The organism is Nostoc sp., from assembly GCF_036917135.1.
Classification (GTDB): domain Bacteria; phylum Cyanobacteriota; class Cyanobacteriia; order Cyanobacteriales; family Nostocaceae; genus Nostoc.
In genome coordinates this window covers 57,672-115,342 of sequence record NZ_JBALEA010000037.1, presented here as the reverse complement: position 1 = coordinate 115,342, position 57,671 = coordinate 57,672, and the positions used below count along the sequence as shown (strand labels likewise).

Annotated in this window: 50 protein-coding genes (2 of these 50 cut by a window edge); 33 read left to right on the top strand and 17 right to left on the bottom strand. The window is 41.9% G+C overall.

Annotated elements, in window-relative coordinates; genetic code table 11:
- On the bottom strand, positions 1–624 hold the 5' portion of the coding sequence (locus V7K50_RS11260) for a plasmid replication protein, CyRepA1 family (RefSeq protein WP_334959989.1). Its footprint begins 2,529 nt before the window's first position; the window shows 624 of its 3,153 coding nt (coding positions 1–624); its start codon is at positions 622–624; the stop codon falls past the left edge of the window.
- A gap of 401 nt (positions 625–1,025) precedes the next feature.
- On the opposite strand from V7K50_RS11260, the gene V7K50_RS11255 reads away from it, so the two are divergent.
- Positions 1,026–1,322, top strand: coding sequence for a DUF2281 domain-containing protein (locus V7K50_RS11255; protein ID WP_334959987.1), 297 nt, complete (start codon positions 1,026–1,028; stop codon positions 1,320–1,322).
- Entirely contained in the window at positions 1,319–1,693 is a 375-nt protein-coding gene (locus tag V7K50_RS11250; protein ID WP_334959985.1) for a type II toxin-antitoxin system PemK/MazF family toxin, read from the top strand. Before V7K50_RS11255 ends, V7K50_RS11250 begins: the two co-directional genes overlap by 4 nt.
- Before the next feature lie 143 nt (positions 1,694–1,836).
- Here the strand turns inward: V7K50_RS11250 and V7K50_RS11245 are convergent, their stop codons facing one another.
- The gene (locus tag V7K50_RS11245; protein ID WP_334959983.1) at positions 1,837–2,679 is read right to left on the bottom strand and encodes a DUF3825 domain-containing protein; all 843 of its coding nucleotides are present in this window, start codon (positions 2,677–2,679) and stop codon (positions 1,837–1,839) included.
- Between the two features lie 458 nt (positions 2,680–3,137).
- Between V7K50_RS11245 and V7K50_RS11240 the strand changes: the two genes are divergently transcribed.
- Both V7K50_RS11240 and V7K50_RS11235 read left to right on the top strand, forming a co-directional pair.
- Positions 3,138–3,395 carry a hypothetical protein gene (locus tag V7K50_RS11240; protein ID WP_334959981.1) on the top strand — a complete coding sequence of 86 codons (258 nt, stop codon included), beginning with the start codon at positions 3,138–3,140 and terminating at the stop codon, positions 3,393–3,395.
- Complete coding sequence (locus V7K50_RS11235) at positions 3,385–3,810, top strand: type II toxin-antitoxin system VapC family toxin (protein ID WP_334959979.1); 426 nt, start codon at positions 3,385–3,387, stop codon at positions 3,808–3,810. The genes V7K50_RS11240 and V7K50_RS11235 overlap by 11 nt, the downstream gene beginning before the upstream one ends.
- Before the next feature lie 62 nt (positions 3,811–3,872).
- Here V7K50_RS11235 and bchB read toward each other — a convergent pair whose 3' ends face one another.
- On the bottom strand, positions 3,873–5,399 hold the full coding sequence (bchB, locus tag V7K50_RS11230) for a ferredoxin:protochlorophyllide reductase (ATP-dependent) subunit B (protein ID WP_334959977.1): 1,527 nt from the start codon (positions 5,397–5,399) through the stop codon (positions 3,873–3,875).
- A gap of 536 nt (positions 5,400–5,935) precedes the next feature.
- On the opposite strand from bchB, the gene V7K50_RS11225 reads away from it, so the two are divergent.
- Entirely contained in the window at positions 5,936–6,625 is a 690-nt protein-coding gene (locus tag V7K50_RS11225; RefSeq protein WP_334959975.1) for a Uma2 family endonuclease, read from the top strand.
- 195 nt (positions 6,626–6,820) lie between these two features.
- Here the strand turns inward: V7K50_RS11225 and V7K50_RS30685 are convergent, their stop codons facing one another.
- The 3 genes from V7K50_RS30685 to V7K50_RS11215 all read right to left on the bottom strand — a co-directional run bounded on the left by V7K50_RS30685 (position 6,821) and on the right by V7K50_RS11215 (position 8,147).
- Positions 6,821–7,492 (bottom strand): DUF6745 domain-containing protein, encoded by a 672-nt coding sequence (locus V7K50_RS30685; protein WP_442944581.1) that lies wholly within the window; start codon positions 7,490–7,492, stop codon positions 6,821–6,823.
- A gap of 132 nt (positions 7,493–7,624) precedes the next feature.
- Entirely contained in the window at positions 7,625–7,867 is a 243-nt protein-coding gene (locus tag V7K50_RS30680; RefSeq protein WP_442944580.1) for a hypothetical protein, read from the bottom strand.
- Positions 7,854–8,147, bottom strand: coding sequence for a hypothetical protein (locus V7K50_RS11215; protein WP_334959973.1), 294 nt, complete (start codon positions 8,145–8,147; stop codon positions 7,854–7,856). The genes V7K50_RS30680 and V7K50_RS11215 overlap by 14 nt, the downstream gene beginning before the upstream one ends.
- Before the next feature lie 430 nt (positions 8,148–8,577).
- On the opposite strand from V7K50_RS11215, the gene topA reads away from it, so the two are divergent.
- The 7 genes from topA (at position 8,578) to V7K50_RS11180 (ending at position 16,891) form a co-directional block, all read left to right on the top strand.
- Positions 8,578–11,229, top strand: a complete 2,652-nt coding sequence (topA, locus tag V7K50_RS11210) for a type I DNA topoisomerase (protein ID WP_334959971.1) — start codon at positions 8,578–8,580, stop codon at positions 11,227–11,229.
- A gap of 393 nt (positions 11,230–11,622) precedes the next feature.
- Entirely contained in the window at positions 11,623–11,763 is a 141-nt protein-coding gene (locus V7K50_RS11205; RefSeq protein ID WP_251956181.1) for a hypothetical protein, read from the top strand.
- A 22-nt stretch (positions 11,764–11,785) separates the two neighbouring features.
- Entirely contained in the window at positions 11,786–12,235 is a 450-nt protein-coding gene (gene aroQ, locus V7K50_RS11200; protein WP_334960008.1) for a type II 3-dehydroquinate dehydratase, read from the top strand.
- Positions 12,236–12,347: 112 nt separating this feature from the next.
- Positions 12,348–13,292, top strand: a complete 945-nt coding sequence (locus V7K50_RS11195; protein ID WP_334959966.1) for an ADP-ribosylglycohydrolase family protein — start codon at positions 12,348–12,350, stop codon at positions 13,290–13,292.
- A 138-nt stretch (positions 13,293–13,430) separates the two neighbouring features.
- Positions 13,431–16,145, top strand: coding sequence for an HD family phosphohydrolase (locus tag V7K50_RS11190; protein ID WP_334960006.1), 2,715 nt, complete (start codon positions 13,431–13,433; stop codon positions 16,143–16,145).
- 98 nt (positions 16,146–16,243) lie between these two features.
- Entirely contained in the window at positions 16,244–16,666 is a 423-nt protein-coding gene (locus V7K50_RS11185; protein WP_334959964.1) for a putative toxin-antitoxin system toxin component, PIN family, read from the top strand.
- Positions 16,667–16,672: 6 nt separating this feature from the next.
- Entirely contained in the window at positions 16,673–16,891 is a 219-nt protein-coding gene (locus V7K50_RS11180) for a toxin-antitoxin system HicB family antitoxin (RefSeq protein ID WP_334959962.1), read from the top strand.
- A 177-nt stretch (positions 16,892–17,068) separates the two neighbouring features.
- On the opposite strand, the gene V7K50_RS11175 is transcribed toward V7K50_RS11180, so the two are convergent.
- On the bottom strand, positions 17,069–17,263 hold the full coding sequence (locus V7K50_RS11175) for a hypothetical protein (protein WP_334959960.1): 195 nt from the start codon (positions 17,261–17,263) through the stop codon (positions 17,069–17,071).
- 125 nt (positions 17,264–17,388) lie between these two features.
- On the opposite strand from V7K50_RS11175, the gene V7K50_RS11170 reads away from it, so the two are divergent.
- Positions 17,389–17,802: a hypothetical protein gene (locus V7K50_RS11170; RefSeq protein ID WP_334959958.1), complete on the top strand. Its 414-nt coding sequence runs from the start codon at positions 17,389–17,391 to the stop codon at positions 17,800–17,802.
- Between the two features lie 132 nt (positions 17,803–17,934).
- Complete coding sequence (locus tag V7K50_RS11165; RefSeq protein ID WP_334959956.1) at positions 17,935–18,654, top strand: hypothetical protein; 720 nt, start codon at positions 17,935–17,937, stop codon at positions 18,652–18,654.
- Positions 18,655–18,681: 27 nt separating this feature from the next.
- On the opposite strand, the gene V7K50_RS11160 is transcribed toward V7K50_RS11165, so the two are convergent.
- The 3 genes from V7K50_RS11160 to V7K50_RS11150 form a co-directional block, all read right to left on the bottom strand.
- Entirely contained in the window at positions 18,682–19,917 is a 1,236-nt protein-coding gene (locus tag V7K50_RS11160; protein WP_334959954.1) for a DUF445 domain-containing protein, read from the bottom strand.
- Between the two features lie 149 nt (positions 19,918–20,066).
- Positions 20,067–20,792 carry a bifunctional demethylmenaquinone methyltransferase/2-methoxy-6-polyprenyl-1,4-benzoquinol methylase UbiE gene (gene ubiE / locus V7K50_RS11155; RefSeq protein ID WP_334959952.1) on the bottom strand — a complete coding sequence of 242 codons (726 nt, stop codon included), beginning with the start codon at positions 20,790–20,792 and terminating at the stop codon, positions 20,067–20,069.
- A gap of 31 nt (positions 20,793–20,823) precedes the next feature.
- Positions 20,824–21,762, bottom strand: coding sequence for a response regulator (locus tag V7K50_RS11150; RefSeq protein WP_334959950.1), 939 nt, complete (start codon positions 21,760–21,762; stop codon positions 20,824–20,826).
- A 57-nt stretch (positions 21,763–21,819) separates the two neighbouring features.
- On the opposite strand from V7K50_RS11150, the gene V7K50_RS11145 reads away from it, so the two are divergent.
- The 6 genes from V7K50_RS11145 (at position 21,820) to V7K50_RS11120 (ending at position 29,833) form a co-directional block, all read left to right on the top strand.
- Positions 21,820–21,978: a hypothetical protein gene (locus V7K50_RS11145; protein WP_334959948.1), complete on the top strand. Its 159-nt coding sequence runs from the start codon at positions 21,820–21,822 to the stop codon at positions 21,976–21,978.
- 318 nt (positions 21,979–22,296) lie between these two features.
- Positions 22,297–23,385: a RuBisCO accumulation factor 1 gene (locus tag V7K50_RS11140; RefSeq protein ID WP_334959946.1), complete on the top strand. Its 1,089-nt coding sequence runs from the start codon at positions 22,297–22,299 to the stop codon at positions 23,383–23,385.
- Between the two features lie 750 nt (positions 23,386–24,135).
- Positions 24,136–24,909: an aquaporin Z gene (aqpZ, locus tag V7K50_RS11135; RefSeq protein ID WP_334959944.1), complete on the top strand. Its 774-nt coding sequence runs from the start codon at positions 24,136–24,138 to the stop codon at positions 24,907–24,909.
- Positions 24,910–25,213: 304 nt separating this feature from the next.
- A complete protein-coding gene (locus tag V7K50_RS11130; protein ID WP_334959942.1) occupies positions 25,214–26,341 on the top strand; it encodes a succinylglutamate desuccinylase/aspartoacylase family protein in 1,128 nt (375 codons plus the stop codon).
- 87 nt (positions 26,342–26,428) lie between these two features.
- Positions 26,429–28,843 (top strand): ATP-dependent helicase, encoded by a 2,415-nt coding sequence (locus V7K50_RS11125; protein ID WP_334959940.1) that lies wholly within the window; start codon positions 26,429–26,431, stop codon positions 28,841–28,843.
- Positions 28,844–29,089: 246 nt separating this feature from the next.
- A complete protein-coding gene (locus V7K50_RS11120) occupies positions 29,090–29,833 on the top strand; it encodes a class I SAM-dependent methyltransferase (protein WP_334959938.1) in 744 nt (247 codons plus the stop codon).
- A 68-nt stretch (positions 29,834–29,901) separates the two neighbouring features.
- Here V7K50_RS11120 and V7K50_RS11115 read toward each other — a convergent pair whose 3' ends face one another.
- Positions 29,902–30,441, bottom strand: a complete 540-nt coding sequence (locus V7K50_RS11115; protein ID WP_334959936.1) for a GrpB family protein — start codon at positions 30,439–30,441, stop codon at positions 29,902–29,904.
- 115 nt (positions 30,442–30,556) lie between these two features.
- Between V7K50_RS11115 and rpmI the strand changes: the two genes are divergently transcribed.
- The 5 genes from rpmI (at position 30,557) to V7K50_RS11090 (ending at position 33,837) form a co-directional block, all read left to right on the top strand.
- Entirely contained in the window at positions 30,557–30,754 is a 198-nt protein-coding gene (gene rpmI, locus V7K50_RS11110; RefSeq protein ID WP_334959934.1) for a 50S ribosomal protein L35, read from the top strand.
- A 19-nt stretch (positions 30,755–30,773) separates the two neighbouring features.
- Entirely contained in the window at positions 30,774–31,130 is a 357-nt protein-coding gene (rplT, locus tag V7K50_RS11105) for a 50S ribosomal protein L20 (protein ID WP_334959932.1), read from the top strand.
- A 12-nt stretch (positions 31,131–31,142) separates the two neighbouring features.
- Positions 31,143–31,958, top strand: a complete 816-nt coding sequence (locus tag V7K50_RS11100; protein WP_334959930.1) for a transporter substrate-binding domain-containing protein — start codon at positions 31,143–31,145, stop codon at positions 31,956–31,958.
- Positions 31,959–32,100: 142 nt separating this feature from the next.
- The gene (locus V7K50_RS11095) at positions 32,101–32,625 is read left to right on the top strand and encodes a tetratricopeptide repeat protein (RefSeq protein ID WP_334959929.1); all 525 of its coding nucleotides are present in this window, start codon (positions 32,101–32,103) and stop codon (positions 32,623–32,625) included.
- Positions 32,626–32,949: 324 nt separating this feature from the next.
- Positions 32,950–33,837 (top strand): alpha/beta fold hydrolase, encoded by an 888-nt coding sequence (locus V7K50_RS11090; RefSeq protein ID WP_334959927.1) that lies wholly within the window; start codon positions 32,950–32,952, stop codon positions 33,835–33,837.
- Positions 33,838–34,220: 383 nt separating this feature from the next.
- Here the strand turns inward: V7K50_RS11090 and V7K50_RS11085 are convergent, their stop codons facing one another.
- Positions 34,221–36,986, bottom strand: coding sequence for a zinc-dependent metalloprotease (locus V7K50_RS11085; protein ID WP_334959925.1), 2,766 nt, complete (start codon positions 36,984–36,986; stop codon positions 34,221–34,223).
- Between the two features lie 819 nt (positions 36,987–37,805).
- On the opposite strand from V7K50_RS11085, the gene V7K50_RS11080 reads away from it, so the two are divergent.
- Positions 37,806–38,201, top strand: coding sequence for a hypothetical protein (locus tag V7K50_RS11080; RefSeq protein ID WP_334959923.1), 396 nt, complete (start codon positions 37,806–37,808; stop codon positions 38,199–38,201).
- Between the two features lie 834 nt (positions 38,202–39,035).
- Positions 39,036–40,472, top strand: a complete 1,437-nt coding sequence (locus tag V7K50_RS11075; RefSeq protein WP_334959921.1) for an AAA-like domain-containing protein — start codon at positions 39,036–39,038, stop codon at positions 40,470–40,472.
- A gap of 102 nt (positions 40,473–40,574) precedes the next feature.
- On the opposite strand, the gene V7K50_RS11070 is transcribed toward V7K50_RS11075, so the two are convergent.
- The gene (locus V7K50_RS11070) at positions 40,575–40,964 is read right to left on the bottom strand and encodes a hypothetical protein (protein ID WP_334959919.1); all 390 of its coding nucleotides are present in this window, start codon (positions 40,962–40,964) and stop codon (positions 40,575–40,577) included.
- A 622-nt stretch (positions 40,965–41,586) separates the two neighbouring features.
- Between V7K50_RS11070 and V7K50_RS11065 the strand changes: the two genes are divergently transcribed.
- Positions 41,587–44,613, top strand: a complete 3,027-nt coding sequence (locus V7K50_RS11065) for an SMC family ATPase (protein WP_334959917.1) — start codon at positions 41,587–41,589, stop codon at positions 44,611–44,613.
- 50 nt (positions 44,614–44,663) lie between these two features.
- Here V7K50_RS11065 and V7K50_RS11060 read toward each other — a convergent pair whose 3' ends face one another.
- Positions 44,664–46,109 carry a peptidoglycan-binding protein gene (locus V7K50_RS11060; RefSeq protein ID WP_334959915.1) on the bottom strand — a complete coding sequence of 482 codons (1,446 nt, stop codon included), beginning with the start codon at positions 46,107–46,109 and terminating at the stop codon, positions 44,664–44,666.
- 250 nt (positions 46,110–46,359) lie between these two features.
- On the opposite strand from V7K50_RS11060, the gene V7K50_RS11055 reads away from it, so the two are divergent.
- The 5 genes from V7K50_RS11055 to V7K50_RS11035 all read left to right on the top strand — a co-directional run bounded on the left by V7K50_RS11055 (position 46,360) and on the right by V7K50_RS11035 (position 54,382).
- A complete protein-coding gene (locus V7K50_RS11055; RefSeq protein WP_334959913.1) occupies positions 46,360–48,114 on the top strand; it encodes an MHYT domain-containing protein in 1,755 nt (584 codons plus the stop codon).
- A 637-nt stretch (positions 48,115–48,751) separates the two neighbouring features.
- Positions 48,752–50,977 carry a molybdopterin oxidoreductase family protein gene (locus V7K50_RS11050; protein WP_334959911.1) on the top strand — a complete coding sequence of 742 codons (2,226 nt, stop codon included), beginning with the start codon at positions 48,752–48,754 and terminating at the stop codon, positions 50,975–50,977.
- A 294-nt stretch (positions 50,978–51,271) separates the two neighbouring features.
- Positions 51,272–51,730, top strand: a complete 459-nt coding sequence (locus V7K50_RS11045) for a phosphate-starvation-inducible PsiE family protein (protein WP_334959909.1) — start codon at positions 51,272–51,274, stop codon at positions 51,728–51,730.
- A 178-nt stretch (positions 51,731–51,908) separates the two neighbouring features.
- Positions 51,909–52,361 carry a nitrate reductase associated protein gene (locus V7K50_RS11040; RefSeq protein WP_334959907.1) on the top strand — a complete coding sequence of 151 codons (453 nt, stop codon included), beginning with the start codon at positions 51,909–51,911 and terminating at the stop codon, positions 52,359–52,361.
- A 638-nt stretch (positions 52,362–52,999) separates the two neighbouring features.
- Entirely contained in the window at positions 53,000–54,382 is a 1,383-nt protein-coding gene (locus tag V7K50_RS11035; RefSeq protein WP_334959905.1) for a PrsW family glutamic-type intramembrane protease, read from the top strand.
- Between the two features lie 154 nt (positions 54,383–54,536).
- Here V7K50_RS11035 and V7K50_RS11030 read toward each other — a convergent pair whose 3' ends face one another.
- The 3 genes from V7K50_RS11030 to V7K50_RS11020 form a co-directional block, all read right to left on the bottom strand.
- Positions 54,537–55,184, bottom strand: coding sequence for a hypothetical protein (locus tag V7K50_RS11030; RefSeq protein WP_334959903.1), 648 nt, complete (start codon positions 55,182–55,184; stop codon positions 54,537–54,539).
- 149 nt (positions 55,185–55,333) lie between these two features.
- Positions 55,334–56,911 (bottom strand): CHAT domain-containing protein, encoded by a 1,578-nt coding sequence (locus V7K50_RS11025; RefSeq protein WP_334959902.1) that lies wholly within the window; start codon positions 56,909–56,911, stop codon positions 55,334–55,336.
- A gap of 146 nt (positions 56,912–57,057) precedes the next feature.
- Positions 57,058–57,671 carry the final stretch of a protein phosphatase 2C domain-containing protein gene (locus V7K50_RS11020; protein ID WP_334959900.1) on the bottom strand. It continues 1,672 nt past the right edge of the window, so only the last 614 of its 2,286 coding nucleotides appear in the window; its start codon lies off the right edge, out of view; the stop codon is at positions 57,058–57,060.

Genomic DNA, 57,671 nt, shown 5'->3' with positions numbered 1-57,671 from the left:
AATTAGCTGACGACGAGTAACTTTGCCAAATTCATCTTTAACAACCCGATAACCACTGGTAATTCCGGGAATGGCAATAGCTACATATCCTTGCGTTAACAATGTGGCTGCTTTCTTTACACCCTCGCAGATGATGAGGGGAATATTTTGTTGCATCACCCATTGCCAAAAGCCTCTAGCTTCCCCATCGGGAGTAATGGTGATATTATCAGGTATGACCAGATTGTAACGCCCAGCGACTTGCTGCCACACTTGCAACGTTACGCGCAAACAAAATACCCGCGTTGGTGTGCTGGGGGGATGCTCGTATTTGATAGACTTGCCATTGTGATTCTGTCGGGGTTGGTTTGGCTTAAAGCATCCCCATTCCATCATTTGCCAATTATTCAAAGGGTCTAGTCCCGAACACCACCAACCACCTTCAGTGACATGAGCATAACGCTGCAACCATCCAGCTTTCACCATTCCGGTATTGGTGCGGGGGAGTAGCTCAGAAATCAATAGGTACTCATAAGCGGTTACGCCTTGGAGTGACTTAAAATTGAGTTGCACTAAGTGTAAGTCTATACCACTACTCTTGACTAATTCTTCAAGGTGTTGGGGGTGTAAATAGTGCAGATGCATAGGGAAAAGCCCGAATGGAAAGTCAATGAGATTAAAACACTAACACGCATCTGCTTTTTCTCTATACGGAATATTGCGAGGCTTTGATGATGTATTTTTTACCTCGTAATCGGAGACACATCGGTTAAGACTCTAGTGGGTTATTCTGCCTATTAAATCCTCGAAGTAATAATTTTGTATTGTGATATTTGTTCGATTTTAATTTTTGTTTATCAGTAAATTTCTGCGTGAAGGAATGCGATCGCTAGAGAGGTTGCCGCAGCGATCGCTATAGGGTAACATTTTACAAGACAAGCTTTGTCAGGATTCATAGATGCACAGTAGGTTGTCGTCAGATATTACTTTTGGGATAAAAGCCTATTATTCTGGCTAGAAGCAATGAGTTACACTATTAAGCAAAGATGGTGTCTGTAAACATGGATTCTCTCAAAGAAAAGATTTTGGAGAAACTAGAACGCCTTCCAGAAAATGCACAGCAGGAAGTTCTAGATTTCTTACAGTTTCTAGAGTGGCGAAAAGAGAATCGTCAGGAATCTCAGTTATCTGTAGTCAGTGAAGAATCTGATGCAGGATGGCTAGAGACTGACTTATCGAATTTGGGTAGCTATGAACCTTATGATTGGCAACCCGGTGAACTAGATAAGGGTTTGCCTGTTAAGTATGTTCCTGGAATGGGAGTAGTCATTGTTGAGGAATGACTACTCGTTCTTTACAGTTTGGGGATGTTGTAACAGCACGTTTTCCTCAACAAAACCCTCAAGGTCGTGAGCAAGAAGGTTATAGACCTGCAATTGTTGTAGGGTTCCCAAACCGCTTGGGGATACCTCGCTTTTCGTTAATAGTTGTAATTCCCATGACTACTGATAGAGGGCAAATGTGGGCAATCGCTTCACCAGATTTATATCCACATTTTGCAGCAGGAGTTGCTGGATTAAGTTCGCCATCTATTGCTTTATTAGATCAGGTTAGGGTTTTAGATGTTAACCGTATTGTTGATTATCGGGGAAGTTTGACACCTGAGGAATATGAGCCTATTTCAATTGGACTTCAGCGTATGATTAGTCCTTAATCTTAGAACAAGGCAATTACTTCCTTATACTTTATTCAACAAAAGTAAACATAAAATAATTACAATTGAAAAATAAAGTTTTGTAATCTCTTACTTTATACTTTTTTCGTACAATTCTAATCAGATAAGCAAGAAAAGTAGATTTATGGATTCAACCAATCTCTGTCAGGACGTGTAATTAATCTTGCATCTATGTAGGCCATATCCATTGTTAATACAGTTCGAGCAAGATACATCCCTCTGCTTTTATCCTTATCAACAACCAATGCTAAATCAGCTTGAATATCGCTAGTTAAGTGCAGAGGAAGTAGTAGTTGTATTCTATTTTCATACCAATGGGGTATCGCAAGTTTATAGTTTCTTGCTACCTTATCTCTTAGGGATTCAACTGCTCCTTTAATAGATGTTAGTGCTAGTCTTGGGTTGTCTTGAATTTGAATTGGAAGCCGATCTGAATTTTCTTTTATTATATGCTCATAATTTACATCTAGTTCTAAGTTCGTATCAAAAACTAAAGCACTAGGATCTGTTATATAACTATTAATCTTAGGCCGATTTGGAAAAGATTCTAATTTAAATGAATAAGACTCTGCAAAAGTATAGAAAGTCCAAGGGGATTGTTTTTTGTCTTCACACTGTTTGTTGGCAAAAAATGTTGCGAAAATTTCTTTTTCTTCTGCGGTTAAGAGTCCCGTATTAAAACAAGCTTTATCTTCATCTTCAGAATAAGCTATCAAACCAAGCTCCTGAACTCTAAGAAATGTATAGTTGAGGTAACTTGTAAGTATAGGAAATCGTTGGTTGCTATATTTTTGCTCCTTAAACTCAGAACGTTCAAATCCCCATTGTTCAGGTTTTGCTAAACGAGCTAGTTCTTCAAAAGGCTTTTCCCATGTTTCTACGGGAGGGTATCGGAAAAAGGCAAAAGCCGTTTTTGGGTTTTGGCCTTTATATCGAGTAAATAATGATTCAAACTTTATCGGCATACTGTTATCATAAATTAGTATTTTTGTTGTAAGCAATATCTGGCTTAATACGTAACCGAAAATATACGTATTTGTTTATGATAATAATATTTATTAAATTATTTATTATTAACAAAAAAGACACTTCTTATAAGTGTCCTTTCTTTTTGGTGATAGATAACCATAAATCTATGCTCCGACAGCTTCCTTTGCAGCCTACAAAACTTCAGCGTTGATTTCTTTGAAACCGCGATCGCAATTAAATTTATGAGTGCTGCACTAGATTTATATTTTAACTGAAATTATTACTGAATAGCACGTAAAAGTTATAATTCGCATTTTACAAATAGTTGCGGTTGTTTCCAAGCTCAACAAAGACTTTCTTGTATTTGCTATTTGGGCATATAATGAGATTATAAACATCTTAGTTAAATACTCACTTATAATATTGTTTTTATCATTCGTAATTGGTGATTAAAATGGCTAAAACATTAACCATACAGTTGTCAGATGACTTAGAAAGTAAATTAACTGCTCAGGCGCAAAAGCTGAATCTATCTTTAGAAGATTTAATTCTGCAATCGTTATCTCAATCAGCTAAACAGGAAAATATCTCCGAATTCGATCCAATTTTACCTTTAATAGGTACATTGAAATTTGATAATTCTGATGTAGGAGAAAACCACGATCAATATCTCCAGCAAACTTTGCAGCAGGAGTTAAAAATTGACGAATAAAGTTTTTATAGATACATCCGGGTGGGCTAATTTATTTATTGCAACTGAGTCCTACCATGAACAAGCAAAGCAGTGGTTTCAACATAAAGGTCAGCAAAATCAAGCAATGGTAACAACTAATTATGTTGTTATTGAACTGGTGGCTTTGCTGAATAGCCCTTTACGCGTACCTCGTCCGCAGTTATTTAAATACGTAGAAGCTGTTAGAACTGCTCCTTATATCAACTTGATTTATATTGAACCAACAATAGATTCAGCAGCTTGGGAGTTACTTAAAACTAGAGAAGATAAAGCTTGGTCTTTGGTGGATAGCACTTCTTTTATAGTCATGCAACAGCTTGGCATTAAAGAGGCATTAACTAGAGACCACCACTTTGAACAAGCTGGCTTTATTCGTCTGCTGAAGTCAGAATAAGTAATAATAAAAGGCATTCATTAAGATATGCCCTTTATTATTAAGAATCGCTAACCGCTAACTTACGCTCCAACAGCTTCCTTGGCGGCGTATAATACCTCAGCGTTGATTTCCTTGAAACCGCGATCGCGGGCAAATTTCTCAGTATTACGCTTCACTTTACCACGCACAAATCCCGGAATCTTATTCAATTCTGCTTGACCATCTTTTGTCCAATTCAAATCAGAATCCGCAGAAATTCCTCTAGTAATAACTTCTTTGGTATCATGACCACCGAAGATTTCTAATAGGTGATCTTCCATTCCCAAAGTGAAGGAATTGTAGATCAAATCTGTAATCTGATTCGTGCCTTCGTAACCCATAAATGGTTTGTAACCAATGGGGAAGTTTTGGACGTGGATTGGTGCTGCAATTACGCCGCAGGGAATATCCAAGCGCTTACCAACGTGGCGTTCCATTTGGGTGCCGAAAATGGCAGAGGGTTCGACACGAGCGATCGCATCCCCAATTGCACCATGATCTTCAGAAATTAGCACTTCATCGCAATACTCGCTCACCTGTTCGCGGAACCAATCTGCATCATATTTACAGTAGGTTCCAGCCCAAACAACGTGAATCCCCATTTCTCGCACCAGAATCTTGGTAATGGCGGCGGCGTGGGTATTGTCACCAAAGACTACAGCTTTCTTGCCAGTCAAGTTTTGACAGTCAATAGAACGGGAGAACCAAGCAGCCTGAGAGACATGGAGAGTTTGCTCATTGATGAAGTTTTCGTAGTCAACTTCTGCACCTTGAGCGTTAATTACCTGCTGAATCTTGCGAATACAACGGGCAGTTTCCACCACACCCATTGGCGTAATGTCTATATAAGGTGTGCCAAATTGTTCTTGCAGGTAAAGGGCTGTAGTCAAACCGAGTTCACGGTAAGGCACCAGGTTAAACCAGGCTTGGGACATCTTTTTCAAGTCGTTCACCGAAGCACCTTCGGGAATTAAGGTATTTACCTCAATTCCCAAGTCAGCCATCAGCCGTTTGAGTTCGGTGCAGTCGTGATTGTTGTGGAAACCGAGGGTGGTAGTACCGATAATGTTAACCGAGGGCTTTGCTGTTTTGCCCTGTGCCAATTCGCCCCGCTTCCGGGCTTTTTCAATGTAGTATTGGACAATTTGATCCAAAGTGCGATCGGCAGCTTGCAGTTCGTTGTAGCGGTAGTGGTTTACATCCGCCAGCATGACATCACCTTTTGCTTCCAACTGCGCCCGTTCGACAAAGTTGTGCAAATCCTCTTGCAAAATGCTGGAGGTGCAGGTGGGAGTTAACACAATCAAATCTGGGTGTTCCTCAGCATCCTTGCGGATGATGTTATCTACCACCTTCTCTTGGGAGCCGCGTGCCAAAACGTTGCGATCGACGACACTGGTTGTCACCGGAGTAAAATCCCTCTCCCGCGATAGCATGGAGCGCATGACATTAAAGTAGTCATCGCCAATGGGGGCGTGCATAATCGCATGAACATTTTTAAAAGAGCTAGCGATTCGCAGAGTGCCGATGTGGGCTGGGCCAGCATACATCCAGTAAGCCAATTTCATGTTTGTGTCTCCCTTTTTAACTCAAATAACTAAGTAACTGGGCGTAAAAAATATAAGATAGAGCTTACCACCAACCCCTTCGGTGTGTAGTTTACCACCGTAGGCATCGCCCAGGGTGCCCTTAGCAGGGAAGGGGAGAGGTTTGGAGAGAGGTATTATCTTTAATTCAGCCCATCTACTTATAAGTGCTTGCTTATTAAATCGTTTCTGATTTTCTCAAACCTACTGGCTGAAAAAAAATAAGGTTTGTTGCGGGTTTTATGGGAGGCGATATGGCTGAAACCTATTTACTGCTTCGGATGCAGCTATCTATTTAAACAATATTGCTGGTGATTTTGTAAAAAAATCTTAATGTTTCGGTAAATTAGACCTAACCCCCAGCCCCTTCCCTGCGAGCGTTGGGGAGTAAGATTCAAAGCCTCTCTCATTTTAGGAGAGAGGTTTTGAGTGAGGTCAGAAGTCCCTCATTCCCTAGTCGGTTGCGTTTTTACCTAATTCGCTAGGATATACACAAGCTCATTTTCAGTACAACAATTATGGTGAAAACACCGTCCCAGCCTTTGACAATTCCTCCTTTGGAAAATGGCGACAAACTCACCCGCTACGAATTTGAGCCTCGCTATAGTGCCACCCCTAACCTGAAAAAAGCTGAATTAATCGAAGGGATTGCCTATATTATGCCAGCTGCTGGGCGTTTCCGAAGTCACGGTCAACCGCATGGTTGGATTATTGGTTGGTTAGGTACTTACGAAGCTGCGACTTCTGGTGTAGCGTTGGGAGTTGAACCTACCGTCCGCTTAGACTTAGATAACGAACCTCAACCCGATGTTGTTCTGCTGATTGAACCGGAAGCAGGAGGCCAAACGCGACTGAGTGAAGATGATTATATTGAAGGTGCGCCAGAGTTAGTTGTGGAAATTGCTGCTAGTAGTGCGGCTATCGATCTTCATGGCAAAAAACAAGCTTATCGTCGTAACGGTGTCAAAGAATATATAGTTTGGCAAGTTTTAGACCAAAAATTGACTTGGTTTTCTCTAGAACAGGGTGAATATCTGGAATTAGTACCTGACAATGAAGGCGTTTTGCGAAGTCGGGTATTTCCAGGGTTGTGGTTAGCAGTGACGGAGTTATTAGCAGGTAATATGCAGGGTGTCTTGAAGGTTTTACAAGCAGGTTTTCAGTCTGCTGAACATGGGGATTTTATCAAAAAATTAGGTAGTGATTAACCCGTTATAAATAGGGAAAGTCTCTTAGAGGTTGTTTGAAAAGTAATTGGCCGTATCTTCGCACTTATTGATCCCCCCTAACCCCCCTTAAAAAAGGGGGAAGCGGATCAAAGTCCCCCTTTTTAAGGGGGATTTAGGGGGATCTAAAAAAAATTGATACATCACTAAGAACTTTTGAAACATCCTCTTAAGCAATTATGTTTGCACAGCAAATTCTTCTGGATCTACACCCCAATTTACCCAGCGAATTGCTTCACGCGCTGAGTTCATATTAAATGTAACTCGCAAGGTGTGAATAAAGCTTGTGCTAGGGCAAGTCATTTTTAATAAATAAATTGCTTCTTCATCAACATCAGCATCAATTTTTAATAACGTGTATTCTTGCCAAGTATCTAATTCAATAGCTTGTAATTCTTGGCAAATTCTGGCGTAACCAATACCTTGAATTAACACTCGGCTTAGTTCGGCATTATGCTCTGATAAAAGCCATTGAGATTGCCATTGCTGCGGGTGGATTTTACCGTATTTTTCAGGTAAGGTTACATCGTGGTAGGAGTAAAGGCTATATCCATCAGTAAATTCAATGGCGGGTTCACCTTCAGCGTGGAGGCGGTTTTGATTGTCAAAGCGCAGGTGAAGGGGGCGATCGCATACTATACAAAATTTTTCAAATGGAGAAATCCAACCACAAAACCTTGATAGAGATTGTAAGGTTTTCCATCTTATTTTGTTGTGAGAACAATTTAATACAGATATATAAAAATCTAACCAACAACAACGACTAGCCAAATATTGTGATTTCAGCCAAAGACGATCTAAATTAATTTTAGGTTGAATTTTGAATTTTAATTTTTTTTTCAAATACATATTCAGATATAATAAAATCTAGCCTAAAAATAGTTAATTGCCTAATAAACTGCGTATCTAGTTGATATAATGTTTTTGAACTTTTATTAACTAAATCTGTAGAAATATAGTTAATAAAATTGTCATTTAAATTTATGTTTTTTTATCTAATTTATTATTTCGCTTTTTAAGAAAAATTTTCAAACCTGCATAAGGACTGTCACAAAAAATAATTTCCGGCTGTTGTTTACCGATCGCTGTATATACAGCTTTAACGACTTCCTCTGCCTTTTCTTTATCAATCCGCTCAGTTGAAAGCGCGATCGCTCTCCACTTCTCCCGATAAACTGGAATCAAAGCCTCTTGCTCAGGCGTTAACTTTTCAATCAGCGACATAACGCCAACCTTCAGGCTCGTATTCCCTCTGAATTTTCACCATCCAGTCACCTTGGGGAATAGAAATAGCTTTATGCTCCTCATGGGCAAGCAATGCCGACTCTGAAAACACACGCAAATAGAGTGTGCTATCTTTCTCGGATAATTCTGCGTTTCCCTCAGTAATCCGATGCTTATGCCCTGTAACTTCGCCTTCTGCCAAAGTTAAGTGAGGTATTTTTTGTCCTTCAATTTGCTGCACAGGTAGTAAGATTACATCACCCTGACGAATTGGTTGCATAATTTTGCTTTCCTGACATGGGTACAAACCCCAGTTCGCTTTTGCTCTTAAGTTTGGTTTAATTTTGGCACAAGCTCTTAAGAATTGGGTATTGGTCAATTAATATAGTTCTTCTTCCCTTCCTTCCCCTACTTTCTCATCCCCAATTCCCCATTCCCAATTCCCCAATTGGGATATTTTTAAAACTGTAGTCGCCAATTATGCGTTAGATAAGTTAAAGATTAAAATAGCTGGAAATTCACACCCAGCGTACCCTCATTTATCCTCTGGGATAGACTGGGCACTAAGTTCAGCGAATTCTCTCCCAAACAGGCAGTTTATGTGAGGATTAAATCACCGCCCTAAGCGTGACCTTTGATCTTGACAATTTGCAAAAATTACCTCAACTTGACTGTTTAGCTTAGTAGCTATTCTTTTTTTTGGAATTTCCATGTCAACACTCGTCATCGTCGAATCTCCAACCAAAGCTCGTACCATTCGCAACTACCTGCCAGCAGGCTATCGGGTGGAGGCGTCTATGGGTCATGTGCGTGACTTACCCCAGTCAGCTAGTGAAATTCCTGCTGCCGTCAAGGGGGAAACGTGGGCGCAGCTAGGGGTAAATGTGGACGCCGACTTTGAACCGGTTTATGTTGTCCCGAAAGACAAAAAGAAAATTGTCACCCAGCTGAAAGAAGCCCTCAAGGATGTAGATGAACTGATTCTGGCAACGGACGAAGATCGGGAAGGTGAAAGCATTAGTTGGCATTTATACCAACTGCTGAAGCCAAAAGTTCCCACTAAGCGGATGGTGTTTCACGAAATAACCCAAGAGGCGATTAAAAAAGCTCTGAAAAACTGCCGCAATATCGATGAGCAGTTGGTTCGCGCTCAAGAAACCCGGCGGATTTTAGATCGACTCGTAGGCTATACCCTGTCTCCCCTGTTATGGAAAAAAATCGCCTGGGGATTATCTGCTGGGCGAGTGCAATCTGTAGCTGTGAGGCTTTTAGTCACTAGGGAACGCCAACGCCGCGCTTTCCATGAGGGTACGTACTGGGATTTGAAAGCTAGTTTGTCAAAGGAAAAAACCCCCTTTGGCGCCCAGTTGGTAACGTTGGGAGGAACTAAAATTGCTAATGGTAGCGATTTTGACGCAGCGACCGGAGAAATTACCGCAGGTCGCAATGTCTTGTTGCTCAATGAAGACCAAGCGGTAGCGCTCAAGGAACGCCTAACTGGTAAAACCTGGAATGTTAACGACATCGATGAACGCCCAGTGACGCGCAAACCGTCGCCACCGTTCACCACCTCGACGTTGCAACAAGAATCTAACCGGAAACTGCGCCTTTCAGCCCGTGACACCATGCGGGTTGCCCAGAATTTGTACGAGCAAGGGTATATTACCTATATGCGGACAGATTCGGTGCATTTGTCAGATCAAGCGATCGCAGCTGCTCGCAGTTCTGTAGAAAAACTTTACGGTCAACAATACCTCAGTCCCCAACCCCGGCAATACACCACCAAATCCAAAGGCGCACAAGAGGCACACGAAGCAATTCGTCCAGCAGGTAGTACCTTCCGCACGCCCCAAGAAACTGCTTTGGGCGGTCGAGAACTTGCTATCTACGATTTGATTTGGAAGCGGACTGTCGCCTGTCAAATGGCTGATTCTCGGCAAACTCAAATTACCGTGCAATTGCAAGTTGAGGATGCGGGATTTCGTTCTTCTGGCAAACGCATTGAATTTCCGGGATACTTACGTGCCTACGTCGAAGGCTCAGACGACCCAGAAGCAGCACTGGAAGATCAGGAAGTAATTTTGCCGAATCTGAAAGTAGGAGATCATCCGAATTGTACAGAACTCGAAGCAGTTGGGCACGAAACCCAACCCCCAGCTAGATACACCGAAGCGACTTTGGTGAAAACCTTAGAAAGCGAAGGTATCGGTCGTCCTAGTACCTACGCCAGCATCATTGGCACCATCATCGACAAGGGTTATGCCCATTTGGTGGCCAACGCTCTCATTCCCACCTTCACCGCTTTCGCTGTCACAGACTTGCTGGAAAAACATTTTCCAGACATCGTTGATCCCAGTTTTACCTCAAAGATGGAGCAAACCCTCGATGACATTGCCACAGGTGAAGCGAAATGGCTACCCTACTTGCAGAAATTCTATCTAGGAGAAAAAGGGCTAGAAACCCTAGTTAGAGAACGTGAAAGTCAAATTGATGCCACCAAAGCTAGGACTGTAGAACTAGAAAATCTAGATGCCAAAGTCCGCATTGGTAAATATGGCCCTTACATAGAAGTCGAAAATGGTGACGGAGTAATCACCGCCTCAATTCCCAAAGACCTGACACCAGCTGACCTCGACCCCAAACAGGTAGAAGTATTGCTGCGGCAAAAAATCACTGGACCTGACCAGGTAGGCCGCCATCCCGAAACTGGCGAACCGATTTATGTGAAAATTGGTGCTTACGGGCCTTATGTCCAATTGGGCGATAAGACCGACGAAAACCCCAAACCAAAACAAGCCTCCCTACTCAAAGGTGTCACCCCAGAAACCGTTACCCTGGAAATGGCTGTTGGTTTGTTGGCACTACCCCGACTATTGGGAGTTCATCCAGTCACTGGCAGCAAAATCCAAGCAAGTTTGGGACGCTTTGGCCCTTATGTGGTTCATGACCAGGGTAAGGAGGGGAAAGACTACCGCTCTCTGAAAGCGGCTGATAATGTATTGACAATTAGCCTAGAGCGTGCATTAGAATTATTAGCCGAACCAAAAAAGGGACGTAATTCTACTAACAGCAAGTCCAAGGCAGCCTTACGCGAATTGGGTACTCATCCAGAGGACGGGGAAACAATTAATATCTACGATGGACCTTATGGCCCTTACATCAAGTATGGCAAAACTAATGTGAGTATCCCAGAAGGTGAATCGGTAGAAAATATCACCCTGAGTGCGGCGCTGAACTTGTTGGCAGCTAAGGCATCCACCGGGAAATCGACTCGCAAAACGAGTAAATCAACGAGTTCTAAATCTAAGTCAAGTGCTAAGTCCTCAACAACCACTACGAAAAAAAAGCCCACAGAAGGCTAGTTGCAAGTTAGCTAATTTTGGATTGTTAGATTGACGCTAGCGTAGCGTTAGCGAGAAAGGAGGGTCTTTTAGATTTATTTTGCCTAAAAGGGGCGGGGGATGAACCCCAAAATTCTTTTAATCTAAAATCTAAAATTCGTAGTCAAGAGTCTGAAGTCCGTTCCTTAACTCTTGACCCTTGATACCCATCCTTGATAGGATACAGTTCGGTAGGTTGCAAGTGTGATAATCTAAAAGGTAAGGGAGAACACAACGCCAAATTTGAGAACTGGCTTATGTCCCAAATAGGGGATTGTGTTTAGACCCGGTTGGAATCCAGAGGTACGAAAATATGCCATTTTCTGCGTACCTGCGAATCAAAAATTGAGGTAGTATCTCAGGAGCGGTCTGTTCATGGACTATATAGAAAAGGTGCTGGAAAAGCTGAAGGAATTAGCTCGTAGGCTAATTGACAGCCTGTTAGGGCCAGAGGCTGAACCGGAACCGGAACTGATTCCGATTCCTGTGAACGATCGCTCACGGCGTCGCCACTAACTCGAAAGTGCTGAACTCAACTTTGCAACCCTTAAGCATTCTGGCACTGCATGGGCCAAACCTCAATTTGCTAGGACAGCGAGAACCAGGAATTTATGGCTCGCTGACACTAGCTGAAATTAACCACCTCTTAGAAGAAGAAGGATTAAAGTTACAGGCGAAAGTTTTTCCTTTGCAGTCAAATCATGAAGGAACTTTGGTAGATACTATTCATGGTGCATTAGGACAATATCAAGGAATTTTAATTAATGCAGGGGCGTACACCCATACAAGTGTGGCATTGCGGGATGCGATCGCTGCTGTTAACTTACCCACAGTAGAAGTGCATCTGAGTAATATTTACCGTCGGGAAGATTTTCGCCATCACTCATACATCGCCCCAGTCGCCATTGGGCAAATAAGTGGTTTTGGCGTTGAAAGTTACTTGTTGGGCTTACAAGCTTTGGTAAATCATTTGAGAGTTAGAAGTTAGGAAACGCGATTAATCGCGTCAGTTAGGAGTTAGAAATTAGTCGTTGGTAGTAAAGTTAGGAATTAGCAATCTTTCATTAACTCCTCACTCCTAACTCCTAACTAGATAATTTATGCGTTACTCTCCTATAAGTCGGTTTAAAGGTACTTTACTCGGAGCATTTCTGGGGGAAAGTTTAGCTTCTAGTGGTGAAATACAGTTTCAGAGTCACCTAAATTTTGGCAAAATGGCGGTTCTGGGTATCCAGAGTTTAATTGTGTCGGGTAGATTAGATTTAGATGATTGGATAGAGCGTCAGCAACAAGAATCTCTTCATTTAGCAGCAACTGATGACATCTCGATAAAAATAATTATTTCTACACTACCAGTAGCACTCTTTTTTCACGAAAATCCGATTAAGCTGCGACAAAACTTGCTGCGTGTGCTAAAAATCTGGGAAGATGACCCAGTAGTAAGGGATGGAACACTAGCAGTGGGATATGCGATCGCTCTTGCTTTAACTGAAAAACTCGACCCCCTAACCCTTATCCCGCAAACAATTTCTTTTCTCGGAGAAACACCGACATCAATACCAAAAAATTTATTAAGAGTCCACAATTTATTAGAGCAAGGAGCTGGATTGTCAAGGGCACAAGCTGAGTTTGCTAGAGAAGAAAAACTCAGTAACACTATTGCTATGGCATTTTACTGCTTTTTGAGTACTTTAGAAGACTTTCGCCTTACAGTTTTGCGGGCTACTCACAATGATAATTCTCAAGTGCAAGATGCTACCCCTCTAAGCTCACAGGCGACAGGTGTAATTACTGGTGCTTTATCAGGAGCGTATAACGGTACTGGTGGGATTCCCGTAAATTGGCAAGTCTTGCTCTTGCAAAGGAATTCTCCAGCATGGGGATTAACTAGTTTTTCCCAAATGTTAGAATTGACCGATGCATTTGTGGCGGTGTGGTCAGGAATGTATGATCTTACCTTAAATTCAAGGGAGTTAACAGAAGAAGGATATGAAGTTGCTCCGCTTTCAGTTTACGCAGCTCCTCGCGTTATTCGGTCGCGCTAACAATATTCGTAATGGGCTACGCCCCGCTACGCTAACGTAATTAGCGCCCGTCACCGTAGTTGCAGTAGCCGCAGATCAAATTTCCCTGATGATTATATTGTTTTGAGGTATCAAAGTCGGCAATTGCAGGCAGAGATAATAAAAATGCAGCAATTTTTGCAGTTATTGAACCAGCAATTGACTCACTGGCGGCGACAGTCCAAAGCACTGCGGCGTAAGGGAAAGTTAATTAGAAGTCCCAAAGGTAAAAGCCATAGAAGGAAACTTCTAAGGACTATGCTCAAAAATATATTCCTATTTTTATCAAAAACCAATGAGAAAAGCGTCAGTGTCGCCCACCGTAAACATCGCCGAAAACAAGAAAGAGCGCTAAGGTCAAAGATAAAATCGGTCAAAACTAATAGTAGTATTTATGCAGTCGGTTTAGATTGGGCATATAAACAGCGTTACTCGGTAATTTTGGCGATCGCTGTACTGTCTCTTACAGGTGTTATTGGGCATAAATTATATAATCAGACGCAACTCCAAGTAGGAAATACCGCGCCGCAGACAATTACAGCACCTTACACAGCTAGCATCGAAGATCAGAAAAAAACAGAAGCCGAGCGCAAAGCCGTCAGTAATAGCTCCTTACAGGTGTTGATGATTGATGCGCGAATGAACGAACAAATCAAGGAAAATTTACAACAACTTCTGGATGATCGCAACGAAATTCGCACCGTTGCTGGGGCTTTTCCTTTTTTTGATCCTGTAGTTTTATCCATCTCTACCCAGCGTTACCTCCGCTCTTGTCCTGATTCGGAATGGCAGGCCGTGCTATTGGCTGTAAAAAATAGTAAAAATCAGCAGAATAGACAAACTCCCCCCTCATCCCGTTCATCATCCATAGCTGCACCCAATCAGGAACCTCAACCGCGCACCCCACCAACGCCACAGAAGACAAAGCCTGTTGATTTTTCTCAAAACACTGATTTTACTCAAGCCGTAGCAGAACTAGAATCTTACCGCCTCACAACTTCTGAGAAAAACTTATCCTTACTGATTGCCCAAATTTCCCAAACACGCCAAAAATACACCCAAGCCACTGCCAAACTCTTAAAGTTAGAGACTGTTAGCCCAGAAGCAGTATATGAAGAATCATTACTTTTAGATTTGTTAGATGTGGAGTGGGAAAAAACACAAAGGGGAATCCATCAGAGTACAGAGCGGATTCTTACCCAGGGCATCCCACAGGGACTACCAAAAAATATCTTACATGATGCGGTGAGTTTACAATTGCAGACCTTTGTACCAGAAGATGCTGAAACTTTGGCAAAGAACCTGTTGTTAGCTGTACTTAAGCCCAATCTAGAAAAAGATGAAGAACAAACGAGACAAAACGCTCAAAAGGCTGCTGCTGGGGTGCCACCCGTGATGGTGAAGGTACGGTATGGTAAGGTGATTGTCAAAAAAGGAGCGCAGATTACTGCATGGAATTTTGAGGTACTGAAGCATTATCACCTAATTCATCGGGAGGTGAAATGGCAGGAGTTGGTGAAGTTAGGAGGCGTTATTGCGATCGCTATTGGCATTTTTGTCTGGGTAGAACGCCATATCGATTATGAATTGCGACAACGCGATCGCTTATTAGTATTGCTGCTGACTCTGAGTGTGCCAGGAGCGATCGCGATTGGATTGCCTTATACCACCTGGAGCGCCCTTGGTTTATTGTTGGGAAGCTTCTACGGCCACATTTTGGGGTTGACAGTTGTCGGGCTGCTGTTGCCGATATTAGCTATTAGCTTGGATATCAGCAAGGCTGCGCTTTTAGCTGGTGTCGGGGGAGGAATATTAGGGAGTTACATCGCGCAACGATTGCGATCGCGTGAGGAATTAGCATTATTAGGTGTGGCGATCGCTTTAACTCAGGGCAGCATTTATCTGGTTGTTAAAATCTTAATTGGCCAAGCATTTGGTTCAACCTGGTATATCGTCCTCCGAGAAGCCGGATTATTTGCTTTATCCGGCTTAGGCTGGAGTGTTGTCGCTTTAGGGTTGAGTCCTTATTTAGAAAAAGTTTTTGATTTAGTTACCCCAATCCGCCTAGCAGAGTTGGCGAACCCTAACCGCCCTTTGTTAAAACGACTCGCTACTGAAACTCCCGGAACTTTTCAACATACGTTGCTTGTGGCTACTCTTGCCGAAGCTGCTGCTAAAGAATTAGGATGCAATGTTGAACTAGTAAGGGCTGGAACATTATATCATGATATTGGCAAAATGCACGACCCCCTGAGCTTTATTGAAAATCAAATGGGGGGGGGCAATAAACACGATACTGAGATTAAAGACCCTTGGAAGAGTGCAGAGATTATTAAAAAGCACGTAACTGAAGGGGTGGTGATGGCGCGTAAACATCTTTTACCGACGGCGATTCAAGCTTTTATTCCAGAGCATCAGGGAACGATGCTGATTGCTTATTTCCATCACCAAGCCCAGCAAATGGCTCAGTCAGATCCCAGTTTAACGGTAGACGATGCAGATTTTCGCTACGATGGCCCAATTCCCCAATCACGGGAAACCGGAATTGTCATGTTAGCAGATTCTTGTGAAGCAGCGCTGCGATCGCTTGAAGCATCGGCTAAACCTTTGGGAGGGAAGCGATCGCTCAAAGATGTCTCCACCGAACAAGCTTTAGCAATGCTGAATAATATCCTGCGTGCCAAATGGCAAGACAATCAACTCGTTGATTCAGGATTAACACGAGAAGAAATGTCAAAAATTGCCCAGATATTTGTGGATGTTTGGCAGCAATTTCATCACAAACGCATTGCTTATCCGAAGTTGAAGGCTAGTAATGCTGTGCGTAATTTGTAATGCGATGTCTAAGACGGGCTACGCATATCTGTTGATAATCTTGTGAAGAGTTTTTTTGACTGGGGCACTAGTGATAGCATATATGCTACCATGTTTACATGGCGATTAAAATTGTAGTTGATACCAGCGTTTTTATTAGTGCACTTATTAGCTCTAAGGGTTCCAGTAGAGAACTCATTCGACGCTGCTTGAAAGGCGAATATCAGCCTTTGATGGGAAACGCTTTATTTACTGAGTATGAGTCAGTTATTGGGCGAGAAGAAATTATCGCCAAATGCCCTTTAACGAGTGCAGAAATTTCTGCTTTACTCGCATCATTTATGAGCGTGAGTCAATGGATTTATATTTACTACTTATGGCGACCTAATTTAAAAGATGAAGCTGACAACCACTTAATTGAGCTAGCGGTTGCTGGTAATGCTCAAATTATTGCCACTCACAATATTAAAGATTTCCAAAATTCTGAATTGTTATTTCCTAACTTATCAATCTTAAAACCCGAAGAAATTATTAGGAGTTAAACAAAAATGGCGACTTTAACTATTCGTTTACCAGACGAAAAACACAACAGATTAAAACAACTTGCTCAAGCCAAAGGCATAAGTGTAAATAAGCTGATTGAAGAACTTTCCACCATAGCTCTAGCAGAATTTGATGCCAGTACAAGATTTAAAGCAATGGCCGCAACTGGGAATCCAGAAGAAGGTTTAAGGATATTGGCTAAACTTGATGCTTTGACTGAATAGAAATAAGGCAGAATTACTATCCTTTAAATTAAAAAACTGGGATAAGCACTGTGCATCTCTCTCAAATTCTTACTGCTACGTCACTTGCTCACCTGAATTTTGAACCGTGATCATAGCAAAAACAAAACCGCCCTCAGCCTCTGGGCGGTTTTACTTTTAACTACTGTTGAATACTTACTAACCGAAGATTTTTTTCAATCCATAAGCGGCTAGTCCTACAACTGCACCTGCGGCTATAACAGGAGCAGCACCAATAGCTACGGCTGTACCACCTACGGCTAAACCCATGCCCCCTACTGTCGCTGCAATACCCGCGCCTGCTGCTGCATAACCTGCGGCTTCTGCTGGATTCTTGTCATTATTGTTACTCATTATTAATACCCTTGTGTTAACGTATTAATCTTATCTAGTACTAGGTTTGATATTCAACAGTATTCTTCTTGTACTTTTCGTGAATTCTATGTGAACTACGAGAAGACGTACCGACTATCTGGTCAGTGGGCAACTTAGTTGAACTCAATGCCCTTTTATTAAGTCAAGCTTCATCAATACGCAGTACATTTCGGGGGCGATCGCCCTTTGTACCATTCAGTCGAGACGCCTCAGACTTTGCAGCAGAAGTGGAACTACGCTTGCAGAATAATGTCGCAGCTGCCACAGCAATTCTAGCTGGTCTAGTATTAGAGAAAGGGTTAATTCAAAGAGTATTACGGAGAGACAATATGCGCGAATCTGTAATTTATCAAGAGATTGAGGCTGAAGCTAAAGCCGAAGGTAAAGCCGAAGGCATTCGTCTTGTGGCTGTGAATCTAATCAAAAGCCAAATGCTGTTGGCGGAAGTAGTAAGAGTCACTGGATTATCATTGGAGGAGGTAGAGTTTTTACAAAAAGAGATAGAAGGCGAGTTATAGAGGATTTAAAACTGTCAAATCTACCAGCATTCAGAAGCGATCGCCTTGGCACACTAGGCGATCGCTTTTTTAGGATTTATACTGGACTGGCACTACAAAAAGTACACCTAACTAGATTTTTTATAGATATATATGGTAACAATACCAATTGGTACAAAAACTTTTGGAGGAATCAAAACAATTGAATCAACTCCACTTATCACTCAGTTTTTTATGATAGGTTATGTACCCATTATCCCAATTAAAAGTTTTTATTTATTGCATGAATATGAAGTTGAAAGAGGATTATTAAGCCATAAGCAAGAAATGCGTATAATTAATTTAAAAAATATATCATTTATATCTGTAGGTTTTGCGTATCTCAGAGCTTTTTTCATAATTTCAGCGTTTTTTTCTATAGCCTATTTATTGACTGGTCAAGGAAGCAGTCAAAATATATTAATCCCTATTGCACTTTTTATTCTTAGCGTTACCATAATATTTTTTTCTTATAAATTAGGTCAACAAATATCAATTACAGAAAAAACTATCAGAAAAGCAGCTTGCTCTTCTATTGGTCTAGCTATTGATCCAGCAATTATAGAGGAAGAAATTGCTCGTAATATTTCTCACCTGCTAGATTTAGAATTAAAAAGAAATGGATGTAATGATTGGAAGCTTCTTTTAGAAGAGATAGCACAGAATACATCTTTTTTTAAAATTAGAAAAAATGAGAAATACTCGATTAATATAAAAAATCTCCTACTAGTTAAAATTCGTGCCGCTATTGGCTGCAAAGAAATAAAGCTAAGTAAAGCCCTAGATTTAATTCAAGAGCTTTTAGTCGAAGATATAAGCAATCAAGAAAAGTGACCAAAAATTCATTAATAACTAACTATACTACTGTTGAAACAACACGAAAAACATTGTCTGTAATAACCCGATAACAAAACCCAAAACACCACCTAAATTCACAATCGCTTGCAATTCATTTTTGACGATTCCCTCAATTGCAGCTTCTAAATCAGCCGGTGAAGTTGATTTTACACGGTCAACTATCACTTCATCTATCGACAAAATCGGAATTGCCTGCGCCACAATTGCTTCTAAATCTTTTTCTAAATACTTATCTAAAATTAGAGCCAACTCTTGACTCATGACTTCTAAAGAAGTACTTACAACAGGTGAACTACTAAGACGATTTAGCAGCACTACAGCAATATTTTCCCAGTCAACAGAGTCAGTTAATCCTTGTAAAAAATCGCTACCACTGTTTTGCAGGTAATGGCGGACACTTTCGCGGGTAGTCTTTCGTAGCTGGCGCACCGTACCCATTGGCAAGTTTTGTAATGATAAATTTTGCAGTAATTTGCGAATGCGATCGCGTAATTGCAAATCTTGGGTCAATTCCTGCAAGCGAGTATTGGTAGCCTCCTTTTCATCCAAGCAAAAAGTTCGTAGCCGCGTGAGAGTATTACGTAAGCCAAACAAATTTGCTACTACCCAATAAGTCCCACTGCTTTTTTCGCGGAAGCCTTCATCGATAATTTGAATGGTGCGATCGGTCAAAAAATCAACTATCGCTTGGCGCAGCAGATCCGGTGGTAAAACTACTTGCAATAACCAATCAGCAAGCCGCGTGGCTTGTTCTTCACTAAGTTGAAATTCCAGCAATATCTGGTCAAAAATTTGATTGATCTGCGCTTCCAAAAAATCTTCACGCCGCGCTAAAACTTTGAGTAACCTTGGTAAGGATTCCCCTAGTAAATCCCGCAAAATCCCCGCTACGATTTTGGCACTTTTCTGGTTTTGATCTGTTTTTATTTGTTCAATGGCCAGCCGCAACAACCAGAGAATTGCTGCTTGCACGCGTTCTGTTTGCAACAAACGCCGCGCCAAATTTTGCAATTCTTGTGGTGTCAACAGTGACCCCATGATTGTATTGGAAATGTTCTTAGCCAGACGTTCCTGATTGCGGGGAATCAAGCCAGGGGTGAAGGGTACTTTTCGTCCAGCAATATAAATTGCTCGGTAAGGACGGAACAACATTTTGATAGCTATATCATTTGTGAAATAGCCAATAATTCCACCCAGTACCGGGGGAGACACATAAAGCCAAAGATGAGACCAGTCCACAGGGAAGAATTAAAAAAGTTAGGAGTTGAGAGTGAGGAGTTAGGAGTTGAGAGTGAGGAGTTAGGAGTTGAGAGTGAGGAGTTAATGATGATAAATTTTAAATGAGAATTTATCACTACTCATTATTCATAACTTCTAACTTCTAACTTCTAACTCCTAACTCCTAACTTACTCACCACTAGCACTCCCATCATACCGTTTGCAATGGGGTAGTGTGTGGCAACAGCAAAACCAACTTGATGAGCTAACTCTATTTGCTCTTTGCCGATGGGAAAGCGGTCTAAGCTGGGGCTGATGTAAGCATATTCTTCTTTTAAACCTAAATAGTTGGCAACTGGGACTACAAAACTGTCCAGATACAATTGCTGAAAGGCACGTAGCTGAGGATTGCTCGGTCGATGAAAGTCTAAAATTGCGGCTTTAGCTCCCGGCTTCAAAACACGGTACAACTCTTGGAGACTGCGGGGAATATCTTTAACATTTCTCAAACCATAGCCCATTGTTGCGGCATCAAATTGGTTGTCGTCAAAGGGTAAATTTAGCACATCAGCTTCTACCCAGGCGATGCCTAGGTTGGGCAAAGCCAACGCAGGTTGTGGATACTGCAAACGTGAGCGTTCTTTAGCCTTTTCTAGCAGGTTTGGGGAAAAATCCACCCCATACACCTTGCCTGTTGCTCCCACGCGCCGTGCCAAACGTAAGGCTAAATCACCACTACCGCAACACAAATCTAGTGCAGTATCGCCCGATTTAGCTGCACTCCATTTTACTGCCATTTCCTTCCAGATTCGATGCTGTCCCAGACTCAACCAGTCGTTCAACTGGTCATAAACTGGAGCAATACGGTTAAAAATGGACTGAATTTCGTTAGTCATTGGGTATTGGGCATTGGTTTTTGACTAATGACTAATGACAACTGGTAAGAGCGATCGCCACTAGTTGTGCTGATAAATTAATTAGTGTTAATTCATCTTCTCGCAAAGTGCAGGGTTGTTTCCACTGTAGGGACAATACGCCCAAAAGTTTATTGCGGTAGCTAACTGGAATCACTAAATGTGCTTGCACACCCGTATTTTGGTAGTGAATAGCATCAACTAATTTAGTGTCTTTAAGTACATTTAAGGACACTTGGATTTTCCCGGTGGCGATCGCTTCCCTTGTAAGTGGGTCTTGAGATAACCAATTTTCTATTGTACCTGTATCACTGTAAGTTCCTTGAGTCGCAATCAGAGTATTTCCATCTGTAAGTTGTAGAATACAGCCTTCTGCCCCAAAAGTCTCACTCACAGCCCTAGCAATTGGAGCCAGAGTTTCCTCTAAGCTGGAAGCGGCTTGAGTTACTTGTACCAAAACACTCAGCAGCGCCATTTGAGCATGAGCGCGACGTAATTCTTCTGTACGTTGCTTGAGCAAGTCGTAGGTTTCTGCTGCTCTCTGTACTACCGCCTTCAGTTCTCCTGGGTCCCAAGGTTTGGTGATATATTTGTAGACTTGCCCCGCATTAATTGCTTCTACCAAGTCTTCAATATCAGTAAATCCGGTGAGAATTATTCTGACCGTATCGGGAAACTGAGGTACAGTCTTGCTGAGAAACTCAGTTCCTTTCATTTCTGGCATCCGTTGATCGGAGATAATTACGGCTACCTCACCTTCTGCTGCCAAAACTTGTAGGGCGTTCACCCCACTATCAGCTTTCAGAACATTAAAGTCGCGTCGAAATGTGCGATAAAGTAGATCGAGATTGTCTGGCTCATCGTCAACTACCAAGATTTTCAGCTTTTTTGGTCGTTCGAGAGTCATCACTTGATATTGGACTTTATCAGCTTCGAGACTGGGATTATCCATAAGATATTTCCTTTATTTAAATATTCATTATCTTGTTATATTCCATACCAAGCTTAGTTGAGAATAGCGGAAATTTATCAAGAGTTTTTACGGACTTATGTTGAATATTTAAACATGATCATTGTGAGTGCTACAGAGAAAATTTGCCTACTGCGATCGCCAGCTACCTTGTCTGGCTGTGAATTAGATCGGGTTGAATTAGGGACTAGGGACTAGGGACACTTCGACAAGCTCAGTGCATCGCTGGTGACTAGGGATTCGGGAGACTTGGGCAAAGCTACTTAACCACTGGGTAAGAAATTCCTTGATTATTTTGGTTGGTGTCTAAATCCCGATCTAAATCTTCCCAATCCCCATTACCCCTTATCCCCAGAGGGGACCCCACCTTCCCCAGTCCCCAGCGATGCACTGAGCTTGTCGAAGTGTCCCCAATCCCTATATTCAAAGCAGTAGGTGTGGGTAGTTCATAGATTAGAATAAGACTTGCTCATCAGGTTTTCACTAACCTTTCAAGTTGAAGCTTGCACTCCGATTATGACTGATCTACCACCCAACGCTCAGAATCCCGAAGACAATGCTACTAACGATGTAGCACAAGAGTTACTGCGAAGACTGAGGCAAAAACAAGGCAACTGGGTGGAATGGGGAACAGCGATCGCCTCGTTGCTAAAAGCCGGTTACAATCCCCAAGACATTTTTGAGGCGACTGGATTTGAGCCAATTCAACAAAATCAGGTGGTTGTTGGTTCTCAAGTTTACAATTCTTTGGAAAAGTCTGGAGTATCAGAAGCAACGCGATCGCACTACACCACACGCGGCAGTGATGTTTTATACGAACTGCGTTTGCTCACCCAAGAAGAACGCGCCGCCGCCGCCGAGCTGATCTTCGTTCACAACGTTGATGCTGATGAGGCGCGGGAAGTAGCAAAAGCAATTAAAGAGTTCTCCTATTACCGGAATTTGCCAGAAGGGTTTTCTGCCCATCCTGGGGATGCTGTTGCTCACCAAGTTTGGAAACTCGCACGCCAAAATACAGATTTACAACAGCGATCGCGCCTAATTGCTAAAGGTTTGCGTTTTGCTCACACGCCAGCAGCCAGGAAACAAATCGAACAGCTACTAACTGATTTTACTACCGTTCCTCAGCGTCCAGCGCCAATTTTACCTTTTTACCGCCTGGAATTTGAAGAACAATTACCTCGAATCTTACCCGTAGTTGGTGAGTTGCCATTATCACGGCAAGACTTGCAAGCTGTGCCGATATTGACAGAAATTGAACCATTTCGGATGGTTAAGTTTTCTGGAGAGCAAGCTTGGATACCTTTACCAGGCTGGCAAGTGCTGTTGGCGGCAGAAGATCCTGTGGTAATTTTAGCGAATAGCGATCGTTTTCCCATCCAAACCCAAAGCCAAATAGGACCAGTTGTAGTAGTAATAGATCGTGCCCAACGACAATGGGATGCCTCTAGCTACTTTGTCGTTGAAAATGGTGGTGAATTAGATTTTCAATGGTTTGAAACTGAGCCAGAAATTCCTCTACTAGGAGAAATTATCATTATTGTTCGTCCTAAGAAAATTCTGGATGAAGAATTAACTAAGGATTCTTGGCAGATTGACGAATAAATTCAATTTTAGACAGAACTAACTCCGTGATCCTGTGGGGGCAGATTATTGCTAATTGGTATCAACTTCAGCCAAAACCCTTTTGAAATCTCGTTTTTAGCCTCTGGCTGGAAATGCTTGTCATTGCGGCTCTGCCGCTAATTAAACATCTCCGAAAAAGAGACGTAGCAGTGCTACGTCTCTACAAGGGTTCTGGGTAACGCATATTTAATTTCTGGAGATGTCTAATTCTGGAGTCGGAGCCTCCAATTAGGCATTCACGAGATCATCTCTAAAAGCTTCTTCTAAAATGGCTTTCACGTTAAGTTGACACCAATGAGCATTACTTTGCGCCTACAGGAGCGTTTATTTCCTATCAAACGATTAATTAAGAAAAGCCTCAAAGAACTTATTTTTCTTAATGCAGATAACGATTAATTTTTACAGTACATAAGTTATAGAATTATTACAAAATGCAAATAAATTTTCAAACTATTTTTAAGAGAACGCACTAAATCAAGAATCTCAATCTCAAAAGATGTGTCATGAAAGCAAAAATATTAAGAAAATAAGCATTTTATTTGTAATTTTCGTTTTTCTGGTATTTTCATAATTAATTACCACAGTTATTAAGGAAAAAACAAAGTCTTATTTTTTAGATTTAATTTCATAACGAAACAAACGCAATAGATTTCCTGTTGACAGGGTTGATTAAAGCATTGTGCAACATACATATCACTTGTTTATAGCCGAAGAAGGAGTTTTCCCAAAATGTCTCTCATCAAACGTTGTTTAGCCGAATTTATCGGCACATTCTGGCTTGTTTTAGGCGGCTGTGGTAGTGCTGTTCTGGCTGCCGCCTACACCGCAGATGCTGCAAAAATCAGTGAGAATACTTCTTTTCCATTGGGTATTGGATTAGTAGGTGTATCTTTGGCATTCGGGCTTACTGTCCTCACAGGGGCTTATGCTCTTGGTCATATTTCCGGTGGTCATTTCAATCCAGCTGTTTCCTTTGGACTGTGGGCAGGTAAGCGCTTTCCGGCATCTGACTTACTACCTTATATCGCCTCTCAAGTAATCGGTGCAATTGTTGGTGCGGGCATTATCTACCTGATTGCTAGCGGCAAAACTGGATTTGCCCTGACTGGCTCCAACCCATTGGCCACTAACGGTTACGGGAATCACTCTCCAGGCGGTTACACCCTGTTTTCTTGCCTCATTAGTGAAGTTGTAATGACTTTCATGTTTCTGCTGATTATTCTGGGTGTAACTGATAGCCGTGCTCCTAAAGGATTTGCACCACTGGCAATTGGTTTTGGACTCACCTTGATTCACCTGATTAGCATTCCTGTAACCAATACTTCGGTTAATCCTGCTCGTAGTACTGGAGTTGCTATATTTGCAGGTGCAGAACTCTTTTCGCAAGTCTGGCTGTTCTGGATAGCTCCGATCTTGGGGGCTATTTTAGCTGGATGGTTGTACGTAGCCGTGTTTAGTGAATCAACTGTAGGTGAACGAGAAAACGTCAAAGAGCTAGTCTAAAAGTCATTTTCAACGGTACATTTCCCTCAGTATTTCTAGTTTTTATCGCACGCAGTTCATCAAAAGCTGACTTTTCACGCTATCTGGAAAACCTCGCTTCTATGTCTCTCTCCTTTTAGGAGAGAGACTTTGAATTTTCGCCCAACGCTAGTAGGGAAGAGGGTTATGGGGTTAGGTTTTTCGTAGCTTTTCCAGATAACGTGAAAAGTCAGCATCAAAAGGGGCAATAGTTGGATTTGCCTTGTGCCTTTTAATTAGGTATAGATCAAGCGATAATTTACTCAAATCATCACTGAGTTGTTTCATGCTGCCAGTTATTGAAAAAATTGTATTACGTCAAATGGCTTCGGGCGATCGCCTTTTTCTCCAAGTTTACAAGTTCGTCGGCGCTCAACCTGGTAAAAAAGTTTACATTCAATCTAATCTTCACGGTGCAGAAATTGCTGGTAATGCCGTTATTCACCAGCTAATTGAGTTTTTATTGACAATAAATGATACAAACTTAACTGGAGAAATTTGGTTAGTTCCCGTTTGTAATCCAATGGGGACTAATGAACGCGCGCAACATTTTTCTCCTGGGCGTTACTGCGTTTACGAAGCTAAAGACTGGAATCGCATATTTTGGGACTACGAGAAAGAAGCTGATGATTTAGTAGCTTTTACTAAATCTCAACTTCATATCGATCTAGAGGTCGTTCGACAAAATTATCTAACTAGAATTAAGCAACAATTCGCAAAAATTTTAGAAGAAATTAATTCTCCTGGTTCTGTTCCCTACACTCAGCTTTTTAGCTATAAACTACAAAATCTCAGTTTAGATGCAGACTACTTAATTGATTTACATAGTTCTACCAATGACGCTTTAGACTACCTTTATTACTTCCGAAATCGAGAAGATAGTGCCAAACATTTCCTGCTTGATTTCGGAATTTTACTTGATAAATATGATGGTGATGCTTTTGATGAAGCTTTGATCAAACCTTGGTTAGCATTGGAAGCTTGTTTTAAAAACTTTGGTAGAGAAATCAAGTTTGATGTGGAAGCTTGGACACTAGAATTGGGAACAGGAATGCAAATGAACTCTGATTCAGTTGCTAAAGGTGTGCGGGGTGTGAAAAATTATTTAGCGCGAAAAGGTGTATTGCAAATTCCTAATTCATGGAATGATCCAAAAAACCATGAGATGACTTTTGCATCCAGCAGCAACCGGAAAAAATATTATGCGATCGCAGGTGGTATGATTCAATCTAGAATTGAATTAGGTAGTAGAATTAAAGCTGGAGAAAAGCTGTATCAAATTCTCAGTTTTAATAAAGAAGGGAAGTTACCTACTGTAATTGATGTTTGCGCTCAACAAGATGGATTAGTTTATGATGTCGCAACTAATCAAGCTGTGAATGAAGGGGAATTTGTATTAGGGGTTATTAGTTAGTAAGCGGAGATATATAGCGGTTCTCAATTGGATGAAATACTATCCAGTTTTGGAATTAAATCTAAAATCTAAAATCTAAAATTTGATATGTCCGATTCTAAATTTACTGCTCCTGTGGCTCAAGAGTTACTCCACTCAGAATTGTCTGAGCGATCGCTAGTTCCTTCTTTACAGGAGAAGATTCTCGCAATCCGCAACAGTCTACGCCCTGGACAACAGCAAATGGCTGATTGGCAATCTGGACCTTTGGCTATTTCTGCCGTTCCTGGCGCAGGCAAATCTACGGGGATGGCGGCGGCGGCGGCGATCGCCATCGCCCGTCAATATGAGCGTTCATCCTCCCGCCGTCACTTGGTAGTCGTTACTTTTACTCGCTCTGCTGCTGCCAATATTAAAGCGAAGATTCGCAAAGATTTAAAAAAATTATCTTTACCTCAGACGGGCTTTTTTGTCTATACCTTACATGGTTTAGCGTTGAACATTGCCAACCGACATTCTAATTTGTCAGGTTTGCAGTTAGAAAATGTCACATTAATTACACCAACCCAAAGTCACCGTTTTATCCGAACTGCTGTAGAACAATGGATTGTAAATCATCCAGATATATATTTACGGTTATTAGAAGGTCATCAATTTGACGGAGAAGAGACAGAGCGGTTGCGTCGTCAATCAGTGCTGCGAACAGAAGTATTGCCGGAATTAGCGAATACGGTAATTCATGAAGCAAAAAGTTCTGGGATATCGCCACAATTGTTGCGGGAGTGGAGTAAACAAACCACAGACGAATATGCAATTTTGAGCGTAGCGGCGGGATTGTATGAGCAATATCAAAACTTAATGCGATCGCGTGACTTCATTGACTACGACGATATGATTTTAGCCGCACTGCGCGTTTTAGAAAATGACAGCGCCCGTCGCATTGAGCAAAATCAAGTATTCGCCGTCTTTGAAGATGAAGCCCAAGATTCTAGCCCCTTACAGACGCAGTTGTTAGAAATTTTGGCAAGTGATGGGGGAGATAATTCTTCACTCCTAACTCCTAACTCCTCACTCCTCACTCCCCACTCCTCACTGAACTTGGTACGAGTTGGCGACCCCAACCAGGCGATTAACTCTACTTTCACCCCAGCCGATCCGATTTATTTTCGGCAATTTTGCGAAGAGTGCGATCGCATCAAACGATTGGCAACGATGGATCAAGCTGGACGCAGTACTAGAATTATCATTGAAGCCGCTAACTTTGCCCTGAAATGGATTAATAATCAGTGGTTAGCAGTAACGAATAACAAACAACAAACTCCTGACAACCGACAAGTACCATTTCGCTTGCAGACAATTCGCCCTGTGGAAGCTGGTGATCCTCAACCTAATGCCAACCCCACACCAGTCGGACGCGGATTAGAACTTTATACACCGCGTGATATTCATCACACCGTTGAATTGCTATCTCAAAGGGTGATTGAGTTATTTGGCGAAGACCCAACACAAAATAGTGCAGCAATTTTAGTCAGAGAAAATCGCCAAGGAAGATGGTTAGCAGAGGCTCTAGCATCTGTATGCAAAGAGCATGAAATTATACTTTACGATGTGGGAGAACGCGATCGCCGTTCCCATGTTCCCCAAGAGATTTTAGCATTATTGCAATTTTGCGATCGCCCCCACTCCCCCGATTATCTCAAAGCTGCCCTAGAAGCATTAGTACAGCGCCAATTAATTCCTACCCAAGACCTCAACGCCCTTGCTAGTCTTCCAGAAGAGTTTTTGTATCCTAGTCCCCTAGCAGCAACCCAGTCGGAAACAGTACAAAAGGCGGCGCGATTGTGTCGCAGCTTACTTCGCGCTCGGTTGGAATTGCCCCTGTACCAGTTAATTTCCTTTCTCGCCTTGACCTTAAATTACGACCAGGCAGAATTAGCAACTGCTGACAAACTCGCAGAACGGGTTAATCAGCAGATAGCTGGCAATAGTTCAATGGGGGGAATGCTGTCAGCTTTAAGTGAAATCGTCAGTTCTGAACGCTTTGAACCAGTGGAAACCGAAGATTCGGAAGAACGTTACACCCGTCGCGGTCAACTGACGATTATCACCATGCATAAAGCTAAAGGGCTGGATTGGGACTATGTATTTCTTCCCTTTCTCCACGAAAACTTAATTCCTGGTAGATTTTGGGTTCCTCCCCAAAGCCAATTTTTAGGCGACTTTACCTTATCAGAAGTAGCCCGCGCCCAAATTCGCGCCACACTCCACGAAGAATCTGTCATACCGGATGTTAGTCAGGCATGGGAGGTGGCAAAGAATCTGAAAACATCTGAAGAGTATCGTTTACTTTATGTTGCCATGACACGAGCAAAGCTGCTGTTGTGGATGTCTGCGGCACAGAAAGCCCCCTTTACTTGGAGTAAACCGGATAATTTACAAGAACAAGCGCCTTGTCCGGTGTTTCCAGCATTAAAACGCCAGTTTCCTGAATGTGTGGTGAATTTAGCGATGATAGCCAAATAAATATTCTACATTTTTCCCACAAGGTATTTTTAACAAAATTAATATAGGACTCATATTTGATTTCTGAACAATATTTCAGATAAAATCGGCTTTTCAGCCACAGGATGTTTTCAAAAATCAAATCAAATATTAGTCCTAATATATAGAAGGTTTAATTTTTATGTATTATTTCAAACATTAAAATTAAGTCTAATTTTTGGTATACTATTTAGTTGAAATAACTTTGGAAGTAGAAGAGAGAAATTCATGTCTAATACTTACAATCCAAGGCAATATTGGGAGCAGCGACTAAATAGTAATTTTACACTTAAAGGTGTAGGTCATATAGGATTTAGTGAGTCTTATAACAATTGGCTTTACCGCAGAAAAGAACTGTGTATAGAGTCTTGTCTGAGTGGAACGAGTTTACAAGGAAAGAATGTACTTGATATCGGCTGCGGTACAGGCTTTTTCGTTAATTGGTATATCGGAAAAGGAGCAAATATCACTGGAATCGACATTACTGATGTAAGCATTGAAAAACTCAAGCAAAAGTATGAAGGCGAATTCTATACACAAGACATAACTGATTCAAATTTTAGTCTTTTCAATAAGAAGTTTGACATAGTAAATATCTGGGATGTAATTTACCATATTGTTGATCCTAACCTTTTTAACCAGGCACTGGACAACATTGCAAGAAGTATAAAAGATGGTGGTTTGCTGCTTTTGACAGATTGGTTTGGTGCTTCTTCTGATAAGCGCATAGGAAACCATGTTCAAGCCAGATGTCTTGATACTTACAATCAGATTCTTCCAAATAAAGGATTTGAACTAATAGAAATTTATCCTTTGTATTACCACCTGAATAATGTTCATGTGAGAATATTGGATAATTATCTTGGGAAGCTATACTTTGAACTTGATAACCGCAATCAAAAAATTCCTAAGAATAATTTATCGTTAGGCTTGTGGCGTTATAATCAAAAGAACGTTCAGTCTTCTCAATAGTTAGGAGTTATGAATAGTGATAAATCTTCAATAACAAATTATCAATATTCATCATCATAACTTTGTAATCAATGAGTTTGATTTTTCCCCATTTCCTCACAACGTGCTTTTGCCATCACAGCACGGATATAGTCATTTTTCCCATTAGTATAAGCCTCGCGATCGCTCCGAAAACTTGCCGCCAAATCGCGTTTTAGAACTTCGTAACGTTTCGCTTCTTCAGGATGCTTTCTCAGATAGTCACAAAATAGCTTGCGTTCCCAAAATTCGCTGTCAATCTCGACTATGTGAACATGATGAGTACGTTGCTTTCCGTATGGTGGCATTCCTTTCACAAAAAACATCCGTCCAGGACGCCGGTCTTGACGCCAATAAACGTATCCCAAAGATTCTAAAGTTGGAATAGCAGATTTTGCATTTACTAAGGAACGGATTCCCACCATCATGTCAATAACTGGTTTGGCTGCCATTCCTGGTACTGCGGTACTACCAATATGTTCAATTTCCACAACTAAGTCATTGCCTAGTGCCTGCCAAATCCGCTCGGCTTCTTCTGTAAACAAAATCTGCCAACGTGGGTCATATTCGACTATATTGACCTCATCCATAGGTGAAATTAATTTGCTCTATAGCGATCGCAGTTGCTTAAATCCTTTATTTAATTGCAGTTATAGCAATTTTTATAGTATATAATAATGGATCGTGTCGAATCAAAGCTAGACCATGCCTAAACTAAAGACTCGTAAAGCAGCAGCGAAGCGATTCCGTGCCACCGGCACCGGCAAAATCGTCCGTCGGAAAGCTTTCAAAAGCCACCTTTTAGAACATAAAAGTTCCAACAAAAAGCGTGGTATGCGCCAGAGTACGCTTGTACATGAACGCGATGAACTCAACGTGCGCTTGATGCTCCCATATTTGTAAGTATTTCAGGAAATAAATTATGACTCGGGTAAAACGCGGTAATGTAGCTCGGAAGCGCCGCAATAAAATTCTCAAACTAGCTAAAGGTTTTCGCGGTTCCCATTCAACTCTGTTTAGAACTGCCAACCAACAAGTGATGAAGGCGCTACGGAGTGCCTACCGCGATCGCAAAAAGAAAAAGCGCGATTTCCGTCGCCTCTGGATCACCCGCATCAACGCTGCTTCTAGGCAACACGGCTTGAGCTACAGCCAGTTGATCGGTAACTTGAAAAAAGCTGATATCCTGCTCAATCGCAAGATGTTGGCACAATTGGCAGTCCTCGATCCAGCCAGCTTCGGCAAAGTTGCGGAATTGGCAATTCAAGCTAAAGGATAAAGGTGGTAAGGGATGTATAACAGATGTAACAGATGGCAAGTAATTACTCGGTTACATCTGGTATTATCCGCCACTATTTTTTGGATTTTTTGCTTTTCCATCGTGGGGACGGGATTAACTGCATCTGCTGCCGAAATGTCAGAAATTCAGCAGCGAGGCTATCTAAATGTTGCCGTTAAAGATAACTTGCGTCCCTTGGGATTTAGAGATGATAACGGTAATTTGCAAGGCTTAGAAATTGACTTAGCAAAGCATTTGGCAGCTGATTTAGTTGGTAAAGCCGATAGTGTGAAATTTAAACCTGTAGCGAATCGCGATCGCTTATCTGTAGTCTTAGACAAGAAAGTTGATTTTGCGATCGCTAGAGTCACAGCAACCGAATCACGCAGCCGCATAGTTAGTTTCAGTGTTCCCTACTATTTGGATGGCACTGTATTAGTTACAAAAGATACCTCTGTCCAAAAGTTGAGTGATTTGGCAAAACAAAAAATTGCTGTACTCAACAACTCCAGTACTATCGCTAAAGTGCGGTACTATCTGCCAAATGCCGAGTTAGTAGGAGTGAATTCTTATGAAGAAGCGCGACAGAAAATAGAAAGTAATGCCGCCGTAGTTTTTGCCGCAGATGCTAGCGTTTTGAGCGGTTGGGTGCAACAATATCCTCAATATCGGCTACTGCCAACCAAGCTATCAACTGAACCCTTGTCTATAGTAATGCCCAAAGGATTGCAATACGATAAGTTAAGACGAAATGTGAATCAAGCGATCGCTCGTTACTTAGAAAACGGTTGGCTCCAGCAACGCTCTCAATATTGGGGTTTACCGTAAGTTAGTTAGGAGTTAGGAGTTAGGAGTTAGGAGTTAGGAGTTTGGAGTAAAGAATTGTCTCCCTCATCTCCCTCATCTCCCTCATCCCCAATAGGCTGATAATAGATACAGAAGCAACTTTATAATATTTGTATTTGCAGCAATGGATAACAATCTAGCCGTAGTTTATCTCTCAATTTTGGTGGTTATACTCACAATTGCAGCCGTGAGTGTGTTTCGCCAGATTTTCAAAACTCGCAAGGTTGAAGGCTCTTTTGCCAGGTTGCGAAAGAAGTTAGAGAAAGAAAAGGGTACGACTCAAGAATATTATGAGTTAGGCAGTATTTATTCCGAAAAAAAAATGTATTCCCAAGCGATCGCGCTATTTCAAAAAGCTCTCAAAGTTTCTGAAGAAGAGGGAGAAGAAGATATCGCCCCCATTTACAACGGGCTGGGCTATATTTATTTTACCCAAGAGCAATATGACTTAGCAATTCGTCAGTACAAAGAAGCTCTCAAATCTAAACCAGACTACGTTACAGGATTGAATAATCTCGCTCACGCCTACGAGAAGAAAAAATTAACTACTCAGGCGTTACAAACCTACGAAGAAGCACTCAAATTAGCTCCAAATAACTCTATTGCTAAACGTCGTGCTGAATCTTTACGTCGTTTGGTTTCTGCATAATTGCTAAGGGATCATAGCCCTCTCGAAGAGCCGGGAGGGGATTGGGGGTGAGGTTCTCATACCTCACTCAACCGAGAACCGCTATAGTATAGCAACGGACAAGGAGGTTAGGACATTAACTGATGAGAAAACCTATATATAAAAAGACTTTCAACCCAGTCCCTAGTCCCCAGCGATGCACTGAGCTTGTCGTTGGCGCAGCCTCTCGTAGAGAAGTGTCCCTAGTCCCATGCTATAAATAAAAAGTTTAATTACTCCCAGATTTATCTGTAAGCTTTACTTTTATACTTCGTAATTTTATTTTCAAGTAAACTTGTTAATTTTATGCTTAAGTTTCAACCTCCTGGCTTTGGACATAAAATCATCCATACATCCTTGGGGGCAATGGTTTACTATACCCAAACGAATGCACCTTGGGCAATTGCTGATAGTGAAGATTTACCTCCACTACTGTTTCTACATAACTTTGGTGGTGGAGCGTCTGCTTATGAATGGTCTAAAGTTTACCCAGCTTTTGCCTCTAATTACCAAATTTTAGCCCCCGATCTCATCGGTTGGGGAGAATCGGCTCATCCAGTGCGGGATTATCAAATTAGGGATTATCTCAGCACGATCGCAGAGTTTATCATCCAAACTTGTCGTCAGCCGGTGACGGTGGTAGCCTCGTCTCTCACAGCCGCTTTTGCTATCCGCCTAGCTATTGTTCAACCCAATTTATTCAAAGCATTGTTTTTGGTTTCTCCCTCTGGATTTGATGATTTCGGACAGGGTGCTGGACGCAGACTTCCGCTTTCGGTAATCAATGCGCCTCTGTTGGACAATTTTATTTATATCCTTGGTGCTGAAAATGAAATTGCAGTCCGAAATTTTTTACAAAGTTTTCTATTTGCTAAGTCACAAAGACTATCCCAAGAGACGGTGGAGGCTTATTTAACTTCTGCACAACAACCTAATGCCAAGTTTGCCGCCTTAGCATTTTTACGGGGCGATCTTTACTTTGATCTGAGTTTATATATTCAACAACTGACAATTCCCACGGTGATATTTTGGGGAGAAAAGGCACAATTTACCAAAATTAAATTAGGACAACGCTTGGCAAATTTAAATCCTAGGGTAATTCGAGATTTTTATGCGATCGCAGATGCCGGAATATTAGCTCATTTGGAAGTACCAGAGGTTGTTATTGGTCTATTGCAACGGTATCTTGGGTGAGTGGGGAGTGGGGAGATGAGGGAGAATAATTATAGCGCCTCTGAGTTGAGTCAAATACAGACCTAACCCCCAGCCCCTTCCCTTGTAGGGAAGGGGGGTAAGATTCAAAGCCTCTCTCCTTTTAGGAGAGAGGAATGGAAGTGAGGTCAGAGTCTATTGCATATAAACGAGAAGCGCTATAAGCGCTATAATCCCCAATACTTCGGCTTACCTCGGCTTCGCCCTTCGGCTACGCTCAGGACAGGCTCGGCACAAGTCGCGGTAGTTGAGCGTAGTCGAAACTCAGTACAAGTCCCCAATCCCCAATACTTCGGCTTACCTCGGCACAAGTCGCGGTAGTTGAGCGTAGTCGAAACTCAGTACAAGTCCCCAATCCCCAATGCCTATCTAGAAAGTAACTGTGCATTTAATGCTTTAGTAATGCGATCGCCAGAAGCTTCTAAGTGGGCTAATGTGTAAATATCAAGGCTTTGACTAACTTGTTTGAGTCTGACATCAATGGCTTTTTGCAGTTGGCGCAATTCATACCAAGCCAATGTCCGCCCATCTTCAGGTGTATTAGTACTACCCAACATCATCTGTAGTAAAATGCTCAGATGTTCCCGTTGCAATGAACGGCGGATGCTAGAAATTGGCTTTGGTTCTTCTAGGGCGAAAACTTCTGTCCAGATGCCTGTTTGCAGGGTGTCTAACAGTTCTGGAATGGAAAGTGCTTGCCCAGGCAGAGTTTTTAATTCTATATCTTGTAAACGATTCAGGCGATCGCTGTCTAATAGCGATCGCAATATCGCACTTTGGAAACTCAAAATGCGATCGTGAATTGGATAATCAAGGCGGTTGTTCGGTGCAGAACTACCCCAGTGTTCCCAGCGCGATGGTGCTAGTTGATTGAGCAATTCTGGCGAAAAACTGAAAGCATCCTCAGCAAATACATATTCTTGTAACTTCGTCAATGCCTGACGTTGTTTTAAAAGTGAAACTGGTACAAATGCCCAAGCAGCATCATCACTAGCATGGAGGCGTTGAAAAGATTGTCCACCAATGTACTTAGAAAGCAAGCTGGCATTCCGAAAATAATATTTAAGTACTCCATTGAATCTCAGGCGCAGGTTACTATAGCTTTCCCCTTTCGATAGATAACCCTTATCAAGGCGTTGCCACATAAAACGGGCATTATCCATTTGCCACTGCGAATAAACTAACACATCACTACTCATATCCCAGACATTTGCCAAAGGATTCATATCCCAGATATCTTCATCAGTTGCATAAGATAATTCTGGTTGAGGCGACGCTAGTGCAATCTGCTCCAAAAAACTTTTTTCTGATTCTGGAATAATCGCCTCAAATGCTTTTGATGGGTTTCTTTTATAACCATACTCAATTGCCCATTCGTCATAAGGCCCAACAACTCCTGGGAAATAGTCACCTTGCTGTACGCCCTGTGGTGCTATATTCACAGGTAGATAGTCCATCACCGAACCCACTAAACCTTTAGTGTGAGTTATTTCAGTATTATTTAATTCTTCAGGCGCTAACATAGTGCTGCCATGAAAGTTGTGGCGTAAACCGAGAGTGTGCCCGACTTCGTGAGCGATGATAGAACGCAAATATTGATGCACATATTCCTTTATCGTTTCACTACTGGGTGCAGTGTCTGGCAAAATTGACAACGCCAGCGCCCCCATAGCTGCTTGATCTGAGGACTCCATACTATAGCAGAACTCAGAAGAAGATAGAAGATAATTATTAGTATTTGCCTTCTGATTCCTAGCTCCTAGCTCCTGGCTTCCCCAAAGAACTTGACATGGGTTTTTGCCAACTTGGGAAGAGTGCCCATCGAAAGATGAATTTGCTTCCATCAGTGCATGATATTCTTGCTGAACTAAACGCACCATCTTGCCATCCACGATGATATCTGCATCCACTATTTCCCCCGTGAATGGGTTAACGCGCATCGGCCCTCTGGCAAAACCTGCATCTAAAGAATTGAACCAGCGAATAGTGTTGTAATGTACATCTGCTGGTTGCCAATCAGCATCATCTGGCATTTGTTGCACTTCAATGGCATTTTGAAATCCGGCTTTTTCAAATGCTTTGTTCCACATCAAAACGCCTTCACGAATTGCATCGCGGTACTCTAGTGGCACAGCATTTTCAATCCAATACACAATTGGCTTTTTGGGTGGAGATAAGGGGGCGTTAGGATCGGATGGTTCTAGATGCCAGCGATTGATATAACGTACAAATGATTCGTGAGGATTATTGTTAGAGAAATCTTGGAAAGCCGTAATAAAATATCCCACTCTATCATCGGCAAGTCTGGGAATATAACCATTGGTTTCTCTCAACTGAGAAAAACTGTAGTGTACCTTCAGAGTGAGTGCCCTGCTATCGGGTACGGTGACTAAATTCGATCCTTCTAGTGATGAAAAACCGTAAATCGAATCAATTTCTACGTTTTCTGGGAAGCTGTTAACATCACCAAAATATGACTTGCGTCCATCTAAGCGGTAATCAGCCTGTAAAGAGTACTTCAATAGGGAAGTTAATCCGGGAAAATCCTGCATTAGCAGTTCATCCAGGTTGATTAGAATATTTTGATTTGTTGGATTAATAGTGACTATATCGAGTGAATAAAGAACTGAGTCGCTAAATGAACGAGCAAGCGATCGCTGTTCTGCTCTACTGTCTGTACGGAATTTAACATTACGCACAACAAAATGCAATCTATTATTTACTCGTCGGAAGTAGAAGAGAAAATTAGAAAGAGGTAATCCACTATAAATCCCACTTTCTCCAACTCCCGATTCCAATGTGACTATCGCTAGGTAGTCTTTATTTAGTTGCTCTGGTTTAATTTCTAAGTAAATTTTGCCCGAATCATCACTGCAATAAATTGTGAAGAGTCCTTCTAGTTTATCAATCCGATTAACAGTCCCATTAAATCGGCAAAAATCCTCCTTTCTAATCTCAGTCAGATTATTCTCAACACTTGCCGAGTTTTTCACTGCTGGGAGTGCATTTAATTGCTGCACATCAATATTTGAACTATTTGAAAGTTGGTTTGCTCCTGCATAATCAGTTGGTAAGAACAAGCTACACAATAATAGTATACAAATTGCTAATTTCCTTATCCAGTATTTCATCCTTGGGCTTTCCACCTGAAGCAGTTCTCGTGTTACTGAAAAATATCGAGTAGTTTTTCGTCTGTATCCCTGCAAATATCTAGAGATTAGGATACAAATCCACTCAGTCAGATAAACAATGCCTCTAATACAGCAGAGCAGAAATCCAGCTACCATCTTAATTAACTAGACGAGTTGCTCAACCAACTTGTTAAAGGTAGGCAAACTTCCGCCGCACCGTACTAGCCTAAAAGTCGTATGGCTATTTGATTGTTATTAGTAACTCTTTAGAAATTATCCATTAGGCATTTATGTCTTAAGATAGATAATTTTTAAAACTAAAGATATATGTTTTTTACTTCTACCTGTATTAAAAACCAAATGTAGCATTAAAAATGTATTTAGTGTTACATTTGAGAGCCGAAGAAATCTTAAGCATGATTTATAAAAAACTCCACCCACAAGGGGATGGAGTTTCCCGCCGTTTTCTATAAACAAAGAGTGAGACTTCTAAGAAAACTGTTCTTTAGCAGCTATAGCGGTTAGCGGGTGTATGAACTACATACAGCATATTTCAACTTCTCTTCTTAGGCTACGCCAACATGAGGTACTGACTTACCCCACCCGCGCGATCGCGCACTTTCCTCGAACTCACGGGGAGGGTTGGGGATAGGTCTACCTGATATAGTTGCAAAATGCTGTATCAAAATCTCACTTCGATAAAGCTATGCATAGTCTCATCTAATTATTTTTCATAACTGAGATATGCCTTTTGTTAGAAGGATAATTAAATTTTTATAGTTAATCTTTATTTGTACTCCAATAAACAAGTTAATTGGCATGACAAATTTGATTTCTAGAATGATTAGTCACATCAGTTCCCTACTTAAAGGACTTCAGGTAAAAAGTTTTTTGACTGTTGTCCTAGTTGGTTTTCTAATGCTGGCGACGAATGTTGGTTATGGAGACAATGACAAAGCCTTAGGTGAAAGAGTTCGTGAACAGGTACAGCAAAATGATTCTCAAAGACCGAAGACAATAGGTGAGTGGAATAAAGAAGCTCGGGAAACGGAAGGTTCTCCTGGCGAACGACTTCAAAAGATTGGTGAAGAGTCAGCAGAAGCCTTTAAACAATTTGGATCTGGGTACGTAGAGGGTGCCCAGAAAACTGCTAGTGATGTAGGGGACAGTGCAGCGCAGACAGGCAAAGATATCTCTAACAAAGTTCGGCGCTAAATGTGTTGTTACGCTCTGCTATCTGCGAGTACTAATAACTTTTCGTCGATAGCCGGTAAATGATATAGCGTTTCTCTGTCGAATTGAGGTACAGCAACCCCACCCCCTTGCGGCAAGCGATGAGCAGGGTGGTTTCATACAACCAGAGAAAAACTAAAACTGGTTTTCAAAGCCTCTCCCCCCATGGGGGAGGGTAATGGAAGTGGGGTAAAAAGCCATACCACAAAACGACAAATCACGACTAGACATCTCCAGAAATTAAATATGCGTTACCCAGAACTCTTGTAGAGACGTAGCAATGCTACGTCTCTTTTTCGTAGATGTTTACTTAGTGTATTTTTCTTTTTTCCTATGAAACCATCCTGCCTCCCCGCAAGCCTGTATACACAAGTCCTAAAAACCTAGCTGATATGACTTTCCTCGTTCCTGGGCTGCCGCCTGGGAACGCATTCATTGAGTCTCTAACTCAATGTCTGACAGTAGGCAGCAGCCCCTAAATCAGGCATTCCTATACAGAGCATGGGAACGAGATAAACGAAAAAACAATGGAAAATCAAGCTTTTTTCGACTTGTGTATACACCGTAGCGCAAGCGATGAGGGGGCTATGATTGCAAAACTCTGCCCATTGTCTTACCGACGACATCAGTTATGTAATTATTATATTAATTTATACTTAATTATTTCATTGTCTCTAAGATAATATGTATTTTTTTTTACTAAATAACCAATAACTGAAGAGCAGCCAAGTAACTGTTGAATAACTGCTTTAAAACATGAAACAATGAGGAGATAGCTAAGACGGTAAAGAAAAAAGCAGATAGATAATTAGCAATATGAAGCAATCTAAGAGTACGAGAAAGCGGGGACTTATCCTAACGATCGCTGGGCTAAAGCGTTTACAAGCGGCGATTCTGACTATGGAAAAGGCACAAAATAGTGGCGCTCACTTCACTCTAGAAGATTTAGGCGATCGCATGAATGTCTCTACCAAAACTCTAAACCGATTATGGTCGTTGAATACAGGCGTAGATCAAAAAACCCTGAAATTGTGCTTTAGTGCCTTTAACCTAGAATTACATAGAGAAGACTATGCAATCCTGAGTGAACCGAATTATACTGAAAGCTCTCTAACTGTCTCGCTGAGTTTAGACAGAGCATCTCCGTCTTTATTCTTAGATTCATTTGCTACTCAACACCATGATCCACTCGAAAATCTTTGGTCATACCCAGATGGTCCCGTACCCCTAGATTCCCCCTTCTATGTCGAACGTCCCCCCATTGAGGAACTAGTTTATCGAGAAATAATTCAAGCAGGTAGTGTGATTCGGATTCGAGCGCCAAGAGAGATGGGTAAAACTTCTCTTGTATTGCGGCTGTTAGCCTTTGCCCAGATGCAAGGTTATAGTACGGTAAACCTGAATTGCAACCAAATCGATTCTAGTTGTCTGACAGACTTAAACAAGCTTTTGCGTAGTCTTTGCTGGCAAATTGCCACAGAATTAGGCATTAACCCCAAGCTAGATGACAAATGGGATCAGGAAATAGGGTGTAAGTTGAGTTGCAGTGTATATTTGCAATCTTATTTGCTCAAGCAGATTAAAAACCCGGTAGTTTTAGTGTTAAATGAGGTTGACCGCTTTTTTGAATATCCTCAAATTGCTCAGGAGTTCTTTAGTTTGTTGCGCTCTTGGTATGAGGAAGCACGACAAGATACCAACTGGCAGAAACTGAGGCTAGTGGTGGTTTACTCCACAGAAGTATATGTGTCGCTGGATATTAACCGCTCCCCATTTAATATTGGACTACCGATCCATCTGCCAGAATTTACTGAGTGCCAAGTAGAATACTTAGCCCAACGGCATGGGCTAGACTGGACTTTTAGTAAGGAAGTTAAGCAACTAATGTCTCTTCTGGGGGGACATCCAGCACTGATTCGCATTGCTATGTATTATCTCTGCTGTCAAAAAATCACCTTAGAAAAACTGATACAAGATGCGATCGCTAATGGCGGTATTTATCGTTATCATTTATGGCGACACTGGGCAATCCTGCAAGAAAATCCCAGTTTGATAAATGCATACGTTGAAGTTGTAGCCGCAAAGCAAAGCATTCTGATCAATCCCATCGACGCTCATAAGCTCGAAAGCTTGGGGTTGATCGCTTATGAAGGCGATCGCATCTTACCACGTTGCGAACTCTACCGTGCTTACTTTAAAAAACAACTAGGTGTTGCTGAATTTGAATATAAATCATTCCAAAAACGTGCTTGATAAAACTATCAGATACTCTCGCGCCCACCCTACCTTGATGGGTAAGCAAATTCCTAGTCATTATTTTCTAAGCACTAAACTGTTTACTAAAAACCCTCAAAACTAACTTGAAAAAATACTAGCTGACCAAGAAAGCTGATAATCTTCGATATAAAATGTTCCATTATTGCAAGACATTTTGAAAAGGAAGTAATAATCTCCTGGCTCCCAGATACTAAATTCTTGCTCCTGTTGTTGAGCATTAACTGTTGAACCAACATTAGGAATACTCATGTTAGCAATTTGTGTTCCATTCTGCGCTTTCATCAGAAAAACTTCCAGCAGGCAGAAACCCTGTAGTTCAGCAAAATAACGAATTTTGAAACGGATTTTTCCACCGTTCCGTATGGTCTTTTGAATAGAAAAATTTTCGGTTTGAATGGAATTACCAGACAGATGAATATCTTTACCTTGTGTTAATATCAGGCATTGCCTTTGATGGAATAAACTCATGATTTTTCTCCTCAAAAAAATTGAGTGTATTGAGATAATTGCATTCTTGAAAACGGTTTGTGAGTGTCACAGTTGAATTTTCTGGCCATCGCCAATAAAATGCAATGACAGATAAGACAGTTAAGAAGATAGTTAAAAAGTAAATTATGATGGGCAATCGCAATCTCAACTTGGCTATTGCTTCTTTACGAGACGCTCTGCGAATGTGTTTACATGAATCCTCCGACAACGGGCGTCTATCCACTATCAAAGAATGATTAATACAAGCCGGAAACGACCTCTTTTCCTAAATGCATACCAGCAAAGACGGCGATTTATCGTGTCTCTTGCCTTAACGAACCGTATTGAGAGATACCATGACTTTCAATTCTCATAAATCAAATAGGAATATTTTCTTCTCAGTCAACAGCAGAAAATAAGAACGAGCCTCCAAGAGAGTTCTATTTTTCTCTGAATAGAGCAAAAATTATTCATGCAACAAGAAAAATTCACTCAGATAATTGTAAATTTTTGTAAATTTGATGTCTTCAAGACTAGAAACCTGATATCTAGATAGCTAAACTAACAAACAGTGCATCTGTACTGTTAATTATTAAAACGTAGATTTGGCGCTATAGCCTTAATGATCCCAGTACAACTTATCCTCAAAAACTTCCTCAGTTACCGTGATGCAACTTTAGATTTTAGCGGTTTGCATACGGCTTGTATTTGTGGTTCCAATGGTGCGGGTAAATCCTCCCTTTTAGAAGCAATCACTTGGGCAATTTGGGGTGAAAGCCGCGCCACTGCTGAAGATGATGTGATCTATTCTGGTGCCAAAGAAGTTCGGGTTGATTTTACTTTCCAAAGTAACCAGCAAAAATATCGGGTGATTCGCACCCGAATTCGGGCAGCTACTAGCGTCCTCGAATTTCAAATAGAAATACCATCGGGGTTTCGCTCACTCACTGGCAAAGGGGTAAGAGCGACACAGGATTTGATTATAGAACACATCAAGCTCGATTATGATACTTTTATTAATTCTGCTTACTTGCGTCAAGGTCGTGCTGATGAATTCATGCTCAAGCGTCCCACGGAACGCAAAGAAATTTTAGCGGAGTTGTTGAAACTCAATCAGTATGATGATTTGGAAGAAAGGGCAAAGGAATCTTCTCGTCAGTTTAAAGCACAGGCAGTAGAGTTAGAGCGTTCTTTGGAGTCGATTAAAATTCAGCTGCAACAACGCGAGACAACCCAAGCCCAAAGAGTGGAGTTAGAAGCCGAACTCAACCAACTGCAACAGGTGCAAGCTTTTGATAATATTCAATTACAAAGTTTGCAAGTTGTCTGGCACCAGCGCCAAAATTGGGAACAACAACTGAGCTTTGTGAAGCAGCAATATCAAAATCTTACCCAAGATTGCGATCGCCTCCAACAAGAACAATCAGCTATTGGCTCTCAGCTAGCAGATTTAGAAAAAATATTACACCAAGAAGCTGAGACTAAAGCTGGATACGCCCAATATCAAAGTCTCCAATCTCAAGAAGAAGCTTTTGCTGTCAAATTTGAAGAATACACCCGCGCTGGGCAGACTCGCCAACAAAAGCAACAACAGCTTACCAAACAAATTCACGAAATCGAACGGCAACTGCAACAAGCCCAAGCGCAGTTAGAAGCTTTGCAGCAACAAGAGCGAGATATTCAGCAAACTCTCACCAAATCAGGTGAAGTAGAAGCCGCTTTGTCACAACTAGCCGCAGCCCGTCACCATGTTGCTCGTTTAGATCAATTACAAATGCAAGTTACTCCCTTGTTGCAACAACGAGCAACCTTACAAAGCCAACTCGATCGCACTCATGCTGGTTTAGTAGCCCGACTCGAACAACTGCAAAATACTGAGAACCAATTGCAACGCCAGCAGCGCCGCCAACCGCAACTACAACAAGCGGTGATGGATGTGGGAATCCAGATTGAGGAACTGGAGAAAAAGCGGGTTTATCTGCAACGAGTCCAAGAAAAAGGCCAAGAAAGGCGGCACTTTATTGAACGTCTCCAAGCTCATCAACGGGATTATGAAAAACTGCTGGGAGAATTAGAGCAGAAATTGCAAATGCTCCAAAATCCTGAAGCACTTTGTCCATTATGTGAGCGTCCTTTAGACGAACATCACTGGAGTCGGGTGGTGGAAAAAACTCAGGCGGAGTTAGAGGATACTCAAGGGCAGTTTTGGGTAGTGCGGGAACAAATGGCTGTATCTGACCGAGAAATTCAGGTACTTAGACAAGAATATCGGGAAATTTCCCAACAGTTGGCGGGCTACGATGGTTTACGCGAACAACGGGGACAATTAGCAGCCCAGTTAGAAGCGACAACTGATGTGCAACAACAGTTACAACAAATTGCTGCCGAAAAACAGCATTTAGAGCGATCGCTCCAAGCAGGTGATTACGCTCCCGATAAACAAGCCGAACTCCGCCAGTTAGAGCAATATTTGCAACAAGCTAATTATAATGAACAAGATCACGCCCTCGCCCGCAGCGAAGTTGAACGGTGGCGATGGGCAGAAATTAAACAGGGGCAAATTAAAGATGCGACTAAGCGACAAGGGCAACTATTAGCCCGAAAACCAGAACTACAATCACAAATTGCTCAATTACAAGCCAGAATCCAGCAGGATCAGACTGATTCTGAATGTGCTAAACAAATCGCGGCTCTTGAGCGTCACATTGCCGAAATCGGCTACAGTTCCGAGCAGCACAACAATCTGCGAATAGCTGTCAAGAAAGCTCAATCTTGGCATTTGCGATATCAACAACTGCTATCGGCACAGCAGCATTATCCGCAACTCCAGACGAGATTGCAAGAGTTAGAGGAGTCTAGAAGCGCCAGATTAACCGAGCGGCAAAAACTCTCTGGACAAATCGAAAGCATTATCCAGCAACTACAAGCAACAGCTAACCCATCTGCCCAAATTCAAGCTTTAGAGCAGCACCTAGCAATCCGTAGACGGCAACTCGATGAGCAAATAACCAAGTTGGGGCGTTTAGAACAGCTGGCGCATCAACTGGAAACGCTGCAAATTCAGTATGATCAACAACAGCAGCAATTACAATCTTGTAAGCAAGAATATCGTGTTTATCAGGAATTAGCGCAAGCCTTTGGTAAAAATGGTATCCAAGCACTGATGATTGAGAATGTGCTACCGCAACTGGAAGCCGAGACAAATCAACTACTTTCGCGGTTGAGTGGTAATCAGTTTCATGTCCAATTTATTACTCAAAAAGCTGGACGCAGTGCGAAATCAACCAAGAAAAATGCCAAGTTGATAGACACCTTAGATATTTTAATCGCCGATTCTAGAGGAACACGAGCTTATGAAACTTACTCAGGTGGGGAAGCCTTTAGAATTAACTTTGCCATCCGTTTGGCTTTGGCGAAATTATTAGCGCAACGGGCGGGGGCGGCGTTGCAATTGTTGATTGTGGATGAGGGTTTTGGTACACAGGATGCCGAAGGATGCGATCGCTTGATTGCCGCAATTAATGCCATCTCCTCTGATTTCGCCTGCATCCTCACTGTCACCCACATGCCCCACCTCAAAGAAGCTTTCCAAGCCAGAATTGAAGTCAATAAAACTCAGGAAGGTTCGCAGTTGAGTTTGTCAATTTAATCAAATCTTCCCAGTCCCCAATCCCCAATCCCCAATCCCCAGTCCCTAATTCAATTGTATTTTACCCGTGCATCAAGACCTAATGAACGGAGCTTTTTTGATAGGTTTTCGGCTTGGTTGCGATCGCTAAATGCTCCAGCATTCACATAATCCCCTAAACCTGATTGCTCTGCTATAGCACTGGGTATATATTGCTGTACCTTAGTCAGAGTATCATGATTGGAAATTGGCACTATTACTCTATAAGGATTATTAGCAACCAATGTGTCGCCATTGGTAACAGGTACTACATAGTCATTATTAGGAGGTAATACATAGCGATTATTCTCAGCTAATACATCACCATTATTCTCAGTATAATTGCTTATATTTGAGCTATTCAACCCTAATACTTGCAAAGTTTGCGAATCTACATTTCCAGTCGAATTAAGTCGGGAATATTGCTGAAATGCAATCACAGATTGTCTCGTGTAATCGCTGAAAAAGCCATCAGGATTGGCATTAGAGAAGCCCAACTGCGACAAACGCTCTTGAACTAATCTGACATTCTCTCCCTGATCGCCTACAGTCAGATAATTTCTGCCTGGTTGTTGAGCAGTATATCCCGTGGTGTAGGCTCTACGCACTGAGTCCAAAACTTGGGCATTGGCAATGCCATCAACAGGTAGGCGATTATTTCGCTGGAATGCCATTACAGCTTCTCTAGTCATTGGGCCAATATTCCCAGTGGGATTAGTCTTAAAATAACCTAGCTGCCGCAAACGCACTTGGAGTTCTCTCACTTGTTGATTAGAGAGACTCGATCTCGCTGGAGTCGGAGAGGAACCCATGAGTGTATTCCAAGTTTGTCGATTCACAATCCCATTCGCAGGTAGGCGATAATTTCGCTGGAATGCAATTACAGCATCTTTAGTAATTTGTCCAAAGATCCCAGTGGCCTTAGGATGAAAGTAGCCTAACTGCCGTAAACGCTGTTGCAAGCTAGTCACGGCTGCACCAGTTTGGCCTTGAGAGAGAGTAGGATATTGAGCAACTGGCGAGCGCGATCTGCCAGTGGTATTTCTACTAAAAGTTCTACTCTGACACGCTCGTTGCAAGGCTTGTTGAGTACTAGCACCCAGAACTCCATCAGCAGTTATTCTATTGGCTTGCTGGAATTTGATCACAGCATTCTGAGTCAAGCTAGCAAACTTGCCACTTACCGGGCCGTTAAAGTAGCCTAGCTTTTTTAAACATCTCTGACTACTGCTAACTTCAGTCCCATTACTTCCTATTTTCTGAAGTGCTAAAGCTTGCCCAGCAATACTCAGAAGCGCCATAGTCAGTGCCACAGGCAAAAGACGCATCGCCGCACCGCTAGATAACTTTTTCCAATTTAAAAATTTTAGATTAGTTCTGGTAGGAACAATCTTAATGCTTTCGGATGCCTCGTGTGCTAAGGCTAGCTTGGTTAAATAGCTATTTGCCCCTGTTTTCACTTGCTTTTTCCAAGTCACAGCTATACAAGATTATACGACTTTCTCTGTATTATGCTTGTTTTTGGTATGATTGTTTACAAGAAATTCGCCAAGGGAATATGATACACAAGCTTCTGTAGGGGGAATAATAAGCAACGTAAAGCTTTGAAGGCTTGTTTTCGATTTGCCTGAGAAAATTTTTGCTCTACCCATTTGGGTTTCGAGCATGAGCAACGCAGACAAATAGTAAATTTAGTCTTCCATTGAACTGCGGATAATATTCAAGCTAATGTTCCACGGTATTTATGATATTCGCTTAGTCTTATTTTCCATTGCGATCGCCATGCTTACGGCTTACACCACACTTGATCTAGCTATCAGAGTCACAGACACTAAATCACAGGAAAGGTGGCGGTGGCTGCTAGGCGGAGCGATCGCAATGGGAATCGGCATTTGGGCAATGCATTTTATTGCTATGCTGGCCTTCAGTTTGCCGATTCCGATTAACTATGACTGGTTAATAGTTTTGATTTCGGTGCTACCTGCAATTTTCGCCTCTGGATTAGCCCTATACCTAGTTAGCCAGCCCAAATTTAGTATTCTGCGGTTGTTGGGTGGTAGCCTCCTGATGGGCGTAGGAATTAGTGCAATGCACTACATCGGTATGGCTGCTATTCGTTTACCAGCCAAAATGTCCTATAACTTGAGTGTGGTTGGACTCTCCATTGCGATCGCTATTCTCATCTCACTGGTTGCCCTCTGGGTGGGATTTAACCTCAGAGCTAATAGTACAGTAACAGGACACTTTTTGAGGATTGGCAGTGCAATTCTCATGGGTGCTGCAATTCCTTCAATGCACTACACAGGCATGATGGCTACTCATTTTTCAGCTGTCGAATCGGTGGATTTTTCAGCAGTTGATACTACTGCAACCTATTGGATAGCTGCGATTATTGGCTTATTCACATTATTCCTTCTAGGATGGACGCTACTCACATCTTTTTTCAACGAAAAATTGAGTGTTCAACTAGTCAAAACAGCCGATCTTAAAGAAAAGGAAAAACGCCTCAAAGAAGCCTTACAAAAGCAAGAAGTACTAGCGGCTCTAGCTGAGTCCCGGTCTGTAGCTATGTTGGCACTTCAGAAAGCTCAATTGCAATTTCTTCAAGCAGAAAAAATGTCGTCTTTGGGACAAATAGTAGCGGGAGTTGCTCATGAGATTAACAATCCTGCTAACTTCATTTATGGAAACCTATTTCATACAGAAATTTATCTGCGAGAACTCTTAGAATTAATCAATATCTATCAGGAACATTATCCTGAACCAGTTCTTGCAGTTCAAGCAAAAGTAGAGTCTATTGATTTAGCATTTTTGCTAGAAGATTTACCTAAATTGCTCCAATCAATCCAAGCCGGAGCGCAGCGTATTAAAAATATTGTGGAATCACTACGTAACTTCTCTCGTCTAGACGAGGCACAATTGAAAGCTGTGGATATCCACGAAGGGCTTAATTCTACACTGCTGATTCTTCAAAACCGTATTAGTTACGCGCCCAACAATAGACCAGAAATTATTATCATTAAAGAATATGGTAATTTACCCCTAGTCAATTGCTATCCCGGACAGTTAAATCAAGTATTTTTCAACATCATTGCAAATGCCATTGATGTGTTAGAAGAAAAGCTGATTAGCTTAAAATCACACTCCAATTTTACACCTTTAATTCGGATTAGAACAACAGTTAATCAAGCCGGTTGGATTAACATTCAAATTTTTGACAATGGTTATGGCATTAATGAAGATATGCAAAACAAAATCTACGACCCTTTTTTCACAACTAAACCACTTGGAAAAGGAACTGGTTTAGGGTTATCAATTAGCTATCAGATTGTCGTTCAAACACATAGTGGTAAGCTCAACTGTATTTCTGCAAAGGGGCAAGGAACTACTTTTCAAATTGAGCTGCCAATTGATGCATTGATAAATACTTCCTCTTTTCTAGGAAAGCAATCTCAACTAGTTCTAGATGAAGCTATTGAGTAGACAAATCCCATTAGTTCTGTTTACCTCTCAACAAAGACGCACTATTTTCAATTTATATGGTAGAGTTTAATGAATTAAATTCAATTTATTCGGTAATTGAATGTTACCACTTAGCTCTAAAACAAGTGTGTAGTATTGAGCGATTTATGATGAGCCAGCGCGTTGCCGGAGTTTCCCCCATTTCCGCGACTGGTGTTAACAACTGATCGAATGTCACCCATAAAGGTGAGAACATCTGAGGCTATCAAAACTCATTTATCGAACAGAATTCAGGAGTCAGAATTCATTCTGACCGAAAAATCGGATAGCGTAGCGTTAGCGAGTCTTCTCCCTTGGCGCTAGCCTCTCCCTTTGGGAGAAGGGGAGACGCCAAAGGCGAACGAGCGTCTGAATAATCGGGTTTAAGACCCACACAAAACAAGAAAATTTAGTTGTCTTCTCTACGAGAGGCAAGCGCGAACAATCAGTCTCTGGTCTGAATCCCCGACTGATTAATTCTAACAGTAGGCGGAGCGTCTCGCAGAGAAGGATACAAAGTAATAAGAGTTTCAAAGAGTTTTTTGATAACACACAAATTTCTCAAACTGTCGCCACATCTGAGGTTGCAAAATCAAAATAACAAAAAGCTCCAACTGCCATGAGTGAATTTACCAAAACCCTCTGTCCCTACTGTGGTGTTGGCTGTGGTTTAGAAGTTTCACCTCCAGCCCAACATGGCAAAGCAACTAATCGAGATAGCCAAGGAAATCCCATTTGGCGGGTGCGCGGCGATAAAGCCCATCCATCTAGTCAGGGAATGGTTTGCGTCAAAGGCGCAACGATCGCAGAATCTTTAGATAAAAATAGATTACATTACCCAATGGTGCGAGACTCCTTAGATCAAGAGTTTCGGCGTGTTAGTTGGGATGAAGCTTTTGATCTGATCGCCAAGCGCATTCAAACTGTATGCTTTAACCAAGGGTCAGAAGCCTTATGTATGTACGGTTCCGGTCAGTTTCAAACCGAGGACTATTATATAGCCCAGAAACTGATGAAAGGCTGTCTGGGTACTAATAATTTTGATGCCAACTCACGTTTATGCATGTCTAGTGCTGTGGCTGGGTACATTCAAAGCTTTGGCTCAGATGGTCCACCGTGCTGTTACGAAGACTTGGAGTTAACCGACTGTGCATTTTTAATTGGCACCAATACAGCCGAATGTCATCCAATCGTTTTCAATCGGTTGGAAAAATATCATAAAAAGAACCGCAAAGTCAAAATGATTGTGGTTGATCCCCGTCGCACACCAACCGCAGAAGCAGCTGATTTGCATTTAGCCATTCGTCCCGGTACAGATATCGACTTATTGAACGGCATCGCCCACTTGTTGATGCGCTGGAACTACATTGATACGATGTTCATGGACGACTGTACCATCAACTTTCCCGCTTATGCTGAAGTAATTCTGCACTATCCGCCAGAAGTGGTAGCTCGTCAATGTGGAATCAGCATTGAAGATTTAGAAACAGCAGCTCGTTACTGGGGTAAATCTGAGCGCGTACTGTCTTTGTGGTCAATGGGTGTGAATCAATCTTCAGAAGGGACGGCTAAAGTAAGAACGATCATTAACCTACATCTAATGACTGGACAGATTGGCAAACCTGGGGCTGGGCCTTTTTCCCTCACAGGTCAGCCAAACGCGATGGGAGGACGGGAAGCCGGAGGTTTGGCGAATTTATTACCAGGTTATCGGGCGGTGAAAGATCCTCAGCATCGCGCAGAAGTTGAGGAGTTTTGGGGACTCAAACCAGGACAGATTTCACCCAATGCCGGTTTGACTGCTTGGGATATGATTACTGGGTTAGAAAATGGCGCTGTAGAATTACTGTGGATTGCGGCGACTAATCCAGCTGTGAGTATGCCAGATTTAGAGCGAACTAAAAAAGCGTTATTGCGATCGCCTTTCACCATTTACCAAGACGCATATTATCCCATAGAAACCTCTGCCTACGCTCACGTTTTGCTACCAGCAGCCCAGTGGGGTGAAAAAACTGGCGTGATGACAAACTCAGAACGAGTGGTAACTCTGTGTTCAGCATTTCGCCAACCGCCAAGAGAAGCGAAAGCAGATTGGGAAATTTTTGCCGAAGTTGGACGTAGATTAGGTTTTACTAAAGAATTTGCTTTTGCTAACTCCGCAGAAGTTTACGCCGAGTTTGTCAAACTAACTAAAAATCGTCCCTGCGATATGACAGGTATCAGTCACGCACAATTACAAGCACAAGGCCCGACTCAATGGCCTCATCCTGAAGAGAGCAGGGGGAGTAGAGGAGCAGGGGAAGCAGGGGGAGAAGTATTTGCCAATCGCTCTGGGAAACGGTTATATACTAACTTGCGCTTCCACACTCCAGACGGACGCGCTCGATTTGGGGCATATTACTCAAAGGGATTGGCAGAGCCACCAGACCCAGATTATCCTTTTGTGCTAACAAGTGGACGACTTTACGGACACTGGCATACGCTGACGCGCACCGGTCGCATTGAAAAAATTTGCAAAATGCATCCCGAACCATTTATCGAAATTCATCCCAGTGATGCTGCTCACTTAGATATTGTAGATAATCAGTATGTAGAAGTGCGATCGCGTCGGGGTAAAGCGAAGTTTCCTGCTAAAGTGACAAAGGCGATCGCACCTGGTACAGTTTTTGTACCCATGCACTGGGGTTCACTGTGGGCAGACAATGCCGAAGCTAACGCCCTCACCCATCCAGAAGCGTGTCCTGATTCACTACAACCAGAATTAAAAGCCTGTGCAGTGCAGTTGATACCAATTTCTGTGGAAGTTACAATCAAAAATCATCAACTCCAGTCCTCACAATGGTAAGCTGCAAAATGTACCGATAAAGTGGTGATTTATAACCAGCAATCGGTAATTTCGTCAATAATCAATAGTCAATAGTTAGTATCATTTTTTATGACTCTCTAATTTTGACTGTTACCAACTACTATATCTAAAGATGCGAAATCTCTAGTAACAAGAGGTTTTACTAGCGTCTATTTTCCCTATGGATAAAGAATAATAAAAGATGTAGAAAACTTAGAAAGTATCAGCAAGTAATCTTTTTTTAATCCTCTAGATTTATCTATGGGATTTTATTTTAGAATCGGGTGCAGCATTATGAAAAAGCTACTGAGGCGAATTCTAGGAGCTACCAAAGATGAGAACTTCATGCACATCATCGAAAACATAGAAGTGCTAGTTTCTAAAGCTCTATCTATTTTCATGGTAATTGTAATTTTGGTAGCGATCGCAGATTTAGGAATCTTTATTTTTAAAGAATTATTTACAGTGCCTTATGGTGAGTTTAACGGAACCTTGTATAAGATTTTCGGTTTATTCTTAAATATTCTAATCGCTTTAGAGATTTTAGAAAATATTACAGCCTATTTGCGGAAACACGTTTTTCAGGTTGAATTAGTTATTGTTACATCTTTAATCGCTGTTGCCAGAAAAATTATTATTCTTGATTTACAAAAAGTTGGAGGTCTTGATCTAATTGGTCTGGGTATAGCTATTCTTGCCCTATCAATTAGTTATTTGATAATTCGGATGAGTAATTCTAAAGAGGCAAGTTAAAATAATTGGTAATGACGCTCTTTACGAAACGTTTGCTTCTGTGCATGAGTACAGGGACACGAGAAAGCGTGACGCTAAGGTAATTCAGTTTTGTAATGGGGATTTAGACCCCGCCACAAATTTACCACTTTTCCCATTTCTCCCCACTCTCACCCATCAATTTTGGGTTTGTCGAGCAATGACAGATTTCTTTCAATTTGAAGCAGACTTTGTTGATTCCCTGCGTTGCATCCCCATGCAGGCGCGTTGCAAATTAGATACCTGTGGTATCAAGGTAAAATTGTCTGATTGGAATCAAATGACTACAGCCGAGCGTCAAGCTTTAGTCAAATTACCTTGCACTACAGAAACTGAAATTCAGTCTTACCGCGAGCATATCCAGCAGTTAATTACACAACGCACGGGTATACCAGCAACAAAATTGCCCATTGAGCCTCATCCGGCATGGCTAGACTCTGCCACGGTACCACTTAGCCTTCAGGAAAAAGCTCAAGAAATAGGTGTAACCCTGACACAGCAAAATTGGGCAGCTTTAACGCCCTTACAGCGTTTTGCCTTGATTAAACTCAGCCGCCCAGGACATGAAAATGAAAACTTTAAGAGAGCGATCGCAGAATTTAATCTGCTTTAATTAGTCAATAGTCATTAACAGAACAAATCATTAGAGCGCATTAAACTTTGTTAACTTGCCAACCTGAAATGATACACTACAGCACAGCTAATGCTGTGATGCATCAAAAATACTCATTTATGCTAAAGCCTAACGTAGCTGACTCTAATATTAATAAATTAATACTTACTTTATCAAGACTTACGGAAACAATAGCCAAAACCCAGTTTTTCATATAGGGGCAATTCATAAATTGCCTCTACTATCTACTCTCCTTTCTTAAGAGAATTATCAGTGCCAAAAACAACTGACAACAGACGACTGAAAATTATATATTTTTGGAATAGAACTAAATGCAGTAAAAACTACTCTTTGCTGATAACTTGCCTTGCGTTTAATTTGCAGCTAGGATGTCAAAAGTACAGCACCGATACAATCTGATTTATCCACCTAACAAGCCAGGTTTATGACAAACTCTCAGTAGATGGAATACTTATTTACGTTAGGTAAAACAATTTGAAATTTTGCATCTAGAATTTTAAATTTCTTAGCAGAAAGTGAAGCTATAGTGGATTTAGCAATGCTGCTGTTAATGTGGCTAAGGTTAGTCCTGCTGCCAAGTTATGTGAATAATTAATTTAGAAACGCACTTCTTATCGATGACAGGCAAAAACGCAAGACATAATGCATTTCTGCGGCTAGTGTCTGGTAATGGGGCAGCTTTTGGAGCAGAATCTCGCTACTCGCTGTCCCCCAGTAAAGAGATGGTAATTGGACGCGACCCCAGCTGCCAAGTTGTCTTGGATGCCATGATTTACCGAATGGTATCTCGTCGTCATGCGGTGGTTCGTCCCCTCTCTCTATCCCCAGATAGCAAATTTAGCTGGGTGCTTTGTGACTTGAATAGTGCTAATGGCACTTATTTGAATGGACAACGCTTGTATGAATGTCAGGAATTGCACCCAGGCGATCGCATTTCTCTAGGTGCTGATGGGCCGCAATACATTTTTGAGTACGAGTTTACCTCATTTACTCCCGCGACCACAGTCAACCAAGTTACACCATTACCTTCGGCGACGAACTACCACAACCACACCCAATTAAAGCAGCCAGATTCCGTTAGTTTCACCCAGCTTTTTCCGATTATTTCCACTGGTAAAGATTTAACTCGTAAAGCTTACCTAATACCGGGAATACTGACTGTAATCTTTGTAGTGCTGATGTTTGCTACAGTCGGTCAGCCACAAGCTAACCAAGTGATCGTGGCAACTTACATCGCCTTCGCTGCCTACTATTTTGTTTACCAACTTTGCGGCAAACAGAAGCCTTGGTGGGTGCTAATGGCCGCGGCATTGGGTACGATAATGATTTTGCTCAGTCCGCTATTAGATATATTTATCTTCGTGTTTCGCAGCGTCCTGCCTGGAAGCTTGCCCACATCCCAAGAATCTATCACCTTCACAGAGTTGCTGGTACGGATGTTTTTTGGCGCTGGCTTAATGGAGGAATTACTCAAAGCATTGCCTGTACTAGGGGCTTTTGCCATCGGTAGAATGTTGTCTTCACCTTGGCGGGAACGCATAGGTGTTTGGGAACCTCTAGATGGTATTCTCCTGGGAACGGCTTCTGCTGTGGGCTTCACTCTCTTAGAAACTCTCGGACAATATGTGCCAGATATCACTCAAAATGTCACGCAACAGGTGGGTATAGGCGCTGCTGGTCAACTAGCGGGTTTACAACTGCTTATTCCGCGAATTCTCGGCTCTGTAGCCGGACACATGGCTTATAGCGGCTATCTGGGTTATTTTATCGGGTTGGCTGTTCTTAAACCCAGTAGAAGTTGGCAAATTCTTTCTATTGGTTATCTTAGTGCCGCCGCGCTCCACGCTCTGTGGAATGCTACAGGATCAATCAATGCCTTGCTGTTGGTAGTTGTTGGGGTGTTATCTTACGCCTTTTTGATGGCAGCAATTCTCAAGGCACGGGCGCTGTCACCGACGCGATCGCAAAATTTTGCTACCCGATTTCTTGGGCCAAAATAGGAGCAGGGGGGATGAGGAAGATGAGGGAGATGAATTAATAACCAATACCCAATACAACTCTTGGAGAGGCTGCGCCAACGACTTCTCTACGAGACGCTACGCGTAGCTTGCTTAAGAGCAGGGGTACGCTCAGTACAAGTGCCCCATTCCCCATTCATATTTCAGACTCAGACTTATTGAGTTGAGTGAAAGCATAGGAAGCGATCGCTAAACTAACCTTTGCTTTCTCTACTTCTGATAAAGCTGTCCACTCGCTATTTTGAAGATTACTAATGGCAGATGCCGCGTTTTGCGATTCGCTACTTCGCATAGCGTAAGCAAAAGGACGAGCCAAAACTAAAAGATCCTCTGTTCCCCAACTTGGTAATACTGTCTGAACACACTCAACCAGTTGCTCACTGATTAATTGGCGAGCAGCAAATATTTCCGCAGCTTTCGTGGCGATGGCGTTGAGCAATACTTGAGGGATACAGCTAGAAAAACTATTACGTAATGTTTCTTGAAGATTAAGCACTACTGCCTGTTGTCGGTTGTCATTGTATTCTGGTGTAGAAGTAATGCCAGACCAAAGTGTGTCTAGGTGGTTGTAAAAATCTGGCGATCGCCTCATCAGTTCTTCGTCTTCCAAATCTGGCATTCCGAACTGTTGTTCTAGTTCCTGAAAATAAGCTTCTGATTCCTCATCACCTGGATTCCAGGGATAGGTAGCATCCTCTGGTTCCAGCAACGCTTCTAATAACTCTAAATCTACTTGAGATGGCAAAGAAGAGAAAGTGTCTGAGCCGTTAATTTTATTAGCCATATTTTCTTACCTAACGATTATTTGCTGGTATTGACAACTACAATTTCTTGGAGGATATTTCCGCAAAATTATGTTGATTTTTTCTCTGGAAAAAACAGATTTTAAAAGCTGATGCTTAACATTCAAAATCTATTTATGCAATAGCTCTGCTAGGAATTTTCAATAATAAACTCCCAGATTTCACCTCTAGCACTTCCAAACTTTAACTGTATTCCCGATTTCAATGGGACTTCCTCTCGGAGGATTTGTTGCCAACCATTAGGGCCTAAAAACCAGGTTGTCCCGTAGGTGGAAAAATCTTGCAAGTAATAAGTTCGCACCAATGTAGCATCAGTCAGAGTATTACGGCAGAAGATTTCGGCGTGGCGTTTGGATACAGATGGTTCAGGGATGACAATATCATTATCTTTCGTGCGACCGATGCGGGTAACTCCATAACGCAGTGGCCAGATTTTACCTTTTGGGGCGAGCGATCGCAAACTTGCAGTCGGAAGCGAGGAACCGATATCAGGAATGGCTGTATCTGGTAGTTCAGTAATACCTTCATCCAGATTTTTAATCAGTTCGCCATTAAAATCTGGATGCAGGTAGAGAACAGGCAAAGTCCAAGCAGGTTGATTAAATTTATACAGTGTTAACAACTCTTGTCTAGCTAGTGCTACGGCTTCATCAATTGCTTTGTGCGATCGCAAAGCTTCGGTAAAAGCTTGAATAAAACTGTGGCTTTCGTGATCGGCAATTTCATCGCGCATCCCCAAAACAGCAGGCACACCATGACGAATCAGCACTTCTGCTAAACTACTGGCGGGGATAGCTTGATGATTGATCGCTGCTGGTTGTGCGCCCCAACAGGCATTGAAAACGGCTAATTTCACACCTGTACGGGTCAATACTTGGGCTAATTCTATGCCATTGAGGGGCATATCTGGTCGCAAAAACAGTAACCCCCCATCTGGGTCTGGTAAACCATGTCCAGCATAAAAGAAAACATTGTATGCTTTGGTTTCTAATTCATCAATCAACTCTTGTGGAGTTGGTTGTAGGAGTTGATTCACTACACAAGGTGCATATCTTTGAGAATTACCACCCACAGTATCTGCAAGAGTTTGCTGTAAAATCACAGCTTCTTGTTCCAGTTGCAGCTTTTCATCATGACCTAAAACCAGCAAAATACTTAAAGCTTGGTCAGTTCGCAAATACGGTAGGGGGTCAACTTCAGTGCTGGTGCGACTAAATAGCAAATCTTGAGAAAGGGACATAGCCGATTGACCAGGTTCACGCTGCATAATTTCCCAAGGGAAAGCGATGAGATCCGGGTCGCGAATTTCTAGTCGAAAGCGCAAACGTGTATGCTGACCCATAGCAATCCCCCGACTGCGTTCCAGACTACCGAGAATTTGTCCGTCAAATACCCAGCGCCATAAATTCATTCCCAAGTATTGCATCAGACGGCTGCTGTAGAGGCCAGTGGTTTGACCTGAAGGGGTTGAAAGCCAATCTATGGGCAATGGCTTGGCTGTTTGAGATGTTAAATTTGAGGAAATATCTAGGGGACTATGACCAGCAAACATCTGCTGCCATTCTTGCCAGACTTGGGTCAGTTCAACAGGCAATACACAATCACGTAAAACGTAGCCACTGGGATAGGGAGCCTTAACCACCCAAATGGCGAAGTTATCAGTGCCAGTATTTAGGAGACGGGCGATCGCCAAATTTAGGGATGGCATGGATTCATAAAACTAAAAGCTTAAAACAAATAATTTCAAATAACAATTCTTCAAGGTGAAAATTTTCGATTTTTTTGACCTTGTAAATTTTTTACTCTAATTGTTACCTGTTATTATTCCAGGTTTTTACAGGTTTATCGAGTATTTCATTGAGTTGGACTGATGACAGGTGCAGGTGATGGAGTCGCTGGCGGTTGTGCGACAGCTTTACATGGATTTCGTGCATCTGATGATAAAACAGTAAAGCTCGAATTGTTTAGTTTGGAGGAGTCTAGCAATACTTTTGCTGGCAAAGATTTTGGACTTGGTGGAACGGAGGTAGTTACTGCTGGTTTCTTGGTATTAGCTGAACTTTGCGTGCTTTTATCAGTACATACTCGCATAGGCACTAAAAAATCCTCAGGAGCAGGTTGGGGATTTAATTTTTTCTCAACAACTTCTAAATAAGTCCCACCGGGAAGTAATTGGTTGTCTACCGAAGATATTTGGTTGTTGGTTTTAATTACCGAACCAGGAGAAAGGCTAGCAAGCGATCGCGGTAGGGGTGTCTCTTTGATGGTAGGCTCTTGAGTTGGTGTCTGACTCGGCACACCTGTAATTGAACCAGATCGCATTGTCAGTTGCTTGACGAACAATCCGATAGAACCTGCTGCTAGCACCAATATTAACGGAACTATCCACTGTAGTGGTAACTCGGAAGTTTTGGCTTTGACCGGCTCCTTTTCAGGAATCACCTGAGTTTTCTGGTTAGAGCTACCTA

Bases quoted from the DNA above. Each gene is read 5' to 3' on its own strand.
- V7K50_RS11095 (WP_334959929.1), top strand. From the start codon at position 32,101: ATGGATAACAATCTAGCCGTAGTTTATCTCTCAATTTTGGTGGTTATA.
- V7K50_RS11090 (WP_334959927.1), top strand. From the start codon at position 32,950: ATGCTTAAGTTTCAACCTCCTGGCTTTGGACATAAAATCATCCATACA.
- V7K50_RS11140 (WP_334959946.1), top strand. From the start codon at position 22,297: ATGACTGATCTACCACCCAACGCTCAGAATCCCGAAGACAATGCTACT.
- V7K50_RS11040 (WP_334959907.1), top strand. From the start codon at position 51,909: ATGACAGATTTCTTTCAATTTGAAGCAGACTTTGTTGATTCCCTGCGT.
- V7K50_RS11085 (WP_334959925.1), bottom strand. From the start codon at position 36,986: ATGAAATACTGGATAAGGAAATTAGCAATTTGTATACTATTATTGTGT.
- V7K50_RS11070 (WP_334959919.1), bottom strand. From the start codon at position 40,964: ATGAGTTTATTCCATCAAAGGCAATGCCTGATATTAACACAAGGTAAA.
- V7K50_RS11255 (WP_334959987.1), top strand. From the start codon at position 1,026: ATGGTGTCTGTAAACATGGATTCTCTCAAAGAAAAGATTTTGGAGAAA.
- V7K50_RS11080 (WP_334959923.1), top strand. From the start codon at position 37,806: ATGACAAATTTGATTTCTAGAATGATTAGTCACATCAGTTCCCTACTT.
- V7K50_RS11165 (WP_334959956.1), top strand. From the start codon at position 17,935: ATGGTAACAATACCAATTGGTACAAAAACTTTTGGAGGAATCAAAACA.
- V7K50_RS11180 (WP_334959962.1), top strand. From the start codon at position 16,673: ATGGCGACTTTAACTATTCGTTTACCAGACGAAAAACACAACAGATTA.
- aqpZ (WP_334959944.1), top strand. From the start codon at position 24,136: ATGTCTCTCATCAAACGTTGTTTAGCCGAATTTATCGGCACATTCTGG.
- ubiE (WP_334959952.1), bottom strand. From the start codon at position 20,792: ATGACTAACGAAATTCAGTCCATTTTTAACCGTATTGCTCCAGTTTAT.
- V7K50_RS30685 (WP_442944581.1), bottom strand. From the start codon at position 7,492: ATGTATTTGAAAAAAAAATTAAAATTCAAAATTCAACCTAAAATTAAT.
- V7K50_RS11175 (WP_334959960.1), bottom strand. From the start codon at position 17,263: ATGAGTAACAATAATGACAAGAATCCAGCAGAAGCCGCAGGTTATGCA.
- rpmI (WP_334959934.1), top strand. From the start codon at position 30,557: ATGCCTAAACTAAAGACTCGTAAAGCAGCAGCGAAGCGATTCCGTGCC.
- V7K50_RS11215 (WP_334959973.1), bottom strand. From the start codon at position 8,147: ATGCAACCAATTCGTCAGGGTGATGTAATCTTACTACCTGTGCAGCAA.
- V7K50_RS11150 (WP_334959950.1), bottom strand. From the start codon at position 21,762: ATGGATAATCCCAGTCTCGAAGCTGATAAAGTCCAATATCAAGTGATG.
- V7K50_RS11250 (WP_334959985.1), top strand. From the start codon at position 1,319: ATGACTACTCGTTCTTTACAGTTTGGGGATGTTGTAACAGCACGTTTT.
- V7K50_RS11050 (WP_334959911.1), top strand. From the start codon at position 48,752: ATGAGTGAATTTACCAAAACCCTCTGTCCCTACTGTGGTGTTGGCTGT.
- V7K50_RS11225 (WP_334959975.1), top strand. From the start codon at position 5,936: ATGGTGAAAACACCGTCCCAGCCTTTGACAATTCCTCCTTTGGAAAAT.
- topA (WP_334959971.1), top strand. From the start codon at position 8,578: ATGTCAACACTCGTCATCGTCGAATCTCCAACCAAAGCTCGTACCATT.
- V7K50_RS30680 (WP_442944580.1), bottom strand. From the start codon at position 7,867: ATGTCGCTGATTGAAAAGTTAACGCCTGAGCAAGAGGCTTTGATTCCA.
- rplT (WP_334959932.1), top strand. From the start codon at position 30,774: ATGACTCGGGTAAAACGCGGTAATGTAGCTCGGAAGCGCCGCAATAAA.
- V7K50_RS11205 (WP_251956181.1), top strand. From the start codon at position 11,623: ATGGACTATATAGAAAAGGTGCTGGAAAAGCTGAAGGAATTAGCTCGT.
- V7K50_RS11065 (WP_334959917.1), top strand. From the start codon at position 41,587: ATGATCCCAGTACAACTTATCCTCAAAAACTTCCTCAGTTACCGTGAT.
- V7K50_RS11045 (WP_334959909.1), top strand. From the start codon at position 51,272: ATGAAAAAGCTACTGAGGCGAATTCTAGGAGCTACCAAAGATGAGAAC.
- V7K50_RS11100 (WP_334959930.1), top strand. From the start codon at position 31,143: ATGTATAACAGATGTAACAGATGGCAAGTAATTACTCGGTTACATCTG.
- V7K50_RS11030 (WP_334959903.1), bottom strand. From the start codon at position 55,184: ATGGCTAATAAAATTAACGGCTCAGACACTTTCTCTTCTTTGCCATCT.
- V7K50_RS11240 (WP_334959981.1), top strand. From the start codon at position 3,138: ATGGCTAAAACATTAACCATACAGTTGTCAGATGACTTAGAAAGTAAA.
- V7K50_RS11035 (WP_334959905.1), top strand. From the start codon at position 53,000: ATGACAGGCAAAAACGCAAGACATAATGCATTTCTGCGGCTAGTGTCT.
- bchB (WP_334959977.1), bottom strand. From the start codon at position 5,399: ATGAAATTGGCTTACTGGATGTATGCTGGCCCAGCCCACATCGGCACT.
- V7K50_RS11075 (WP_334959921.1), top strand. From the start codon at position 39,036: ATGAAGCAATCTAAGAGTACGAGAAAGCGGGGACTTATCCTAACGATC.
- V7K50_RS11115 (WP_334959936.1), bottom strand. From the start codon at position 30,441: ATGGATGAGGTCAATATAGTCGAATATGACCCACGTTGGCAGATTTTG.
- V7K50_RS11195 (WP_334959966.1), top strand. From the start codon at position 12,348: ATGCGTTACTCTCCTATAAGTCGGTTTAAAGGTACTTTACTCGGAGCA.
- V7K50_RS11130 (WP_334959942.1), top strand. From the start codon at position 25,214: ATGCTGCCAGTTATTGAAAAAATTGTATTACGTCAAATGGCTTCGGGC.
- V7K50_RS11025 (WP_334959902.1), bottom strand. From the start codon at position 56,911: ATGCCATCCCTAAATTTGGCGATCGCCCGTCTCCTAAATACTGGCACT.
- V7K50_RS11120 (WP_334959938.1), top strand. From the start codon at position 29,090: ATGTCTAATACTTACAATCCAAGGCAATATTGGGAGCAGCGACTAAAT.
- V7K50_RS11055 (WP_334959913.1), top strand. From the start codon at position 46,360: ATGTTCCACGGTATTTATGATATTCGCTTAGTCTTATTTTCCATTGCG.
- V7K50_RS11245 (WP_334959983.1), bottom strand. From the start codon at position 2,679: ATGCCGATAAAGTTTGAATCATTATTTACTCGATATAAAGGCCAAAAC.
- V7K50_RS11185 (WP_334959964.1), top strand. From the start codon at position 16,244: ATGGCGATTAAAATTGTAGTTGATACCAGCGTTTTTATTAGTGCACTT.
- V7K50_RS11125 (WP_334959940.1), top strand. From the start codon at position 26,429: ATGTCCGATTCTAAATTTACTGCTCCTGTGGCTCAAGAGTTACTCCAC.